The sequence below is a fragment of the Streptomyces sp. NBC_01481 genome (assembly GCF_026339995.1).
Lineage (GTDB): Bacteria > Actinomycetota > Actinomycetes > Streptomycetales > Streptomycetaceae > Streptomyces.
In genome coordinates this window covers 1,968,270-2,024,031 of sequence record NZ_JAPEPT010000001.1, presented here as the reverse complement: position 1 = coordinate 2,024,031, position 55,762 = coordinate 1,968,270, and the positions used below count along the sequence as shown (strand labels likewise).

53 protein-coding genes and 1 tRNA gene (2 of these 54 only partly in view) are annotated in these 55,762 nt (G+C 70.3%); 33 read left to right on the top strand and 21 right to left on the bottom strand.

Annotated features, from left to right (window positions below):
- On the bottom strand, positions 1–1,176 hold the 5' portion of the coding sequence (locus OOK40_RS09355) for a M20/M25/M40 family metallo-hydrolase (protein ID WP_266478200.1). 150 nt of this gene lie to the left of the window's left edge; only the first 1,176 of its 1,326 coding nucleotides appear in the window; the start codon lies at positions 1,174–1,176; the stop codon falls past the left edge of the window.
- A gap of 184 nt (positions 1,177–1,360) precedes the next feature.
- Here OOK40_RS09355 and OOK40_RS09350 point away from each other — a divergent pair.
- Both OOK40_RS09350 and OOK40_RS09345 read left to right on the top strand, forming a co-directional pair.
- Positions 1,361–1,448 (top strand) — tRNA-Leu (locus tag OOK40_RS09350).
- Between the two features lie 89 nt (positions 1,449–1,537).
- Complete coding sequence (locus OOK40_RS09345; protein ID WP_266478198.1) at positions 1,538–2,497, top strand: RluA family pseudouridine synthase; 960 nt, start codon at positions 1,538–1,540, stop codon at positions 2,495–2,497.
- Here OOK40_RS09345 and OOK40_RS09340 read toward each other — a convergent pair.
- From OOK40_RS09340 to OOK40_RS09325, 4 genes are all read right to left on the bottom strand, one after another.
- A complete protein-coding gene (locus tag OOK40_RS09340) occupies positions 2,494–3,954 on the bottom strand; it encodes an amino acid permease (RefSeq protein ID WP_266478196.1) in 1,461 nt (486 codons plus the stop codon). The genes OOK40_RS09345 and OOK40_RS09340 overlap by 4 nt on opposite strands.
- A 282-nt stretch (positions 3,955–4,236) precedes the next feature.
- Entirely contained in the window at positions 4,237–4,869 is a 633-nt protein-coding gene (locus OOK40_RS09335; protein WP_266478193.1) for a cytochrome b/b6 domain-containing protein, read from the bottom strand.
- Positions 4,841–5,506 (bottom strand): molybdopterin-dependent oxidoreductase, encoded by a 666-nt coding sequence (locus tag OOK40_RS09330; protein ID WP_266479064.1) that lies wholly within the window; start codon positions 5,504–5,506, stop codon positions 4,841–4,843. The genes OOK40_RS09335 and OOK40_RS09330 overlap by 29 nt, the downstream gene beginning before the upstream one ends.
- A gap of 271 nt (positions 5,507–5,777) precedes the next feature.
- Positions 5,778–7,433 carry an FAD-binding dehydrogenase gene (locus tag OOK40_RS09325; protein ID WP_266478191.1) on the bottom strand — a complete coding sequence of 552 codons (1,656 nt, stop codon included), beginning with the start codon at positions 7,431–7,433 and terminating at the stop codon, positions 5,778–5,780.
- Between the two features lie 96 nt (positions 7,434–7,529).
- Here OOK40_RS09325 and OOK40_RS09320 point away from each other — a divergent pair, with 96 nt between their 5' ends.
- From OOK40_RS09320 to OOK40_RS09305, 4 genes are all read left to right on the top strand, one after another.
- The gene (locus tag OOK40_RS09320) at positions 7,530–8,036 is read left to right on the top strand and encodes an NUDIX hydrolase (protein WP_266478190.1); all 507 of its coding nucleotides are present in this window, start codon (positions 7,530–7,532) and stop codon (positions 8,034–8,036) included.
- A gap of 10 nt (positions 8,037–8,046) precedes the next feature.
- Positions 8,047–8,445 (top strand): YidH family protein, encoded by a 399-nt coding sequence (locus OOK40_RS09315; RefSeq protein ID WP_266478189.1) that lies wholly within the window; start codon positions 8,047–8,049, stop codon positions 8,443–8,445.
- A complete protein-coding gene (locus OOK40_RS09310) occupies positions 8,442–8,759 on the top strand; it encodes a DUF202 domain-containing protein (protein ID WP_266478188.1) in 318 nt (105 codons plus the stop codon). The genes OOK40_RS09315 and OOK40_RS09310 overlap by 4 nt, the downstream gene beginning before the upstream one ends.
- A gap of 288 nt (positions 8,760–9,047) precedes the next feature.
- Entirely contained in the window at positions 9,048–10,139 is a 1,092-nt protein-coding gene (locus OOK40_RS09305; protein WP_266478186.1) for an IS630 family transposase, read from the top strand.
- Between the two features lie 11 nt (positions 10,140–10,150).
- Here OOK40_RS09305 and OOK40_RS09300 read toward each other — a convergent pair whose 3' ends face one another.
- Entirely contained in the window at positions 10,151–10,705 is a 555-nt protein-coding gene (locus OOK40_RS09300; RefSeq protein ID WP_266478175.1) for a transposase, read from the bottom strand.
- Complete coding sequence (locus OOK40_RS09295; protein WP_266478181.1) at positions 10,675–11,277, bottom strand: helix-turn-helix domain-containing protein; 603 nt, start codon at positions 11,275–11,277, stop codon at positions 10,675–10,677. Before OOK40_RS09295 ends, OOK40_RS09300 begins: the two co-directional genes overlap by 31 nt.
- Positions 11,278–11,411: 134 nt before the next feature.
- On the opposite strand from OOK40_RS09295, the gene OOK40_RS09290 reads away from it, so the two are divergent.
- The 3 genes from OOK40_RS09290 to OOK40_RS09280 all read left to right on the top strand — a co-directional run bounded on the left by OOK40_RS09290 (position 11,412) and on the right by OOK40_RS09280 (position 13,944).
- Positions 11,412–12,620 carry an IS701 family transposase gene (locus OOK40_RS09290; RefSeq protein ID WP_266478183.1) on the top strand — a complete coding sequence of 403 codons (1,209 nt, stop codon included), beginning with the start codon at positions 11,412–11,414 and terminating at the stop codon, positions 12,618–12,620.
- A 197-nt stretch (positions 12,621–12,817) separates the two neighbouring features.
- The gene (locus OOK40_RS09285) at positions 12,818–13,420 is read left to right on the top strand and encodes a helix-turn-helix domain-containing protein (RefSeq protein WP_266478181.1); all 603 of its coding nucleotides are present in this window, start codon (positions 12,818–12,820) and stop codon (positions 13,418–13,420) included.
- A complete protein-coding gene (locus OOK40_RS09280) occupies positions 13,390–13,944 on the top strand; it encodes a transposase (protein WP_266478175.1) in 555 nt (184 codons plus the stop codon). Before OOK40_RS09285 ends, OOK40_RS09280 begins: the two co-directional genes overlap by 31 nt.
- Positions 13,945–13,955: 11 nt before the next feature.
- On the opposite strand, the gene OOK40_RS09275 is transcribed toward OOK40_RS09280, so the two are convergent.
- The gene (locus OOK40_RS09275; protein WP_266478172.1) at positions 13,956–14,891 is read right to left on the bottom strand and encodes an NADP-dependent oxidoreductase; all 936 of its coding nucleotides are present in this window, start codon (positions 14,889–14,891) and stop codon (positions 13,956–13,958) included.
- A 169-nt stretch (positions 14,892–15,060) separates the two neighbouring features.
- Here OOK40_RS09275 and OOK40_RS09270 point away from each other — a divergent pair, with 169 nt between their 5' ends.
- From OOK40_RS09270 to OOK40_RS09255, 4 genes are all read left to right on the top strand, one after another.
- On the top strand, positions 15,061–15,357 hold the full coding sequence (locus OOK40_RS09270; RefSeq protein WP_266478170.1) for a hypothetical protein: 297 nt from the start codon (positions 15,061–15,063) through the stop codon (positions 15,355–15,357).
- 82 nt (positions 15,358–15,439) lie between these two features.
- Positions 15,440–16,354 carry an MBL fold metallo-hydrolase gene (locus tag OOK40_RS09265; protein ID WP_266478168.1) on the top strand — a complete coding sequence of 305 codons (915 nt, stop codon included), beginning with the start codon at positions 15,440–15,442 and terminating at the stop codon, positions 16,352–16,354.
- Positions 16,355–16,519: 165 nt separating this feature from the next.
- On the top strand, positions 16,520–17,542 hold the full coding sequence (locus OOK40_RS09260) for a phosphotransferase family protein (RefSeq protein ID WP_266478166.1): 1,023 nt from the start codon (positions 16,520–16,522) through the stop codon (positions 17,540–17,542).
- Positions 17,543–17,548: 6 nt separating this feature from the next.
- Entirely contained in the window at positions 17,549–18,763 is a 1,215-nt protein-coding gene (locus tag OOK40_RS09255) for an acyl-CoA dehydrogenase family protein (protein ID WP_266478163.1), read from the top strand.
- A 140-nt stretch (positions 18,764–18,903) separates the two neighbouring features.
- Here OOK40_RS09255 and OOK40_RS09250 read toward each other — a convergent pair whose 3' ends face one another.
- From OOK40_RS09250 to OOK40_RS09240, 3 genes are read right to left on the bottom strand one after another with little or no spacing between them, the layout of a single operon-like run.
- Positions 18,904–19,497, bottom strand: a complete 594-nt coding sequence (locus OOK40_RS09250) for a TetR/AcrR family transcriptional regulator (RefSeq protein ID WP_266478161.1) — start codon at positions 19,495–19,497, stop codon at positions 18,904–18,906.
- 50 nt (positions 19,498–19,547) lie between these two features.
- Positions 19,548–21,200, bottom strand: a complete 1,653-nt coding sequence (locus tag OOK40_RS09245) for an AMP-binding protein (protein WP_266478159.1) — start codon at positions 21,198–21,200, stop codon at positions 19,548–19,550.
- The gene (locus tag OOK40_RS09240; RefSeq protein WP_266478157.1) at positions 21,197–21,961 is read right to left on the bottom strand and encodes an SDR family oxidoreductase; all 765 of its coding nucleotides are present in this window, start codon (positions 21,959–21,961) and stop codon (positions 21,197–21,199) included. The genes OOK40_RS09245 and OOK40_RS09240 overlap by 4 nt, the downstream gene beginning before the upstream one ends.
- A gap of 184 nt (positions 21,962–22,145) precedes the next feature.
- On the opposite strand from OOK40_RS09240, the gene OOK40_RS09235 reads away from it, so the two are divergent.
- The 5 genes from OOK40_RS09235 to OOK40_RS09215 all read left to right on the top strand — a co-directional run bounded on the left by OOK40_RS09235 (position 22,146) and on the right by OOK40_RS09215 (position 27,290).
- Positions 22,146–23,399: a DUF1343 domain-containing protein gene (locus OOK40_RS09235; protein ID WP_266478155.1), complete on the top strand. Its 1,254-nt coding sequence runs from the start codon at positions 22,146–22,148 to the stop codon at positions 23,397–23,399.
- Positions 23,400–23,426: 27 nt separating this feature from the next.
- Positions 23,427–23,633 carry a hypothetical protein gene (locus tag OOK40_RS09230; protein WP_266478153.1) on the top strand — a complete coding sequence of 69 codons (207 nt, stop codon included), beginning with the start codon at positions 23,427–23,429 and terminating at the stop codon, positions 23,631–23,633.
- A gap of 126 nt (positions 23,634–23,759) precedes the next feature.
- Positions 23,760–25,067, top strand: a complete 1,308-nt coding sequence (locus OOK40_RS09225; protein WP_266479060.1) for a serine-threonine protein kinase — start codon at positions 23,760–23,762, stop codon at positions 25,065–25,067.
- Positions 25,068–25,283: 216 nt separating this feature from the next.
- The gene (locus OOK40_RS09220; protein WP_266478151.1) at positions 25,284–25,895 is read left to right on the top strand and encodes a hypothetical protein; all 612 of its coding nucleotides are present in this window, start codon (positions 25,284–25,286) and stop codon (positions 25,893–25,895) included.
- Positions 25,896–26,213: 318 nt separating this feature from the next.
- On the top strand, positions 26,214–27,290 hold the full coding sequence (locus OOK40_RS09215; protein ID WP_266478149.1) for an RNA ligase (ATP): 1,077 nt from the start codon (positions 26,214–26,216) through the stop codon (positions 27,288–27,290).
- Between the two features lie 142 nt (positions 27,291–27,432).
- Here the strand turns inward: OOK40_RS09215 and soxR are convergent, their stop codons facing one another.
- Complete coding sequence (gene soxR, locus OOK40_RS09210) at positions 27,433–27,912, bottom strand: redox-sensitive transcriptional activator SoxR (RefSeq protein WP_266478147.1); 480 nt, start codon at positions 27,910–27,912, stop codon at positions 27,433–27,435.
- A gap of 109 nt (positions 27,913–28,021) precedes the next feature.
- Here soxR and OOK40_RS09205 point away from each other — a divergent pair, with 109 nt between their 5' ends.
- Entirely contained in the window at positions 28,022–28,483 is a 462-nt protein-coding gene (locus OOK40_RS09205; protein WP_266478145.1) for a MaoC family dehydratase, read from the top strand.
- Positions 28,484–28,496: 13 nt separating this feature from the next.
- On the opposite strand, the gene OOK40_RS09200 is transcribed toward OOK40_RS09205, so the two are convergent.
- Positions 28,497–29,132: a TetR/AcrR family transcriptional regulator gene (locus OOK40_RS09200; protein ID WP_266478143.1), complete on the bottom strand. Its 636-nt coding sequence runs from the start codon at positions 29,130–29,132 to the stop codon at positions 28,497–28,499.
- 56 nt (positions 29,133–29,188) lie between these two features.
- Positions 29,189–29,482 (bottom strand): YiaA/YiaB family inner membrane protein, encoded by a 294-nt coding sequence (locus OOK40_RS09195; protein ID WP_266478141.1) that lies wholly within the window; start codon positions 29,480–29,482, stop codon positions 29,189–29,191.
- Between the two features lie 163 nt (positions 29,483–29,645).
- On the opposite strand from OOK40_RS09195, the gene OOK40_RS09190 reads away from it, so the two are divergent.
- The 3 genes from OOK40_RS09190 to OOK40_RS09180 are packed head-to-tail and all read left to right on the top strand — an operon-like array spanning position 29,646 to position 32,045.
- On the top strand, positions 29,646–30,290 hold the full coding sequence (locus tag OOK40_RS09190; RefSeq protein ID WP_266478138.1) for a TetR/AcrR family transcriptional regulator: 645 nt from the start codon (positions 29,646–29,648) through the stop codon (positions 30,288–30,290).
- A gap of 49 nt (positions 30,291–30,339) precedes the next feature.
- Positions 30,340–31,035 carry a helix-turn-helix transcriptional regulator gene (locus tag OOK40_RS09185; protein WP_266478136.1) on the top strand — a complete coding sequence of 232 codons (696 nt, stop codon included), beginning with the start codon at positions 30,340–30,342 and terminating at the stop codon, positions 31,033–31,035.
- 32 nt (positions 31,036–31,067) lie between these two features.
- Positions 31,068–32,045, top strand: coding sequence for a DMT family transporter (locus OOK40_RS09180; RefSeq protein ID WP_266478135.1), 978 nt, complete (start codon positions 31,068–31,070; stop codon positions 32,043–32,045).
- A 373-nt stretch (positions 32,046–32,418) separates the two neighbouring features.
- On the opposite strand, the gene OOK40_RS09175 is transcribed toward OOK40_RS09180, so the two are convergent.
- From OOK40_RS09175 to OOK40_RS09155, 5 genes are all read right to left on the bottom strand, one after another.
- Positions 32,419–33,498 carry a Zn-dependent alcohol dehydrogenase gene (locus OOK40_RS09175; RefSeq protein ID WP_266478133.1) on the bottom strand — a complete coding sequence of 360 codons (1,080 nt, stop codon included), beginning with the start codon at positions 33,496–33,498 and terminating at the stop codon, positions 32,419–32,421.
- Between the two features lie 19 nt (positions 33,499–33,517).
- Positions 33,518–34,912 carry an aldehyde dehydrogenase family protein gene (locus OOK40_RS09170; protein ID WP_266478131.1) on the bottom strand — a complete coding sequence of 465 codons (1,395 nt, stop codon included), beginning with the start codon at positions 34,910–34,912 and terminating at the stop codon, positions 33,518–33,520.
- Positions 34,913–35,009: 97 nt separating this feature from the next.
- Entirely contained in the window at positions 35,010–36,353 is a 1,344-nt protein-coding gene (locus OOK40_RS09165; RefSeq protein ID WP_266478129.1) for an ABC transporter ATP-binding protein, read from the bottom strand.
- A gap of 166 nt (positions 36,354–36,519) precedes the next feature.
- Positions 36,520–37,908 (bottom strand): CitMHS family transporter, encoded by a 1,389-nt coding sequence (locus OOK40_RS09160; RefSeq protein ID WP_266478127.1) that lies wholly within the window; start codon positions 37,906–37,908, stop codon positions 36,520–36,522.
- A gap of 119 nt (positions 37,909–38,027) precedes the next feature.
- Complete coding sequence (locus OOK40_RS09155) at positions 38,028–40,211, bottom strand: molybdopterin oxidoreductase family protein (RefSeq protein ID WP_266478125.1); 2,184 nt, start codon at positions 40,209–40,211, stop codon at positions 38,028–38,030.
- Positions 40,212–40,692: 481 nt separating this feature from the next.
- Between OOK40_RS09155 and hmgA the strand changes: the two genes are divergently transcribed.
- Genes hmgA through OOK40_RS09135 form a run of 4 tightly spaced genes read left to right on the top strand, consistent with a single transcriptional unit; the run spans position 40,693 to position 45,228 of the window.
- Positions 40,693–42,012 (top strand): homogentisate 1,2-dioxygenase, encoded by a 1,320-nt coding sequence (gene hmgA, locus OOK40_RS09150; protein WP_266478123.1) that lies wholly within the window; start codon positions 40,693–40,695, stop codon positions 42,010–42,012.
- A gap of 13 nt (positions 42,013–42,025) precedes the next feature.
- Entirely contained in the window at positions 42,026–42,775 is a 750-nt protein-coding gene (locus tag OOK40_RS09145; protein ID WP_266478121.1) for a GntR family transcriptional regulator, read from the top strand.
- Positions 42,776–42,807: 32 nt separating this feature from the next.
- Positions 42,808–43,971, top strand: coding sequence for a type ISP restriction/modification enzyme (locus tag OOK40_RS09140; protein WP_266478119.1), 1,164 nt, complete (start codon positions 42,808–42,810; stop codon positions 43,969–43,971).
- A gap of 60 nt (positions 43,972–44,031) precedes the next feature.
- Positions 44,032–45,228, top strand: coding sequence for a CaiB/BaiF CoA-transferase family protein (locus tag OOK40_RS09135; protein ID WP_266478117.1), 1,197 nt, complete (start codon positions 44,032–44,034; stop codon positions 45,226–45,228).
- A 74-nt stretch (positions 45,229–45,302) separates the two neighbouring features.
- Here the strand turns inward: OOK40_RS09135 and OOK40_RS09130 are convergent, their stop codons facing one another.
- Positions 45,303–45,566: a hypothetical protein gene (locus OOK40_RS09130; protein WP_266478115.1), complete on the bottom strand. Its 264-nt coding sequence runs from the start codon at positions 45,564–45,566 to the stop codon at positions 45,303–45,305.
- A gap of 258 nt (positions 45,567–45,824) precedes the next feature.
- On the opposite strand from OOK40_RS09130, the gene OOK40_RS09125 reads away from it, so the two are divergent.
- The 4 genes from OOK40_RS09125 (at position 45,825) to OOK40_RS09110 (ending at position 52,030) form a co-directional block, all read left to right on the top strand.
- Complete coding sequence (locus tag OOK40_RS09125) at positions 45,825–47,357, top strand: DUF4331 domain-containing protein (RefSeq protein WP_266478113.1); 1,533 nt, start codon at positions 45,825–45,827, stop codon at positions 47,355–47,357.
- Positions 47,358–47,492: 135 nt separating this feature from the next.
- Positions 47,493–48,800, top strand: a complete 1,308-nt coding sequence (locus OOK40_RS09120; RefSeq protein WP_266479057.1) for a tetratricopeptide repeat protein — start codon at positions 47,493–47,495, stop codon at positions 48,798–48,800.
- A complete protein-coding gene (locus OOK40_RS09115; protein WP_266478112.1) occupies positions 48,797–50,332 on the top strand; it encodes a nickel transporter in 1,536 nt (511 codons plus the stop codon). Before OOK40_RS09120 ends, OOK40_RS09115 begins: the two co-directional genes overlap by 4 nt.
- A 42-nt stretch (positions 50,333–50,374) precedes the next feature.
- Positions 50,375–52,030, top strand: coding sequence for a serine/threonine-protein kinase (locus tag OOK40_RS09110; RefSeq protein ID WP_266478110.1), 1,656 nt, complete (start codon positions 50,375–50,377; stop codon positions 52,028–52,030).
- Here the strand turns inward: OOK40_RS09110 and OOK40_RS09105 are convergent.
- Positions 52,014–52,823 carry an SGNH/GDSL hydrolase family protein gene (locus tag OOK40_RS09105; RefSeq protein WP_266478108.1) on the bottom strand — a complete coding sequence of 270 codons (810 nt, stop codon included), beginning with the start codon at positions 52,821–52,823 and terminating at the stop codon, positions 52,014–52,016. The genes OOK40_RS09110 and OOK40_RS09105 overlap by 17 nt on opposite strands.
- A gap of 769 nt (positions 52,824–53,592) precedes the next feature.
- On the opposite strand from OOK40_RS09105, the gene OOK40_RS09100 reads away from it, so the two are divergent.
- The 3 genes in view from OOK40_RS09100 to OOK40_RS09090 are tightly spaced (at most 20 nt apart) and all read left to right on the top strand, a layout consistent with a single transcriptional unit that may run on beyond the window.
- The gene (locus OOK40_RS09100) at positions 53,593–54,522 is read left to right on the top strand and encodes a glycosyltransferase family 2 protein (RefSeq protein ID WP_266478107.1); all 930 of its coding nucleotides are present in this window, start codon (positions 53,593–53,595) and stop codon (positions 54,520–54,522) included.
- A complete protein-coding gene (locus OOK40_RS09095; RefSeq protein ID WP_266478106.1) occupies positions 54,519–55,622 on the top strand; it encodes a glycosyltransferase family 2 protein in 1,104 nt (367 codons plus the stop codon). The genes OOK40_RS09100 and OOK40_RS09095 overlap by 4 nt, the downstream gene beginning before the upstream one ends.
- A 20-nt stretch (positions 55,623–55,642) precedes the next feature.
- On the top strand, positions 55,643–55,762 hold the 5' portion of the coding sequence (locus tag OOK40_RS09090) for a polysaccharide deacetylase family protein (protein WP_266479054.1). The gene runs 660 nt beyond the window's last position; only the first 120 of its 780 coding nucleotides appear in the window; the start codon lies at positions 55,643–55,645; its stop codon lies off the right edge, out of view.

Sequence of the window (55,762 nt, the reverse complement as noted above, 5' to 3'; positions counted from 1 at the left end):
ATCGTCGAAGGACTTGGCGTCGGTGCCGCCGGAGAGCATGTACGGGACGGCACGGGCGATGGGGTCCTCGGCCTTGAGCGCGATCTGCATCGCGTCCACGAGGTCCCCGTCGAAGCTGGTCTCCAGCGCCTTGTCGCCGTGCACGTCCTCCCGCTTGACGCGCGGGCCGAGCAGCCGGTCGAGGTCGGCCAGGAACTCCTCCTCGTATCCCGGCAGGAAGCGCCCGTCGACATGTGCGGTCGCCTGCCCGGGGATGACGTTCACCTTGTAGCCCGCGCCCAGCATGGTGGGGGCGGCGGAGTTGCGCAGCGTCGCGCCGATCATCTTCGCGATGCCGCCGAGCTTGGCGAGCGTCGCGTCCATGTCCTCCGGGTCGAGCGGCGTGCCGAGCGCGTCGGAGAGCTCGTCCAGGAAGGACCGTACGGTCTTGGTCATCCTGACCGGCCACTTGTGCCGCCCGAGCCGGCCGACGGCCTCGCAGAGCTCGGTGATGGCGTTGTCGTTGTTGGTCATCGAGCCGTGCCCCGCGGTGCCCTCGACGGTGAGGCGCATCCAGTGCATGCCCTTCTGTGCCGTCTCGACGAGATAGAGCCGCAGATTCTCGTTCACGGTGAAGGAGAAGCCACCCACCTCGCCGACGGCCTCAGTGACTCCCTCGAAGAGGTCCGGGTGCTTGTCGACGAGATACCGCGCGCCGTACGTGCCGCCCGCCTCCTCGTCCGCGAGGAAGGCCAGCACCACGTCGCGCGGGGGCTTGCGGCCGCTGCGCAGCCTGTCCCGTACGACCGCGAGGGTCATCGCGTCCATGTCCTTCATGTCGACCGCGCCGCGGCCCCAGACGCAGTCGTCGGCGATCTCGCCGGAGAAGGGGTCGTGGGTCCAGTCGTGGGCGTTCGCCGGTACGACGTCGAGGTGACCGTGGATGAGCAGCGCGGGCCGCGACGGGTCTTCGCCCTCGATCCGGGCGACCGTGGAGGCGCGCCCCTTGTGTGACTCGATGATCCTGGGTTCGAGTCCGACCTCGGCGAGCTTCTCCGCGACGTACTCGGCCGCGCCACGCTCCCCCGGCCCCGAATGGTCGCCGTAGTTGCTGGTGTCGATGCGGATCAGCTCACGACAGAGGTCCACGACCTCGTCCTCGCCCGAGACGGTACGGGCCGTGTTCGACTCGCTCACGCTGATTCCTCCCACTGTCGCTGCTGGTGGTTCCTCCTCATCCTCCCGCGCGCGGGCCCGGACCCCAAGGCGGCAGTCCGCCGTCATGCGCCCTTCACAAGGACCGGCGCGTGATCGGGCACGTCCGAATGTTTGCTATGGTTTTCCACGTCGGAACGGCCCAGGGCCGCGAGACAGACACCTTGTCCGGGTGGCGGAATGGCAGACGCGCTAGCTTGAGGTGCTAGTGCCCTTTATCGGGCGTGGGGGTTCAAGTCCCCCCTCGGACACCACCAAGATCCCCACGGAATCCCGTGGGGATCTTCGCGTTCTGCCTGTTCGCGAGCCGGTGTGCCTACAGGGTGCGCATACAGTCATCTCGGTGAGACGCAGACACAAGGCCCCGCCCGCGCCGCTCCCCCAGCGCGACGGCATCGATCCGGTACGGCTGCGGCTGCCCGCCGATCCCGACGGCGCGTGGAAGACGGTGTACGGCCATCTCCTCGCCCGGTACGCCGATGCCATCGGGGCCGACAGGGTCGAGGCCCTCTTCCGGGAGGGACGCATCGTCTCCACGGACGGTCCGGTCGCCGCCGACGAGCCGTACACCGCCGGGCGCTATCTCTGGTTCCACCGCGAGTTCGCCCCCGAGGAGCGTGTGCCCTTCGAGGTCGGGATCGTCCACCGCGACGAGCGTCTGGTGATCGCCGACAAGCCGCACTTCCTGGCCACCACCCCGCGCGGCCGGCACATCACCGAGACGGCGCTCGCGCGGCTGCGGCGCGATCTCGGTCTGCCCGAGCTGCAGCCCGCGCACCGGCTCGACCGGCTGACCGCGGGGCTCGCGCTCTTCGTCGTACGGCCCGGGGACCGCGGCGCGTACCAGACGCTGTTCCGCGACCGGCGGGTGCGCAAGGAGTACGAGGCGATCGCGCCGTACGACCCGGCTGTCACCCTGCCCGTGACCGTACGCAGCAGGATCGTGAAGGAGCGCGGGGTGATGGCGGCGCGCGAGGAGCCCGGCGAGCCGAACAGCGAGAGCCGGGTCGAGCTGCTCGATCACCGGGGCGGGCTCGGCCGGTACCGGCTGCTGCCGGCCACCGGCCGCACCCATCAGCTGCGGGTCCATATGAACAGCCTCGGGCTGCCGCTCCTGAACGACCCGGTCTATCCGGTCGTCCAGGAGCCGGGGCCCGACGACTACTCCCGGCCGCTGCAACTCCTCGCGAAGGTGCTGGAGTTCACCGATCCGGTGACGGGAGAGCCGTACCGCTTCGAGAGCCGTCTGCGGCTGATGCAGTGGCCCGACCCCGCAGCAGAGCCGCCACGAGCCGGGCTTTAGGCGTCCTGGCGCTCCGCCGCGATGGCGCGCACCCGGCCGCGGACGACGAACCAGCCGCCGACCAGCGCCGCCGCGATCAGCGGCAGCAGCATCACGGTCGTACGGCCGACGCCGCCGCCCCACCACATCAGGAAGGCCACGCCCGCCAGGAAGAACAGCGTGACGATCTGGGTGTACGGGGCCCAGGGCAGCCGGTAGGACGGGCGGGTGACCCGGCCGTCCTGGGCGCGGTGCCAGAACAGCAGCGAGCAGAGCATGATCATGCCCCAGGTGCCGAGGATGCCGATCGAGGCCAGGTTCAGAACGATCTCGAAGGCCTCGTCGGGCACCTTGTAGTTGAGCGCGACGCCCAGCACACCGAAGCCCGCGGTCAGCAGGATGCCGCCATAGGGCACCTGCCCCTTGTTCATCCGGCCGGTGAACTTGGGCGCGGAGCCCGACAGCGCCATGGAGCGCAGGATGCGGCCCGTGGAGTACAGCCCGGAGTTCAGGCTGGACAGGGCGGCGGTCAGCACCACGAGGTTCATCACGTGGGCCGTGCCGGGGACACCGAGCTTTTCCGTGACGGTGACGAACGGGCTCTGGTCACCGGAGTACGCCGTGTACGGGAGCAGCAGCGCGAGCAGCACCACCGAGCCGACGTAGAAGAGGCCCACGCGCCACATGATCGAGTTGATCGCCTTGGGCATGATCTTCTCGGGGCTCTCGGTCTCCCCGGCCGCGACGCCGCACAGCTCGACGGAGGCGTACGCGAAGACGACGCCCTGGATGACCAGCAGCATCGGCAGCATGCCCGTGGGGAAGATGCCGCCGTTGTCGGTGACGGTGGAGAAGCCGGGGGTGTGGCCGTCGACCGGGTGCTGGGTGACCACCAGGAAGACGCCGACCAGCATGAAGGCGACGAGCGCGGCGACCTTGATGATCGCGAACCAGAACTCCATCTCGCCGAAGTACTTCACCGAGATGAGGTTGGCGGCGAGGACGACGGCGAGCGCGATCAGCGCGAGGACCCACTGCGGGACGCTGCTGAACATGGCCCAGAAGTGGGCGTAGGTGGCGGCCGCGGTGATGTCGGCGACCGCGGTGGTCGACCAGTTGAGGAAGTAGAGCCAGCCGGCCGCGAAGGCGCCCTTCTCGCCCATGAACTCACGGGCGTACGAGACGAAGGCACCGGAGGACGGGCGGTAGAGGACCAGCTCGCCGAGCGCGCGGACGACGAAGAAGGCGAAGACGCCGCAGACCGCGTAGGCGATGGCGAGGGAGGGGCCCGCACTCGCCATCCGGCCGCCCGCTCCGAGGAACAGGCCGGTGCCTATCGCTCCGCCGATCGCGATCATGTTGATGTGGCGGGACTTGAGGTCCTTGCTGTAGCCGGCGTCTCCTGCGTCGACGTGGGGGGTGCTCTTCGCCGGTGCCCCGGCGGCGAGCGTTTCGGCCGCAGTGGTGCGGTCACTCATGGAGGGGTTCGCCTTCGTGAGGGGATGTGGGCGGTCCCGGCCGTGGCCGGTGGGGGGCGTCACCGTGCCATGGCCCGACGGCACATATTCAGGGCAACCCTGGGATTTTGGCAGTGGCCAAGGTCACGCAGATATAGATCTGAGGTGTTTCAGAGGTTACGGCGCAGTAAAGCAAGGTCATCGAGAGACGCACCAGTCGGGCGTGACACCCCCGCCCAGGCCTTCAGGGCGCCAGTACGTCCAGCTCCGCGAGCGTCCCGACGGCGAACTGGCGGGTGATTTCTACTCGTCCCCGCGCCACAGCGGGTGCTCCCGCTTCGCCCAAGGGCGCTCGACCGACCCCGTACGCATGCCCCTGCGTGCCTCCGGGTCGGCGAGCGCCATGCCGATGTGTCCGGCCAGGACGATGCCGACGGCCAGCGACAGCCAGTCGTGCACGAACGTCGCGCTCGTACGCCACACCAGCGGCGTCAGATGCGTGAACCACATCAGCAGTCCGGTCGCCAGCATCACGAGCACCGCGCCCGCGATCCACGCCGCGTACACCTTCTGTCCGGCGTTGAACTTGCCCGCCGGACGCGACGAGGACCTGCGATCACGCCTCCGGGCAGCGCGCAGCCAGGTCCGATCGTGCGGCCCGAAACGGTTCAGCCTGCGCAGATCGGCCCTGAAGGCGGGCGAGGCGAGACCCAGCAGGAAGGGCACGGGCAGCAGGATCCCGGACCACTCGTGAACGGTGACCACCAGATAGCGGCGCCCCACGAGCTCGGCGATCTGCGGTACGTACAGGGCCGCGGCGGTCGCCACGCACAGCAGCATCAGCCCGGCGGTCGTACGGTGCACCCAGCGCTCGGCCCGGCTGAACCGCTTGACGCGGGCGGGCCGTTCAGACGGTGGGGGTGTCACTGCGGCCATTGGACCGGCCGACCCAGGCGTCGACGTCATAACCCCGCTCCTCCCAGTAGCCGGGCCGGACGCGGGAGGTGACGGTGATGCCGGAGAGCCATTTCGCGGACTTGTAGAAGTACATCGGCGCCACATACAGCCGGACCGGGCCGCCGTGCGAGTGGCTGACCGGCTTGTCCTGCATCTTCAGGCAGACCAGCACATCGTCCCGGCGGGCCTGAGGAAGGGTGAGGCTCTCGCTGTACGTGCCGTCGAAGCAGGTGAAACGGATGGCCCTTGCCTCGGGGCGTACACCCGCGGCGTCGAGCAGGAGGGACAGCTTCACTCCCTCGAAGGGGGTGTCGGGGACCCGCCAGCCGGTGACGCACTGGACGTCGCGCACGACCCGGGTCTGCGGCAGCTTGCGCAGCTCGTCGAGCGTGTACGTCGCGGGGCTGTCGACGAGGCCGTCGACCGTGAGGCGGTAGTTCTGCTCGCTCTTGTGCGGCACGGAGGAGGCGACCGAGTAGTAGCGGAAGCCGCCGCCGTTGGGCAGCAGTCCGGTCAGGCCCGTCGGGTCCTTGTCCGAGGCCGCGCCCAGAAAGGACTCGAGCCCTCGCTGGAGATACGGCGCGGCCACGATTCCGGCCCCGCCGAGCCCGATCATGCCGAGCACCAGGCGGCGGCCGACGGGGGCGCCCTCGGCGTCGGGGTGGTGTGTGGTCACGGTTCGATTCGAACACTCGGGGACGCGAGATGCCAGGGGATCCGGCCGCACGTCAGACTTCCGTCACACTCGGCGTGCCCGGCGCGACCGGCTGGTGCCCTGCGGGGCTTGTTCCCCACCCCGCCCTCCCCCAGACTCCGTCCGGGGGGACCCCCACCTCCCCGTATGCGACCTTCGGCCGCATGTCCTCAAACGCCGGACGGGCTGGAATTCACCCCACCGCCCGCGCCGCCGCCCGGCCCGCCGCGCGGCCCGAGAAGATGCAGCCGCCCAGGAACGTGCCCTCCAGCGAGCGGTAGCCGTGCACCCCGCCCCCGCCGAATCCCGCCGCCTCCCCCGCCGCGTACAGACCCGCCAGCGGCTCGCCGTCATCGTCGAGCACCCGCGAGGACAGGTCCGTCTCCAGGCCGCCGAGCGACTTGCGGGTGAGGATGTTCAGCCGGACGGCGATCAGCGGACCGGCCTTCGGGTCGAGGATGCGGTGCGGCGCCGCCGTGCGGATGAGCTTGTCGCCCAGGTACTTGCGGGCTCCGCGGATCGCAGTGACCTGGAGGTCCTTGGTGAACGGGTTCGTGATCTCCCGGTCCCGCGCGGTGATCTCGCGCCGCAGCTGCGCCTCGTCGATCAGCGGCTCCTTGGTGAGCGCGTTCATGCCGCGTACGAGCGCGGAGAGGTCCTTCTCGACGACGAAGTCGACGCCGTTGTCCATGAACGCCTTCACCGGCCCCGGCACATCCGCCGTCGCGCGCCGGATCACGTCGCGGATCGACTTCCCGGTCAGATCCGGGTTCTGCTCGGAGCCCGAGAGCGCGAACTCCTTGCCGATGATCTTCTGGTCGAGCACGAACCAGGTGTGGTCGTAGCCGGACTTCATGATGTGTTCGAGCGTGCCGAGCGTGTCGAAGCCGGGGAAGAGCGGGACGGGCAGCCGCTTGCCGCGCGCGTCGAGCCAGAGAGAGGAGGGTCCGGGCAGGATGCGGATTCCGTGCTTGGCCCAGATCGGGTTCCAGTTCTCGATGCCCTCGGTGTAGTGCCACATCCGGTCGCTGTTGATGTGGCTCGCGCCCGCGCGTTCCGCGATGCCGATCATCAGCCCGTCGACATGGGCGGGGACGCCGGAGAGCATCTTCTCGGGCGGGGTACCGAGCCGCTCGGGCCACTGTGCGCGAACGAGGTCGTGGTTGCCGCCGATGCCGCCGGAGGTGACGATCACCGCCTGCGCGCGGAACTCGAATGCCCCGGCGACCTCGCGGCTGCTCGCGGTGCCGCGCTCGGCGCCGGAGGGCTCGAGGACTTCGCCGCCGACCGTGTCGAGCGTGCCGCCGCTGCTGCTCAGCCCGGTGACCCGGTGACGGAACTTCAGCTGGACGAGTCCGCGGGCGACGCCTGCTCTGACCCGCCGCTCGAAGGGGGCGACGACTCCGGGGCCCGTGCCCCAGGTGATGTGGAAGCGGGGTACGGAGTTGCCGTGCCCGGTGGCGTCGTAGCCGCCGCGTTCGGCCCAGCCCACGACCGGGAAGAACCGCATCCCCTGGGCGTGCAGCCAGGCCCGCTTCTCACCGGACGCGAAGTCGACGTACGCCTCCGCCCATTGGCGCGGCCAGCGGTCCTCCTCGCGGTCGAAGCCCGCCGTGCCGAGCCAGTCCTGGAGCGCAAGCTCCCGGCTGTCCCTGATCCTCATCCGGCGCTGTTCGGGCGAGTCGACGAAGAAGAGTCCGCCGAAGGACCAGTGTGCCTGTCCGCCGATCGACTGTTCCGGCTCCTGGTCGAGCAGGATGACCTTTCGTCCGGCGTCGACGAGCTCCGCGGTGGCCACCAGGCCCGCCAGCCCTGCCCCGATCACGATCACATCAGCGTCGTACGCCATGGGTTCCATCCTTGTCGGGGGCCGGAGTGCGATGGCTCCGATCTTCGGTACGCGGCAGTAACTCGTCAACAGTTCGGCCGGTGCTTGGATGGGAACATGAATCCCGCTGACGAAATCCTGGACATCGTCGACGAGAACGACGAGGTCATCGGCCAGGCCCCGCGCGGCGAGGCGTACGCGCGCGGCATGCGCCACCGCGCGGTCTTCGTTCTGGCGAGGGACGCACAGGACCGGATCTTCGTTCACCGCCGGACGGCGACCAAGCTGGTCTTCCCGTCCCTCTACGACATGTTCGTGGGCGGTGTCGTCGGCGCGGGTGAGAGCTATGACGCGGCGGCGCTGCGCGAGGCCGAGGAGGAGCTGGGGGTCTCCGGACTCCCCGCGCCCGTGCCGCTGTTCAAGTTCCTCTACGAGCGCGGCGATCAGACCTGGTGGTCGGCCGTGTACGAGGTCCGCTGCGAGCTGCCGGTGAACCCGCAGCCCGAGGAGGTCGCCTGGCACGACTTCCTGCCCGAGCGGGAGTTGGAGGAACGGCTCGGGGAGTGGGAGTGGGTGCCGGACGGTCTCGCGGCGTACGAACGGCTGCGGGAGTCGGGCACGTAGGGTGCGACGCGTGAGCGATTTCGGACGGAGTCTGCGGCTGTGGTTCGCGCCCCAGCGGGTGAGCGAGGAGGGCGAGACTCCCGACTACCGGTTCTCGCTCGCCAATGAGCGGACCTTTCTCGCCTGGCTGCGGACGGCGCTGGCCCTGATCGGCGGCGGGTTCGCGGTCGATCAGTTTCTGCCGGACCTGACGCGGTGGCTGCGGACCGGGATGGCGCTCGGGCTGCTGGGCGCCGGGGTCTTGTGTGCGCTGCGGGCCGTGAATCACTGGGTGCGCTGCGAGCGGGCGATGCGGCGGGGCGAGGATCTGCCGGTCTCGCGTTTCCCGACGGTGCTGAGCCTGGTGGTCGCCGCTGTCGCGGTGGCGATGGTGGTGGTCGTGCTCTTCGGCTGGGAGGGCTGGCGTTGACGGCCGCGCCGGAGCGGGATCCGGGGCTGCAGCCGGAGCGGACGAGGCTGGCGTGGCGCAGGACCACGCTGGCGTTCACCGTGGCGGCCGTGCTCGCGGCCCGGCAGGTGGGGGGCGGCGATCTGAGCACGGCCGGGCTGGTGGCGGTGGCGTTCAGTGCGCTGGTGTGGCTGGCTTTCCTGCGGGTGGCTCACTGGCGGGTGCGTGCGCTGGGCGCAGGTCCGAGGCCGCAGGTGATGTCGGACCGGGCGGCGCTGGCCGCGGTGGCGTGCACCATCGCTCTGGCCGGGTTCGCGGTGGCGATGGTGGTCTGAGGTCAGGATTGCCAGGGCCTGTCGTTTCAGGCCGGATCAGTGAGCGGCCCGCCGAGGAGCGGCTGATGTCACTGTGGTGGGTGCGATCGCAGGCCGGAGGATGGGGGTCCCCCCGCCGAAGGCAGGGGGAGAGCCGACGCGGAGCGTCGGCGACTGACGCAACGCAGCGTGGGGGCACCTCCCGTGCCCGAAGGGCTACGGGGGAGTGCGTGCCAGGGCACGCGAACCCGGCAAGATCCGAACGACAGGCCCTAGTGACCTGAGTCGGAGATTTGCCGTTAGTCCGGCATGAGTCGCCCGGGTCCGAAGATCCCACCGTTGTCGGTAACTGATGCTCAGCGAGAGGTGCTTGAGGGGTGGGTGCGTCGTCGATCGACTGCGCAGGCGTTGGCCCAGCGGTCGCGGATCGTGCTGGAGTGCGCGGAGGGGCACTCGATTATGGAGGTGTCGCGCCGTCTGCGGATCGCTCCAGACACGGTCCGCACCTGGCGGCGGCGTTTTCTCGAGCGGGGCTTGGACGGCCTGTGTGACGAGCCGAGGCCGGGTGTCCCACGGACGATCACGGATGCCGACGTGGAACGGGTGATCGTCAAGACACTGGAGGAGAAGCCGGCCAACGCCACCCACTGGTCGACGCGGTCGATGGCTGCGGCGACCGGGATGTCGCAGTCGGCGATCTCGCGGATCTGGCGGGCGTTCGCGCTGGCCCCGCACCGCTCGCAGACCTTCAAGCTGTCCACCGACCCCCTGTTCATCGACAAGGTCCGCGATGTTGTCGGCCTCTACCTCGACCCGCCGGAGAAGGCCCTGGTCCTGTGTGTCGACGAGAAGTCGCAGATCCAGGCCCTGGACCGCTCGCAGCCGGTTCTGCCGATGATGCCGGGAGTGCCCGAGCGCCGCAGTCATGACTACATCCGGGCCGGTACCACCACCCTGTTCGCGGCCCTGGACACCGCAACCGGCAAGGTGATCGGCTCGCTCCACCGACGTCACCGGGCCGCCGAGTTCAAGAGGTTCCTGGTCAAGGTCGACAAGGAAGTCCCGGCGGACCTGGATGTGCATCTGATCCTGGACAACTACGCCACCCACAAAACTCCCGCGATCAAACAGTGGCTGGTGGCCCATCCCCGCTTCCACTTGCACTTCACACCCACCGGTTCGTCCTGGCTGAACCTGGTGGAACGGTGGTTCGCCGAGCTGACCGCCAAGAAACTCCGACGCGGCGTCCACCGCTCCGTCCAGGCCCTCGATCGCGACATCCGAGCCTGGCTCGCCGACTGGAACGACCACCCCCGACCGTTCGTCTGGACAAAAACCGCCGACGAGATCCTCGACAAAGTCGCCGCCTACTGCCAGAGAATCTCCGACTCAGGTCACTAGTGCTGGATTCCTCAAAGGAAGTACACATAGCGGCGGCGTAAACGCCTGGTGGGCGGTGCGGGTCTGCCCCAGATCCAGGGTCGGGCGCGGGCGTTGAGCTGGGCCGTGGCCACTTCGGTGGCGTGGGTGATGTGGTCGCGGTCGCCGAAGGAGCGTCCGGCCAGGGCGGTCTTGCGGAAGATGCGCCACCAGCCCTCTTGAAGGTTGAGCCAGCAGGCGCCGACTGGGATGAACACATGCCTGATGCGGGGATGTTCCTCGAGCCAGGTTCGGGTGGACACGCTGTTGTGGGAGGACAGATTGTCGGTGATCACGTAGATGTCCCCGACGGGGTTGGCGTCCTCGACCAACTGAAGGAACTGCTGGTAGAAGGCACTGTTACGGGAGGTGGCCGTCATCGTGACCTCGTGGCCGTCCCGGACGCGTAAGGCGCCGTAGACCCAGGTTTTCTCCGGTCCGCGGGAGTAGTCGAGCTCGTTTTTGATGCGGTGTCCGTCCGGCGACCAGCCCGGTGCCGGCGGGAAGGTGCGTGGGATCACCGGGCCGAGTTCGTCGGCGCAGACCACCGTCGCGCCGTCGGGAGGGCTGGTGTAGAGCTCGACGATCCGCGTCCTTTTCCCTCGAAGTCCACATCTCTCGAGCGGGTCCACGAGCGCGTGCGCCGCCAGCGCACCCCCTCGGCCAGCAGGATCCGACGTACCTGGGAGCGGCTGACCTCGATGCCCAGGTCCCGGGCCGTGGCGGCCAGCGCGTCCAAAGTCCACTCCGAGGGCCCCAACTCGTCCGCGGCCCACATCTCGTTCGACGGCTGCACCTCCAGCCGACCCGGCGGCGTCAGCCTGACCAGGCCGATGATCCTCGAGCGCTCGGCCTCGGTGATCCTTCGCTTGCGTCCCTGCCCGCCCAGATCCTCCAGTCCCTCCAGCCCGCAGCGGTTGAAGCGGTGCAGCCAGCGGCGCACCGTCTTCTGACCGCACCGCAGCTCGTCGGCTATCTGCGGGACCAGCCAGCCGCCCCAGCTCAGCTCCACCATCCGGCAGCGCTCCACCACAACCTTCGGCGCCTTTCTGGCCGACGCCAGGCGGTGGACCACCGCTTTCTCACCCTCGTCACGGCCCGGCCGTGCCCTCAGCACCACTACCCAGCACCCGCCCCCGAGCACCTGCAACTGCCCCGCTACCAGCAGCTATACCCACCGAAAGAGGAATCCAGCACTAGTAGGGCTTTGTTAGGTGTCTGGGCAGGTTGCGGATGCGGTGGTTCGCTGTGTGTATGAGGGCGGATGAACTCGCGTCGTGTCGTGATCGGTTGGAGGAGTTCGCCGGGGAGGTGTTCGCGCCGCTGGCGAGGGTGGACCAGCGGGTGAAGGGCGGGCTGTATTTGCGGGGTCTGCTGCTGGACGGGCGGCGGAAGTCGATGCAGCCGATGGCCGGGCGTCTGGGTGTTGATCACCAGCAGCTGCAGCAGTTCATGACGTCCTCGACCTGGCCGGTGGATACCGTCCGCGCGTGCCTGGCCCGGCGGGCGGTTGGGATGGTGCGTCCGCAGGTGTGGGTGGTGGACGACACCGGCTTTCCCAAGGACGGTGTGTCCTCGCCCGGTGTGGCCCGGCAGTACTCCGGCACCCTGGGCAAGGTCGGCAACTGCCAGATCGGCGTCAGCGTCCATGCCGCCTCCGACACCGCGTCGTGCCCCCTGTCCTGGCGGTTGTTCCTGCCCCGCAGCTGGGAGGGGCCCGAGGCGGCGGGACTGCGGGCGCGCTGCCGGATCCCCGAGGAGGAACATCACCGGCCGAAGTGGCAGCTCGCGCTGGAGATGCTCGACGAGCTCGCCGCCATCGGCTTACGTCCCGCGGTGCTGGTCGCGGACGCCGGCTACGGAGCGAACGCCGGCTTCCGCACCGCGCTGGAAGACCGGGGGCTGGCCTATGCACTGCAGGTCAAGGGCGAGCTGACCGCACACCCCGAGACGGCCGAACCCCATCAGCCGCCCTACAGCGGGCTCGGCCCCAGACCCCTGCCCCGCTACCGCACCCGGCCCCTCAGCTTGCGTGAACACGTCCTGACCGCAGGGCCCGACCGGGCCATGACCGTGATCTGGCGCAAAGGCTCGAAGGCAGCAATGGCCTCCCGTTTCGTGTTCCTCAGGGTCCGGCTCGCCGGGCGCCGCCCGAAACCAGCCCCCGACGGCGTCATCGGCCTCACCTGGCTGATCGCCCAATGGCCCGAAGGCGAGGACCAGCCGGTCAAGTACTGGATCTCCAACCTGCCCGCCGACATCCCCGCCCGTGATCTGGTCCGGCTCGCGAAGCTGCGGTGGCGCATCGAGCACGACTACCGGGAGCTGAAGACCACCCTTGGACTCGACCACTTCGAGGCCCGCTCGTTCACCGGCTGGCACCGGCACGTCACTCTCGTCACCGCTGCCCACCTGTTCCTGACCGAACAGCGGACCTGCCCAAAAGCCCTTGCCAGGGCCTGACCATCTACCAGGCCCTGAACCTGCTCCAACACCTCCTCGCCACCTGGACCGGCATCTGCCCCACCTGCCGACAACCCAGCCCATGGCAGCCCTACGACACCACCTAACAAAGCCCTACTAGTGCTGGATTCCTCTTTCGGTGGGTATAGCTGCTGGTAGCGGGGCAGTTGCAGGTGCTCGGGGGCGGGTGCTGGGTAGTGGTGCTGAGGGCACGGCCGGGCCGTGACGAGGGTGAGAAAGCGGTGGTCCACCGCCTGGCGTCGGCCAGAAAGGCGCCGAAGGTTGTGGTGGAGCGCTGCCGGATGGTGGAGCTGAGCTGGGGCGGCTGGCTGGTCCCGCAGATAGCCGACGAGCTGCGGTGCGGTCAGAAGACGGTGCGCCGCTGGCTGCACCGCTTCAACCGCTGCGGGCTGGAGGGACTGGAGGATCTGGGCGGGCAGGGACGCAAGCGAAGGATCACCGAGGCCGAGCGCTCGAGGATCATCGGCCTGGTCAGGCTGACGCCGCCGGGTCGGCTGGAGGTGCAGCCGTCGAACGAGATGTGGGCCGCGGACGAGTTGGGGCCCTCGGAGTGGACTTTGGACGCGCTGGCCGCCACGGCCCGGGACCTGGGCATCGAGGTCAGCCGCTCCCAGGTACGTCGGATCCTGCTGGCCGAGGGGGTGCGCTGGCGGCGCACGCGCTCGTGGACCCGCTCGAGAGATGTGGACTTCGAGGGAAAAGGACGCGGATCGTCGAGCTCTACACCAGCCCTCCCGACGGCGCGACGGTGGTCTGCGCCGACGAACTCGGCCCGGTGATCCCACGCACCTTCCCGCCGGCACCGGGCTGGTCGCCGGACGGACACCGCATCAAAAACGAGCTCGACTACTCCCGCGGACCGGAGAAAACCTGGGTCTACGGCGCCTTACGCGTCCGGGACGGCCACGAGGTCACGATGACGGCCACCTCCCGTAACAGTGCCTTCTACCAGCAGTTCCTTCAGTTGGTCGAGGACGCCAACCCCGTCGGGGACATCTACGTGATCACCGACAATCTGTCCTCCCACAACAGCGTGTCCACCCGAACCTGGCTCGAGGAACATCCCCGCATCAGGCATGTGTTCATCCCAGTCGGCGCCTGCTGGCTCAACCTTCAAGAGGGCTGGTGGCGCATCTTCCGCAAGACCGCCCTGGCCGGACGCTCCTTCGGCGACCGCGACCACATCACCCACGCCACCGAAGTGGCCACGGCCCAGCTCAACGCCCGCGCCCGACCCTGGATCTGGGGCAGACCCGCACCGCCCACCAGGCGTTTACGCCGCCGCTATGTGTACTTCCTTTGAGGAATCCAGCACTAGGTCTCCCAGTCGACGGTGACGACGATCTTTCCGCGGGTGCGGCCCTCGGCGTTCACGGCCTGCGCCTCGGCCGTCTGTTCCAGGGGGAAGGTCTGGTCCACATGGACGGAGATCACGCCCTGTTCGGCGAGTTCGCCGAGCGCCGCCAGCTCCGCAGCGTCGGGCCGCACCCAGCAGTAGCTGCCGCCTAGGCTCAGGACTTCGCGGTCCGCGATCGAGGCGAGCCGGCCCTCGGGCGCGAGTACCTCGGCGGCGGACTTGAGCGCGTCCCCGCCGATCGTGTCGAAGGCCGCGTCGACACCGTCGGGAGCCAGCGCGCGGACCCGGTCGGCGAGCCCGTCCCCGTACGTCACCGCCTCCGCGCCGAGCTCGCGCACATGGTCGTGGTTGCGTTCGCTGGCCGTGCCGATCACGCGTGCCCCCGCGTGCTTGGCGAGCTGCACGGCGAGTGACCCGACGCCGCCCGCGGCGGCGTGCACCAGGACCGTGTCCCCGCTGTTCACCTTGAGAGCACCGCGCAGCACCTGGTAGGCGGTGAGGCCGGCCAGCGGCAGGCCCGCGGCCTGCTCGAAGCTCAGGTTCAGGGGTTTGCGGGCGAGCGTGCGGACGGGGGCCGCAACGTATTCGGCGAAGGTGCCGCGGCTGACGAAGTCCTCGCGTACGTATCCCATCACCTCGTCGCCGACCGCGAACTCCGTGACGGCGATGCCCGGTTGGACCACCACGCCCGAGACGTCCCAGCCGGGGATCACCGGGAACACCGGTTCGAAGAGGGCGTCGATGTAGCCCTCGCGAGCCTTCCAGTCGACCGGGTTGACGGCCGCCGCACGCACCTTGACCAGGACGGAGTCCGGTCCGACCTTGGGCTCGGGAAGCTCCCCGTACTCAAGGACCTCGGGCCCGCCGTACCGGCTGTAGCTGATCGCCTTCATGATCCGACCCTCGGCCGGGGGCGGCACCCGCGCAAGCCGGGCTGGGGCACAGGGGTGCCGGCCCCGGTCTTCCCGGGTGCGGCACGTCGCCGGGACCCGGCCGAGCCGGGTCTTGAGGGCTAGCCTGAATCATGACAGAACGCCGCATATGAGATCAAAGGTGAGCTCTATGACCGTCCTCCACCATGAGCACCCCGCGCACGAGCACGTCCACGGTCCGGCCTGCGGACACGCCGAGGTCCTGCACGGCGACCATGTCGACTACGCCCACGACGGCCACCTCCACCGCTCCCACTCCGGCCACTGGGACGAGTGCGAGCCCGGCGAGCATGTCTCGCACAGCGGCCACGCGCACGAGCACGGCCCCGGCTGCGGACACCCGGCCGTGGAGCACGGTGACCATGTCGATTACGTCCACGACGGCCACCGGCACGCCGAGCACGAAGGGCACTGGGACGACCACTGAACGCACCCCCCGGCTTCCCCCGCGCCGGGGCCGGCTGGCAGGCTCCTGCTGACCGGTCCGGCCTCGACTCGGGGGAGTTCAGTTGTCCGTCAGCGATCCGTACACCGTCCAGCTCGCACCAGAGGTGCACGCCTACGTCCAGCCGGACGGCGGCTGGTGCCTGAACAACGCGGGGTTCATCAGCGACGGGGAGTCAACTCTCCTCATCGACACCGCCGCCACCGAGCGGCGCGCACGGGCGCTGCGTGAGGCGCTCGTCGCGACCGGGGTCCCGCTTCCGCGGACCCTCGTCAACACGCACCACCACGGCGACCACACCTACGGCAACGGGGTCTTCCTGCCCGAGGCCGTGGTGATCGGCCACGACTCCTGCCGCAGCGAGCAGCTGGCGGCCGGGCATCAGCTCCATCTCCTGTGGCCGGGCACCGACTTCGGCGACATCTCGATCATCGCCCCGACCGTGACGTACAACGACCGGCTCACGGTCCATGTCGGGGACATCGAGGTTCGGCTCATCCACCCCGGCGGCGTCGCGCACACCCCCGGGGACACGATCGTGCATCTGCCGCGGCAGCGGGTGGTCTTCACCGGGGACCTGATCTTCGAGGGCGGCACACCCTTCATCCCGATGGGCTCGCTGAGCGGGTCACTGCGGGCGCTGGACGTGCTGCGATCGCTGGACGCGACGACCGTGGTGCCGGGTCACGGCCCGATCACCGACCCGTCGGCGTACGAAGCGACAGAGCGCTATCTGCGCTACGTCTCCGAGCTGGCCGAGCAGGGGCGCGCCAAGGGGCTCACTCCGCTGGAGACCGCTCGCCAGGCCGATCTCGGGGTCTTCGCCGAGCTGAGGGAAGCCGAACGGCTGGTGGCAAATGTGCACCGGGCGTACGCGGAGCTGGACGGCCTGCCGGAGGACTCCCCGCTGGATCCGGTCGCCGTCTTCGGTGACATGGCGGCGATGAACGGCGGCGTTCCGGTGGCCTGCCACGCCTGACCCGGCGAAGGCTCTACCGCCGTTCTCCTCTATGACCACCCTGCAGGGATGTGGGTCTGGAGCCTGTGATCCAGACCCCGGTTCAGCGCGCGCACTGGACGACATACCGACTGGTCGGTCATCATGAGCGGGACCTGCCCTACCGCCCCCTCGGAGGTGCCACCGATGAGCTCAGTCCCCCCGCCAGGCCTCGATCCCGAGCAGTTGCGCGGCTATCTCGACCGCGAGCGTCCGGGTCTGGTGAGCGGACCGCTCGGTGTCCGGCTGATCCAGGGCGGCCGCTCCAACCTCACGTACTCCGTCACCGACGGCACCGGCCGCTGGGTCGTGCGGCGGCCCCCGCTCGGGCACGTACTGGCCACCGCGCACGACATGAAGCGCGAACACCGGGTGATCAGCGCGCTCCACCGGACCGCGGTACCGGTGCCCGAACCTGTGCTGCTGTGCGAGGACGAGTCGGTGATCGGATCGCCGTTCTACGTCATGGAGTTCGTGGACGGCACTCCGTACCGCACGGCCGAGGAACTGGCCCCGCTCGGGCCCGAGCGCACCAGGAACGCCGTCCTCGGCCTGGTCGACACGCTCGTCGAACTGCACGCCGTGGACCCCGAGTCGGTGGGTCTGTCGGACTTCGGCCGGCCCGAGGGCTTCCTCGACCGGCAGCTGCGCCGTTGGGGCAAGCAGCTCGACGCCTCTCGCAACCGCGAACTGGCCGGCATCGACGAGCTGCACGCCGCCCTCGGCCGCGCGCTGCCCGACTCCCCCGCGCCCGCCGTCATCCACGGCGACTACCGGCTGGACAACGTCCTGGTCGGCCCGGACGACCGGATCAAGGCGATCCTCGACTGGGAGATGTCGACGCTGGGCGATCCGCTGACCGACCTCGGGCTGCTGGTGATGTACAGCGTCAAGCTGGAGCTGCCCGAATCCCCCGTCAGCACCACCGCGGGCGCGGCGGGCCATCCGGAGGCGGCCGAGCTGATCGAGCGGTACGCCGCCCGCTCCGGGCGCGACACCTCCGCCATCTCCTGGTACACGGCCTTCGCCTGGTTCAAGCTCGCCGTGATCCTCGATGGCATCCACTACCGCTACACCCTCGGCCAGACCGTCGGCCCGGGCTTCGACCGGATCGGCGAGCTGGTGCCCCTCTTCATCGAGCACGGCCTCACCACCCTCCAGGAAGGCTGAGTACACATGGACTTCGCATTCGACGCGCGAACCGAGGAGCTGCGGGCCAAGCTGCTCGCCTTCATGGACGAGCACGTCTACCCGGCAGAGGCCATCGAGCACGAGCAGCGCGCCCAGCTGGCTTCGCCGTGGGACACCCCGGCGATCGTGGAGGAGCTCAAGGCCGAGGCACGCAAGCAGGGCCTGTGGAATCTCTTCCTCCCCGACGCGGAGCACGGGGCGGGCCTGACCAATCTGCAGTACGCGCCGCTCGCCGAGATCACCGGCCGCAGCCCGCACCTGGCGCCGACGGCGCTGAACTGCGCCGCTCCCGACACCGGGAACATGGAGGTGCTCGCGCAGTTCGCCACCGACGAGCAGAAGAAGCAGTGGCTGGAGCCGCTGCTCGCCGGGGAGATCCGGTCCGCCTTCGCTATGACCGAGCCCGAGGTCGCCTCCTCGGACGCGACGAACATCCAGACGCGGATCGACCGCGACGGCGACGACTACGTCATCAACGGCCGTAAGTGGTACATCTCCGGCGCGATGAACCCCGACTGCAAGATCTTCATCGTGATGGGCAAGACCGACCCGGACGGCGAGGACATCCGCCGCCAGCAGTCGATGATCCTGGTGCCGCGCGACGCCCCGGGCCTGGAGGTCCGGCGCGCCATGCAGGTGTACGGCTACGAGGACCACTCCCACGGCGGTCACGCCGAGGTGGTCTTCACCGATGTACGGGTACCCGCGTCGAACCTGATCGGCGAGGAGGGCGGTGGCTTCGCCATCGCCCAGGCACGGCTCGGCCCGGGCCGTATCCACCACTGCATGCGGCTGATCGGCATGGCCGAGCGGGCGATCGAGCTCATGTGCAGGCGGGCCGTGTCCCGTCAGGCCTTCGGCAAGGCGATCGCCCAGCAGGGCGTCGTGCAGAACTGGATCGCCGACGCCAGGGTCTCGGTCGAGCAGCTGCGGCTGCTCGTGCTGAAGACGGCCTGGCTGATGGACACGGTGGGCAACCGGGGGGCGCACACCGAGATCCAGGCGATCAAGATCGCGACGCCGCGGGCGGTCGTGGACATCCTCGACAAGGCGGTTCAGGTGCACGGCGCGGGCGGGGTGAGCCAGGACTTCCCACTGGCGGAGCTGTGGGCGGCGGCAAGGACGCTGAAGCTGGCGGACGGGCCGGACGAGGTGCACCAGCGGTCGCTGGCGCGGCGGGAGTTGAAGCGGTACGTGTAGGTGGGCGGGGGGGCGCCTGCGGCGGGCTGCTCCCCGACCCGCCCCTTCCCTCAACCGGGGCTCCGCCCCGGACCCCGCGCCTCAAACGCCGGCGGGGCTGAATTCTTCAGCCCCGCCGGCGTTTGAGGACAAGACGGCAACTACGGGCGCAGCGCGCGCAGCAGGAGGTCTGCCAGGTGGTCCGCCACCTGCTGGGGGGTCAGGGGGCCGTCGGGGCGGTACCACGTCGACAGGTGGTGGACCGAGCCGAAGTGGTAGTCCACCACCAGGTCCGCGGGCGTGGCCGAGGAGAAGACCCCGCTCTGCTGGCCCTCTTCGACCAACGCCCGGAACCGCTCGTGGTAGCGGCGGCGCTCGGCCCGCACCTGCTTGTGCTTCTCCGGGCTCAGATGGTGCATGGAGCGGAAGAAGATCGCCGCGTCGTCAAGATTGTCGATGGTCGTCACCACGACGTCCGCCGCCGCGCCGCGCAGCCGCGTCTCCACCGGCTCGTCCGCGCCTGCGAAGGCGTCGAGGCGTTCCTGCTGGAGCCGCAGCACCCGGGCGTAGACCTCCTGGAGCAGGTCTTCCTTGGAGCCGAAGTAGTGGTAGAGCGCTCCCTTGGTGACGCCGGCCGCCTCGACGATCTCCTGGACGGATGTGCGGTCGTAGCCGCGTTCGGCGAAGAGCCGGGTGGCGGCGGCCAGCAGCCTCTGCGGGACGGGGGTGCCGTCCCCGTCCGTCGTCCTGGCCATTGCCGCCACCCGCCTTTCACTCAGTTCACTCGGTTCACTCGCGTCTTGACTTACCCGGGGAAACGCAGTTCCCGCCTGAGGATCTTCCCACTTGTCGTCTTCGGGAGCTCCGGCAGGATCTCCACCTCGCGCGGGTACTTGTACGCGGCCAGGCGCTCCGCACAGTACGCGGAGATTTCGGCCGGTTCCACGCTCGCCCCGGGGCGCAGGCTGATGTATGCCTTGACGGTCTCTCCGCGGTAGTCGTGGGGTACGCCGACGACGGCCGCCTCCCGAACCGCCGGGTGCGTGTAGAGGACGTCCTCGACCTCGCGCGGCCAGACCTTGAAGCCCGAGACGTTGATCATGTCCTTCTTGCGGTCGACGACATAGAGCCAGCCGTCGGTGTCCATGAAGCCGATGTCGCCGGTGCGCAGTTCACCGTCCGGGAACGCCTCGGCCGTGGCCTCGGGCAGCCGCCAGTATCCGGGCACCACCTGGGGGCCGCTCACCGCGATCTCGCCCTGCTCGCCGAGCGGGACGTCCTGGCCCTTCTCGTCGACGATCCGCACGATCGTGTCGGGTCCGGGCACGCCGACGGAGAGGGTGCCGGATGCCGGGTCGACCGGGGCCAGTTTCTCGGGCGGTACTGAGGCGCAGGGGGCGGTGCACTCGGTGAGGCCGTAGCCGTTGTACAGGTAGGGGCCGAAGCCCGTACGGAACTTCTCGACCAGCGCGGGAGGCACCGGGGCGCCGCCGGAGGAGATCATCCGGAAGGATGCGAAGTGCTCGCGGGTGGCGGCGGGATGCGCGGCCAGCGCCATGAAGGCGGTGGAGGGGCCGACGGTGTACGCGGGCCGGTGCTCGGCGAAGGCGTCGAGCACGACGCCCGCCTCGAAGCGGTAGGAGAGGGCGAGCGTGCCCGCGTTGGCGATACAGGCGGCGAGCTCGCAGACCATGCCGGTGATGTGGAACAGCGGCGCGAGCGCGAAGTAGCAGGAGCCCTCGGGCACGGGGTGGCCGGTGCGCTGCCGTTCGGCGTTGTGGACGATGCCGCCGTGGAGGTTCATGGCGCCCTTGGGGGTGCCGCTGGTGCCGGAGGTGTAGCTGATCAACGCCACGTCGGCGGAGGTGAGTTCGCGGCCTTCCGGCGCGTTCAGTCCCTGCCGGGCCACGGCCAGCAGGTCGTGGGTGTCCAGCGGGGCCGGCTGCCGCTCGAAGCCCAGGACGCGTTCGTCGTCGCGGCTCTGCAGGTCCAGTTCGCAGGCGGTGAGGGCGAGGCGTACGGGCGAGCGGGCGGCGCTGTCGCGCAGGTACGACTCCCAGGCGCGGTCCGAGCAGATCAGCACGGTGACGTCGGCGTCGCTCAGGACATGCGCGACCTCGGCCGACTTGTACATCGGGTTGAGCGGGACGACAGCCGCCCCGGCCTTCCAGGCGCCGAGCAGCGCGATCACGAAGTGCGGGGTGTTCTGCAGCATGATCGCCACGCGGTCGCCGCGGCCGACTCCGCGGGAGCCGAGATGGCCCGCGACGGAGTCGGAGAGCTCGTCGGTCTCGCGGTAGCTCAGGCGCCCGTCGAAGTAGGCGAGTGCGGTGTGCTCGGGGGCGCGGGCCACGGCGGCGCGGAAGGAGTGCACGACGCTCGCGGGCGGGGTGATCGGGGCCCGCTGGGCCTCGGTGAGCTGGGCCAGCCAGGGCCGCGCCGCGTAGACGGATGTCACCTCTGCGCTCCTTCCCACTTCTGCTGGATGTGGTTCATGCCGCCCAGCCATCGCTCGGGCGTCGCGGCGCGTGCCTGGTAGAACTCGGCGACCTCGGGGTGCGGCAGGATCAGGAAGCGGTCGGCCTCGATGCCCTCGAACAGCGCGTCGGCGACGTCCTCGGGCTCGATCGCGGTGGGGGCGAGGACGAGTTCGCCCGCCGATCCGGCCGCGGTGAGCATGTCCGTACGCACTCCCTGCGGGCAGATGGCGTGCACCTTCAGGCCCCGGTGGGCGTAGGTGAGCTGGAGCCACTCGGCGAAGGCGTACGCGCCGTGCTTGGAGACGCTGTACGGGGCCGCGCCCACCATGGTGAGCAGGCCGGCGGCGGAGACGGTGGAGACGAAGCGGCCGCTGCCGCGCTCCAGCCAGTCGGGCAGCAGGGTGCGGGCCGCGCGGACGTGCGCCATCACATTGACGTCCCAGGCGGCGGCCCACACCTGCTCGTCGGCGAAGACGTCGCCGGGCGAGGCGAGTCCGGCGTTGGCGCAGTAGACGTCGACGGTGCCGTCCAGTGCGTCGCGGGCCTCTTCCACGATCTCGGAGGCGTCGCCCGGTACCGCGGTCGCGCCGATCTCGTCGGCCACGGCCTTGGTCCTGGCCGGGTCGATGTCGTTGACGACGACACGGGCGCCCTCCGCCGCGAACCGGCAGGCCAGGGCGGCTCCGATGCCGCCGCCCGCGCCCGTAACCACAACTCCAGCGCCCTGCACCGCACTCATCAAGCTCCGCCTCTCTGCGTACCATCCCGTTTGAGCAGACTAACCAGTCGGTATGTCGCGTGGGAAGGGGGCGTGCGGCCACGGGCACACGGGGGCCGAACCGCGCTGTCGCAATCGTTCCGCACGCCGGCCGTGCACGCTAGCGTGCGTGGCCATGACAGACAGCGACCACGGAGGTAACCCGATGAGCCTGTCCAGACGGGGTCTGCTGGCCGCCGGTGGCGCGGTGGGCGCGCTGGCCGCGGCCTCTTCGCCCGCCGCCGCCCACGCGGGCCACCACCGGGTTCGCACCGGCTTCGAGCGGCTGGCCGCCGACGGCTACGCGCCCCTGGCCGGACAGCGGGTCGGTGTGGTCACCAACCCGACCGGGATCACCCGGGACGTACAGCACATCGTGGATGTGATGCACGCCGACGACCGGGTGAACCTTCTCGCCGTCTTCGGCCCCGAGCACGGCTTCCGCGGCACCGCCCAGGCCGGTGGCTCCGAGGGCCGCTACGACGATCCGGCGACCGGGCTACCCGTCTACGACACGTACACCAAGAGCGGGCAGGCCCTCGCCGACATTTTCACCGCGTCCGGCGTGGAAACGATCGTCTTCGACATCCAGGACGTCGGCGCACGCTTCTACACCTACATCTGGACCCTCTACGACTGCATGGAGGCGGCCGCGCTCGCGGGCAAGCGCTTCGTGGTCCTGGACCGGCCCAATCCGGTGACGGGCCGGGCCGCGCTGGGGCCCGTGCTGGACAAGGCCTTCGCGACCTTCGTGGGCCGCGAGCCCATCACGCAGGCGCACGGGATGACGGTCACCGAGCTGGCGCTGCTGTTCAACGGCGAGTTCCTGACTCGTCCGGTGGAGCTGGAGACGGTGCGGATGACGGGCTGGCGGCGCTCGGACTTCTTCGACGAGACGGGTCTTCCCTGGGTCCCGCCGAGCCCGAACATGCCGACGCCGGACACCGCGCTGGTCTACTCGGGCACCTGCCTGTTCGAGGGCACCAATCTGTCGGAGGGCCGCGGCACGACACGTCCTTTCGAGCTCCTGGGCGCCGAAGGCATCAACCACGCCTGGGCGGCGGCCGCGAATGGGCTCGCGCTGCCCGGTGTCCGCTTCCGCGAGGCGTACTTCACGCCGACGTTCTCCAAGTTCCAGGGCAAGACGGTCGGCGGGGTCCAGTTGCATGTCCACGACCGCACGTCGTACGACCCCGTGCGGACCGGGATCGGCCTGCTGGTGACGGCGAAGCGGGTGTGGAGCGGCTTCGCCTGGCGGCCCGACAACTGGATCGACAAGCTGACGGGGTCGGCGAGGGTGCGGACGATGATCGACGCGGGGGCGGGGGCGGACGAGGTGGTGGCGGCGTGGCAGGGCGAGCTGGCCGCGTTCAGGGCCGTACGGAGGACGTACCTGCGGTACGGAGGCAAGCACTACTGAGGGTCGGACCGCCGGAGCCCGGCGGCAATGAGGCGACCCTGGAGGGTGTCGCGCGGCGACTACTGCCTCGACATGCGCAACGCACCACCCGTCGCGCGGGATTGGCTGAATGTGGTACGCCAGACCCGGACCATCGGGAACGCCTGGCCGGTCGATACCGAGCCGGTACGGCCGGCCGCGACGCACGACGTACTGATCCATCTCCACCGGGTACGCGCAGCCGACCGCCTCTGACCGACCGCCTGTGACCGACGGGGACCAGGCGCGATCGAGCACGGTCGTAGGTATGGCCGTTCCTCCCTTCGCGCAGGATGCTGGGGCATCGGCGGACAAAGACGGGGAGGGCCGGTCATGCCGGAAATGAGTGTGAAGCCGTACCGCGAAGTCACCTTCGACAAGGACGGCGACGTGGACGCCGCGCAGCGCGACAGTCTGGCTGAAATGGACGTCACCGATCTGGTGATGTTCGCGCACGGGTGGAACAACTCACCCTCGGTCGCCAACCGGTTGTACTCGGCCTTCTTCGCGCCCTTCCCGGGGCTGACGGGCGAAGGGGTGAGGCTCGGATACGTCGGTGTGGTGTGGCCGTCCATGAAGTTCACGGACGAGCCGATTCCGGACTTCCGGCCGTCCGCCACGGCTCCCCCACTGGACTCCGCACTGGAATCCGCACTGGACGAGGCGACGCAGGACGCCCTGGTCGAGCTGTTTCCCGGGCACGACGGGACGGTGCGACGGCTCGCTCAACTGCTCCACGCGCAGCCCGAGTCGGAAGCCGCCTTCGCGGAGTTCGGCTCCCTGGCACGACAGTTGGCCGAGGCGCCGGTCGGCGGAGTCGGAGGGACCTGTTTCACGGACGATCTGCCCCACGACGAACAGGGCCCGCCCGCCGTCCTGTTCGAGGATTCTCTGACAATGTGCCGGAGGTTCGCGCTCGCGCTGGAGGAGAGCGTGGAGGTGACGGAGAAGGAGCCCGCCGTCGAGTCCTTCGCCGTCGGAGGCGGGCTCAAGAAGGTGTGGAAGGGCGCGAAGGAACTGCTGCGGCAGACGACGTACTACGCGATGAAGCGGCGCGCCGGGAGGGTCGGCGAGCTGGGTCTCGGCCCGCTGCTGGGCCAGCTCGCCCGCTCGTCCCCCGCGGTGCGGGTGCATCTGGTGGGGCACAGCCAGGGGGCACGGCTGGTCTCCTTCGCGCTGCGCGGGCTGCCGCACGGCGCGAACAACGTGAAGTCGCTGACGCTCCTCCAGGGATCCTTCTCACACTATGCGTTCGCGCAGAGCCTGCCGCACGCGGCACACAGCGGCGGCGCCCTGCGCAGCATGGAGCACCGGGTCGACGGGCCGGTGGTGGCCTGCTACTCGCGACACGACAGCGCGCTCGGAGTGATCTATCCGCTCGCTTCCAGCCTGGCCGGGGACGACGCGAACGTGGTCGGGCTCGACAAGCGGTGGTGGGCGATGGGACACGACGGCATCCAGGCCGTGCAGCCGCTGGTCAGGCTGACGCTGGAGGAGGCGCTGCGGCAGGGGATCCCCGGCTCGGGCTGCGTCAGCGTGGACACGGCCTCGGTGGTGCGGCGCGGCGGGCCTCCGGCCGGCGCGCACAGCGACATCTGCCACGAGGAGCTGGCGCGGGTGGTACTGGCCGCGGGCCGCATCGGGCGCTGAGCATGCCGCCCAGCGCGCCCGGTGGATGATCGTGCCGCGCGGAGTGGGGCGGTTGACCAACGGCATCACGGCTGCCCCCGGGGCGATCCGGACGAACCGGCATGATCACCACCACTGGCCAGTAATGACACCCATCGAATTTTCGATGGAGCCGGATCGGGTACTCGTACGTCCATTCCTCAACGCCGAAGTACCAGCGACGGAGGTGGCAGTGCGATGGCCGGTTTCCGCAGTCTTGCGAGACAGGTGCGCGACGCGCGGTGTGATCTGGCGCTACGACGCTATTCGCTGCGCAAGTGCCTGGAACGATTTGCCCCTTATGGGCACCGGGCAACCTGGGCTCATCTGTGCGCCAGGCACAGCATCGAGCCCGAGGACCGGGCCCCCGATCCGGCGCGGCTGGTGGCCGCGCTCGACGAGTTGGAACAGGCGCGGGCCGTCTGGCTCGCGTACGAGGAGAGTTTCGCGGACCGCCGCAAGCGCGAGAAGCACGGTGGACTGCGACGGCCGGCGTCGATCGACGACTGGCATCGGCGGACCTGGGGCGGGAACGGGGTCGCCCGCTGCGACAGCCCGGGCGCCCATCCGTCGGCACCGCTCGCCGAGGTCCTGCGGCGGCTGATATCCGCGCTGGAGACCGAACCCGGAAACGGCTGCCCGGTGTGCGGGGGTACGCACATCGTGTGGCGGCAGGATCTGGCGAACGAGCCCTGGTTCGGGCCGGTTTGCACGGGCTGCGGGATAGTCGTGCCGCAGCCTGTACTGACGTCCGAGGCGGTGGCGGCGGCGAAGCGGGCGGGGCGCAGGGAGCTGGCGTCGGTGGCCTGAACGGTTGGGCCGGGCCCTGCGGGGCTTGTTCCCCACCCCGCCCTCCCCCTACGGCCTGGCGGCCGTGGGAGGTACCCCCATCCCGAACTGGGGGCAAGCCCCCAGACCCCCGACGGGGCTTCGCCCCGGACCCGTATGCGACCTTCGGCCGCATGTCCTCAAACGCCGGACGGGCTGAATAGTTCAGCCCCGCCGGCGATTGAGGCGCGGGGTCCGGGGCGGAGCCCCGGTTATGGAGAGGGCGGTCGATATTCAGTGGCCCTCCGCCGGTCACCGCCCGCACAGTGGACGCGGAAATCCGTAATCGAGGAGACGCCGATGTCCACGCTGCGTGTCACCGCAGAGCTGCTGACCGTCCACGAGCACCCGAACGCCGACGCGCTCGAACTGGCTCAGGTGGGCCTCTACCGCGCCGTCGTCGCCAAGGGCGCGTACCGCAGTGGTGACGCCGCCGTCTACATCCCGGAACAGTCCGTGCTCCCGGCCGGGTTGATCGAGGAGCTGGGGCTGACCGGACGGCTGGCCGGCGGAGAGGCCAACCGGGTCAAGGCGGTGCGGCTGCGCGGGGAACTGTCGCAGGGCATCGTGTGCCGGCCGCAGGCCCTCGCGGACATCGATCTGGCGCAGGCGGCCGCCGACGGCACGGACTTCGCGGAGCTGCTCTCGATCACCAAGTGGTCGCCGCCCATCCCGCCCACGATGAGCGGCGATGTGGAACGGGCTCCCGATCTGCTGCCCTGGGTCGACATCGAGAACATCCAGCGCTATCCGGAGATCTTCGAGCCGGGCGAGCCCGTGGTGATCACCGAGAAGCTGCACGGCTCGGCCTGCCTGCTGACGTACACCGTGACGGACGACGGGCAGGGTCGCGTCCAGGTCTCGTCGAAGGGCTTCGGTGCCAAGGGCCTTGCCCTCACGGAGGATCCGCGCAATCTGTATTGGCGCGCGGTGCTCGGCCATGACGTCCCGGCGGTCGCGGCGCGCCTCGCCGAGAAGCTGGGGGCGAGCCGGGTCGGGATCTTCGGCGAGGTGTACGGCGCCGGGGTGCAGGACCTCGTCTACGGGGCCAACGCCCGCTCCGAGGCGCTCGGTTACGCCGTGTTCGACGTGTCGGCCGAGATCGACGGCCAGGTCCGCTGGCTGGAGACGACCGGGCTGCTGGAGGGTGAACTTCCGCTGGTGCCACGGCTGTTCGAGGGTCTGTACGACATCGACACAGTGCTGGAACTGGCGAGCGGCCGGGAGACCGTGTCCGGGCGCGAGCTGCATCTGCGCGAAGGCGTCGTGATCCGTTCCGCTGCCGAGCGCTACAGCCCGGTGGTGGGCGGCCGGGCGATCGCCAAGGCGGTCAGCCCGGCGTATCTGACGCGCAAGGGCGGCACGGAGTACGAGTAGTCCCGCGCGGCAAGGGGGTGTCCGGTGGATCACGCTGGATCAGGGAGCCGCAGGGCGTCGCGAGCCCAGCCAGATCCGCCGGACACCCCCTGGGGAAGAGGCGGGCCCGTCACGGGGGTGCGGGCCCGCCTGTACGTCATGCTCAGGCACGGTCCTTCGCGGGCCGTCCGCGCTCGGGCAGCAGCCGGGAGCCCGTCAGCCGCTCGCCGAAGATGTCGTCCGGGTTGGACAGGACGCAGGTCTGCAGGGAGAGGCAGCCGCAGCCGATGCAGTCGGTGAGATGGTCGCGGAGCCGGCCGAGCTGTCTGATGCGCTCGTCGAGCTCCGCGCGCCACGCCTCGGACAGCCGCGCCCAGTCCTCGCGGTCGGGTGTGCGCTCCTCGGGCAGTTCGGCCAGTGCGTCCCTGATCGTGGCGAGCGGAATGCCCACCCGTTGCGCGGCGCGTACGAAGGCGACGCGGCGCAGTGCGTCCCTGCTGTACCGGCGCTGGTTTCCGCTGGTCCGGCGGCTGCTGATCAGCCCTTTGGACTCGTAGAAGTGCAGGGCGGACACGGCGGCGCCGCTGCGCGCGGAGAGCTGGCCGACCGTGAGCTCGTGAATCTTCTCGGGAATCTGTGGCACTCCTCGAAGCCTACTGGGCCCGTCGTTGACAGGAGCTGTCCGCCCAACCATGCTGAGCAAGCGCTTAGACATTGGCGTTCCGCAGAGACGAGACGCAGGGAGCAGGGACATGGCCGAGCCGAGGATCTTCACGTCCGCCGAGGAGCTGCGCGCCGGGGTCGGCGAGCAGCTGGGGCACAGCGACTGGCTGGAGATCGAGCAGAAGCGGATCGATCTCTTCGCCGAGGCGACCGGTGACCACCAGTGGATCCACGTGGACCCGGAGCGGGCGGCGACCGGCCCCTTCGGTACGACGATCGCGCACGGCTATCTCACGCTGTCGCTGCTCCCCGTCTTCGTCCCGCAGGTCCTGCGCGTCGAGGGCATGAAGATGGGCATCAACTACGGCGCGAACAAGGTCCGTTTCCCCTCGCCCGTACCGGTGGGCTCGCGACTGCGCGCGTCGGCGGTGCTGCAGAACGTGGAGGAGGCGGGCGGCGGCGTGCAGGTGACCGCCCTCGTCACGGTGGAGCGCGAGGGCGGCGACAAGCCGGTGTGCGTGGCCGAGTCGGTGTCCCGCTACTTCTTCTGAGACCCGCCGACTCCTACGAGTCCTGGCTCTTCCGGGCGGAGACCATGCGCAGGACGAGGTCGGCGTACAGCGCGCCGACCTCGTCGGGCGTCCTGCGGCCCCGCGTGTTGAACCAGCGCGCCACGTCGATGCAGAGCGACAGCACGGCGACCGTGGTGCCGGGGACGTCCGGGACGTCGAACTCCCCCGACTCGACGCCCTCGTGGAGAATTCCGCGTACGACGGCGTCGCTGCGGCGGCGCAGCTCGACGATCTCTTCGCGGTGTTCGCCGGAGAGCGCGTCGAGCTCGTACTGCACCACGCGTGCGGTGTCGTGCCGCCCTGCGTGCCAGCGGACGAAGGAACTCACGGCCGCGGCGAGCCGCTCGGAGGGCGTGCTGCCGGTGTCGGCCGCCGTCGACAGGACCTCCAGGGCCTTGTCGTGCCCGATCCGGCTGATCCGGTGGAGCAGCTCTTCCTTGGTCTTGTAGTGGATGTAGAGCGCGGCGGGGCTCATTCCGGCGCGGCCCGCGATGTCCCGGGTCGTCGTCGCGTGATAGCCCCGCTCGGCGAAGGCCTCGACGGCGGCCACGAGCAGCTTCCTCGCCGCCTCGGGCGTGACCTCGCCCCACGGCATGTCCTCGCCGGCCGTGTCCTCCGCCGTACTCATCGCTCGCCCCTTCCATTCATCAGAAGGCACACCATACCCCGAGGGTGAGCAAGCGCTTAGATCTTGGGCTTCTGGAAGGGGTCGTGCTCGGCGAGCAGCTTCTCCAGCCTGGCCTGGTCGACCCGGCTGACGATCTGCCCGGCTTCCTGGCGGTCCCGGATCACCTTGGCCAGGGTGAACGCCGAGGTCGTGAGGTAGAGGACGGCGATGGCGAGGAAGCCGCGCACCCAGGCGTCGGCGTCGAGATAGAGGATGCCGAGGCCGACAGCGCCGAGCGCGACGGCGAAGGAGGCGACGGACTGTCCGTAGAAGGCCGCGGTGTTCTGCTGCTTGACCTGTGTCTCACTCATAGGCGTCAGCATCGGTCGGCGTAGCCCGCGCCACATCCGCTCCCGTACTTACACGCGTACTCAGCGGAGGGCTGTCCGCTCCTCACTGAGCTCGATGTTCACACGCCCCCTCGCTTTAACTATCACTGCTAGTTTCCCGTCGGCAGGCCCTACTATGTGCCGCATGGCCCGCCCTCGCAAGCCCCTGCTCAGCCGAGAACGCATCGTCGAGACGGCGAGCGCGCTCGTGGACACCGAGGGCCTCGACGCCGTCTCCACCCGCAGGCTCGCCGCCGAACTCGGGGTCAGCGGCCCCTCCCTCTACAACCACTTCCGCAACAAGGACGAGATCCTCGACGCCGTCGCCGACGCGGTCAGCGCCCAGGTCGATCTGTCGATGTTCGACGAGGGCGACCGGCGCGACTGGCGCACCGCGCTGCACGACTGGGCCGTCTCCTACCGCGCGGCCCTGACCGACCACCCCAACACCGTGCCGGTACTCGCCCGCGGCCCGGGCCGCCGCCCGGCGGGGCTCAAGGTGGCCGACGCCGTCTTCGGCGCGATGGTCCGCGCGGGCTGGCCACCGGCCCAGGCGACCCATATCGGCGCCCTGATGCGGTACTTCATCACCGGCTCGGCGCTCGGTTCGTTCGCCCGCGGCTTCGTCGACGACGAGTCCGCGTACGACCCGGCCGACTATCCGCATCTCGGGCAGGCGCATCTCCTCGCCGAGCGGCAGCAGAAGGTGGACGAGGGCGCGTTCGAGACGGGCCTGCGGGCACTCATCGACGGTCTGTCCGTGCAGTACGAGGCCCTGGTGCGCGCCTGACGGAGACAGTTCGGCGGCCGCCGAACTGTGATGGGGCCATCCTGGACACATGCAGTCCAGAGACCTTGCCGCGCTGGCCGCGCTCCTCGCCGACGAGACCCGGGCCTCCTTCTGTCTCGCGCTGCTGGACGGCCGTGCCTGGACCTCGGGTGAACTCGCCCGGCACGCGCACGTGGCGCCGTCGACCGCCAGTGAGCATCTGGGCAAGCTCGTCGCGGGCGGACTGCTCGCCGAGGAGCGCCAGGGGCGCCACCGGTATGTGCGGCTCGCGGGCGAGAGCGTCGCCCGTCTCGTCGAGGAGCTGGCCGCGCACACCGCACCCGCCCCGGACGCGTCGCCCGCCTCGCTGCGGGCGGCGACTACCCGCAGCGCCATGGCACGCGGACGCACCTGTTACGACCATCTCGCCGGGCGGCTCGGCATCGCGATCACCCAGGCCTTGACGGCACGCGGGCTGCTGCACCAGGACAACGGCTTCGCGCTGACCGCCCAAGGCATCGCCTGGTTCGGCGAGTTGGGGCTCACGCTGGAGCGGAAGGGGCGACGTCCGCTCGTACGGTCGTGCCTGGACTGGACCGAGCGCAAACCGCATCTCGCGGGGCTCGCGGGAGCCGAGCTGTGCCGCCACGCCCTGGATGCGGGCTGGTGCGTACGGATCGGGTCCGAGCGCGCGGTGAAGGTGACCGCGGACGGCGAGCGGGCGCTGGCCGAGCTGCTCGGCATCGAGCCAGGGACATTGCGGTGAACGCCGAACAGTCGCCGCCGTACGGTCGGTCCATGACACGCTCCCCGCGCCCCGCCCGTGCGCAGTGGCCCGCTCTCGCCGCCGCGGGCGTCACCGTCGTCCTGTGGGCCTCCGCCTTTGTGTCGATCCGCAGCGCCGGTGAGGTGTACTCCCCCGGCGCGCTCGCTCTCGGGCGGCTCCTCGCCGGGTCTCTCGCCCTCGGCTGCGTCCTGCTGGTCCGGCGCGAGGGGCTGCCGCCGCGGGCAGCCTGGCCGGGGATCGCCATATCCGGGCTGCTGTGGTTCGGCGTCTACATGGTGGTGCTCAACTGGGGTGAGCAGGAAGTCGACGCGGGCACGGCCGCGATGGTCGTGAACATCGGCCCGATTCTCATCGCGCTGCTCGGCGCCCGGCTGCTCGGCGAGGCGCTGCCGCCGCGGCTGCTGGCCGGGATGGCGGTGTCGTTCGCCGGGGCGGTGACCGTCGGCCTCTCGATGTCGGGCGAGGGCAGCGCCTCCACGCTGGGCGTACTGCTGTGCCTGCTGGCGGCGGTGGGGTACGCGGGCGGGGTGGTGGCCCAGAAGCCCGCGCTGGCGCACGCGAGCGCACTGCAGGTGACGACGTTCGGCTGCCTGGTCGGGGCGGTGGCCTGTCTGCCGTTCCTCGGGCAGCTGGTCTCCCAGGCGGAACGGGCTCCCCTGTCGGCCACCCTCAACATGGTCTACCTGGGCGTCTTCCCGACCGCGCTGGCGTTCACGACCTGGGCCTACGCGCTGGCTCGTACGACCGCGGGGCGGATGGGCGCGACGACTTATGCCGTGCCCGCGCTGGTCGTGCTGATGTCATGGCTGGCGCTGGACGAGGTACCGGCCGGACTCACTCTGGCGGGCGGGACGCTGTGCCTGGCGGGGGTGGCCGTCTCGCGCTCCCGGTCCCGGAGGTCGGCCTCACCGGACGCCCCGGATGCGGCGGATACCGCGACGTGCGCGCCGGATGCCGGGGCGTCCGAGGCCGACGGCCGTCGGGACTGATCCGCCCCTCCCCCAATTGGGCCGGCCTGACAGGCGGTGGGTTTTCCCCACCCCGCCCCTTCCCGAACTGGGGGCAAGCCCCCAGACCCCCACGGGGCTTCGCCCCCGACCCTTTGCGGGGGCGCTGCCCCCGGACCCCCGCGCCTCAAACTCCCCCAGACTTCGTCCGGGGGGACCCCCACGGGGCTGAATTTCGTGTCCGGGACCACGCCTCAAACGCCGACGGGGCTGGAATGTGCGGCTCGGCCGCACATCCAGCCCGTCCGGCGATTGAGGACATGCGGCCGAAGGTCGCATACGGGGTCCGGGGCGAAGCACCGGTGGGCGTCTGGGCGCTTGCCCCCCAGTTACGGGAAGGGGCGGGGCTGGGGACCTAAAAGACCACCAGCGCGCGCCCGCCCCGGCCCGCCAGCATGTTGGCGAACGCCCCCGCGATCCCGTCCAGGCCGATCCGGTCCGTCACCAGGGCCGCCAGGTCCAGCCGCCCCGCGCGCACATGCTCCGCCAGGACTGGCAGGTCGACCGCCGGGTTGCTGTTGCCGTAGACGCAGCCCGAGAGCGTGCGGCCCCAGTGGAAGAGTTCCAGCGCGTTGAACGTGACCTGCTGGTCCTTGCCGCCGATGCCGACGACCGTCGTGCGGCCGCCCCGGCGGGTGGACTCCCAGGCGGTGCGGATCGTCGCGGCCCGCCCGACGCACTCGATCGCCACGTCCGCGCCCTGGCCGCCCGTGAGTGTGCGGATCTCCTTCGCGGTGGTGTCGGAGGCGAGGACGTACTCGGTCGCACCCGCCCCCCGCGCCAGGGACTCCTTCTCCTCGGACACGTCGACCGCGATGATCGTCGACGCGCCCGCGATCCGGGCGGACTGGAGCGTGGCGAGGCCGACCCCGCCGACGCCGTAGACGACGACCGTCTCGCCCTCGCGGACGCGTGCGGAGTGGTGGACCGCGCCGTACCCGGTGAGGACCGCGCAGCCGAGCAGGGCGGCGTCGGTCAGCGGGACGCCGTCCGGGACGGGCAGGACGCAGTTCGCGGCGACGACGGTTTCTTCGGCGAAGGCCGCGACGTTCAGGCCGGGGTACAGCTCCGCGCCGTCGGCGGTACGGGCGTAGACGTTCGCCGCGCCCGCGAGGGCATTGGCGCAGAGCCACACCTCGCCGATCGAGCAGTGGTGGCAACTGCCGCAGGACGGCGCCCAGTTGAGGACGACGCCGTCGCCGGGGCCGATATGCGTGACCTCCTCGCCGACGGAGACGACGGTGCCCGCGCCCTCATGACCGAGGACGCACGGCGTCGGCACCCGCATGGTGCCGTTGGACAGGGACAGGTCGGAGTGGCAGACCCCGGCCGCGGCGAGGCGGACCCGCACCTGACCCGGGCCGGGTTCGGGCAGGTGGATGTCGGTGATCTCCAGCGGAGAGCCGACGGCGGGCAGTACGGCGGCGCGGACCATGATGCGTAGGACTCCCGGCTCAGAACTGGAGGGACTTGGTCTGGAGGTACTCGGACAGACCGTGCGGGCCGAGCTCCCGGCCGACGCCCGACTGCTTGTAACCGCCGAAGGGCGCGAGGGGGTTGAAGCGGCCGCCGTTGATGTCGACCTGCCCGGTGTCCATCCGGCGGGCGAAGGCGACGGCTTCGGCCGCGTCGGCGGCCCAGACCGCGCCCGCGAGCCCGTACACGGTGCCGTTGGCGATACGCAGGGCGTCGTCCTCGTCCTCGTACTTGATCAGCGACACGACCGGGCCGAAGATCTCCTCCTGCGCGATGGTCATCTCGGGGGTGACATCGGCGAAGACGGTGGGGCTGACGTAGTAGCCCGTCTCGCGCGGGGCTTCGGGGCCGCCGGCGACCAGGCGGGCGCCCTCGGCGACGCCCTTCTCGATATAGCCGCGTACGCGCTGCTGCTGCTTGGCGCTGACCAGCGGGCCGATCCGCTCGCCCGGTACGTACTTGGCGACCGCGGCCCTCGCGAGCGCCACCGCCTCGTCGTACTGGTCCTTGTGGACCAGCATCCGGGTCCATGCGCTGCACGTCTGGCCTGAGTTGGACATGACGTTGGCGATGCCGACGCCCACGGCCTTGGCCAGGTCGGCGCTCGGCAGGATGACATTGGCGGACTTGCCGCCGAGCTCCAGGGCGACCCGCTTGACCGCGCCGCCCGCGGTCGCGCCGATCTGCCTGCCGACCGCGGTCGAGCCGGTGAAGGAGACCAGGTCGACGTCCTCGTGGGCGGCGAGTGCCTGCCCGGCGACCGGGCCGAGACCCGTCACCAGGTTGAACACGCCTGCGGGCAGCCCGGCCTCGTCCACGGCCTCGGCGAACAGCTGCGCGGTCAGCGGGGTGTCCTCGGCGGGCTTGAGTACGACGGTGCAGCCCGCCGCGAGTGCCGGGGCGACCTTGGCGACGACCTGGTGCAGCGGGTAGTTCCAGGGCGTGATCGCACCGACCACGCCGACGGGCTCCAGCAGCACGGTGGAGTTCCCGGTCTTCTCCTCGAAGGAGTACGAGGCCGCCAGCTCCGCGTACGAACCGGCGACCATGATCGGCACGCCCGCGTGGACCGTCTGCGAGAGCTGGAGCGGCGCGCCGAGCTCGGCGGTGACGGTCTCGGCGATCTCGTCCGCCCGGACCACGAGCACATCGCGCAGGGCCGCGATCCTGGCGGCGCGTTCGGCGGGCGGGGTGGCGGCCCAGCCGGGGAGCGCCTCGCGGGCCGCGCGCACGGCGTCGTCGACGTCGTCCGCCGTACCGGCCGGGACATGGGCGATGACCTGCTCGTCGGCCGGGTTCACCACCGCGATCGTGTCCGGACCCCGGGCGGGCCGCCACTGGCCGCCGATGTACATCCCGTCGTGAGCCTTCATCGCACTCCTCCAGAAGCTGCCGTCAGTCGTCCGCACCCACAAACTAGCGGTGTTAGTTTTTGGACGCCAGGGCACCCTGGAGCGTAGCGGGGACCTCTCAGGCGTCCAGGCCCGGGAGGTCCGTCGGAGCAGGGCAGATCCTGCGGCCGTGGTGGTCGAAGACATAGAGATGCGCGAGATCGACGAGCAGCGGCACCTGCGCGCCAGTGCGCAGCCGCACATCGGGCCCGGTCCGCACCACCAAATCGCTCGCTGCCACGGACGGACGCTCGGCGGTCATGGTCCCCGGCCGCGGCTCCGGGTCGTCCAGAGCCACCACGGGCCCCGAGACATGGGCGACCGCGCGCTTCTTGAGGCGGGTCAGCACGCTCGGGCCGCTGCGGGTCCGGCGTCTGCGGACGGGGCCCTGCGGCCTGGGCGACTCGAGGTCGGCGACCACGGCGGGCTGTGAGCCGGTGTTGAAGTGCACGAGCGCCTCATGGCCCTGGTACTCCATGTGCTCGACGATCCCGGTCAGCGCGACCTCGCCGGGTCGGGCCTGGCTCGGCGGGGCTATCCGCGTGGCCTCCGAGCGCAGGCCGACGATGATCTGCCGGCCCTGCTGGATGCGGAGCAACTGGTGGTCGGTGCTGAGAGGTTCGGGCAGCGGAAGCCGCTGTTTGCCGAGATCGATGGACATCCGGCCGTCGAGCGGCGCGTAGACGACCGCCTGCAGCAGATTGATCCGCGGCGTGCCGATGAACGCGGCGACGAAGACGTTCGCGGGCAGGGCATAGGTTGCGCGCGGGGTGCTCACCTGCTGGAGTATGCCGCCGCGCATCACCGCGACCCGGTCGCCGAGGGACATCGCCTCGGCCTGGTCGTGCGTGACGTACACGGTCGTCACCCCCAACTCGGCAGTGAGCTGGGCTATCTCGGCCCGCAGATGGTTGCGCAGCTTCGCGTCGAGGTTGGACAGCGGCTCGTCCATCAGAAAGACGGAGGGCCGTCGGGAGATGGCCCGGCCCATCGCGACCCGCTGGCGTTCGCCGCCGGAGAGCTGGCTGGGGTAGCGGTCCAGGACGTCCTCGATGCCGAGCATGCGGGCGGTGGCCTCGATCTGCGGCCCGCTGTCCGCACGCGGGTTCTCCAGCCGCAGCGGGAAGCCGATGTTCTCGCGGTTCGTCATGGTCGGGTAGAGCGCGAAGTTCTGGAAGACCATCGCCATGGCGCGCTCGCGGGGCGGGATGTGGTTGGCGTACTCACCGTCCAGCAGCAACTCCCCCTCGGTGATGTCCTCGAGGCCCGCGATCATGCGCAGCACGGTCGACTTTCCGCAGCCCGACGGGCCGAGCAGCACCACGAACTCTCCCGGCTCGATGTCGAGGGAGAAACGGTCGACGGCGCGATTGGCGCGTTCGTACCTCTTGCTGACACTGCGCAGGGAGATGGCGCGACTCATAAGTTCCGCCGGAGGAAGAGGGGAGCGACTGAGACGCCTGAAACTAGCCGACTACTCCCGGTCAGGGAATGAGTCGCGCGAAGGTTGGGGCTCCATGCCACCGGCACCGCCGCCCGCGCGAAGGCGAAGGCGGCGGTGTCGAGGCGCGGTCAGCCGCTGGGAGGCATCAGACGATGCCGAAGAGAATTCCCGCGCCGAGCACGATCAGCGATGTCAGGGCGGCCCACTTGACGACGAACCGCGTGTGGTCGCCGAATTCGACCTTGGCCATGCCGACGAGGACATACACGGCGGGGACGAGCGGGCTCGACATGTGCAGGACCTGGCCGGTGAGCGAGGCTCGGGCGATCTCCAGGGAGGAGACGCCGTGTGCGGCGCCGGCCTCGGCGAGGACGGGCAGGACACCGAAGTAGAAACCGTCGTTCGACATGAAGTAGGTGAGCGGGATGCTCAGGACGCCGGTGACGAGCGCCATGTGCGGGCCCATCCCCTCGGGGATGGCGCCGACGAGCCAGTCGGCCATGTGCTTGACCATCCCGGTGCCGGTGAGGACTCCGGTGAAGACGGCGGCGGCGAAGACCATGCCTGCGACGTTCAGGACATTCTCGGCATGGGCGGCGATGCGCGCCCTCTGGTCCGCCATCTTGGGGTAGTTGACCGTCAGGGCGAGCGCGGCGCCGAGCAGGAACAGCACCGGGATCGGCAGATATTCCATGATCATTGCAGTGAGGAGGCCGACGGTGAGCGCCGCGTTGAACCAGTACAGCTTGGGCCGCAGGGTCGCGCGGTTCGGGTCGAGGCCCTTGAAGCCCTCGTCGCCGTCGTCCTGCTGGGGAACTTCCGCACCGGTACCAGCACTTGTGGAGGCCGCTTGCCCGCCGCCGCCCGCCTTGACCAGGACCGTCTCGGTCTCCGGCTCCAGCACCTCGTCCAGGGTGAGGACACCCAGGCGCTTGCGCTCACGCCGGCCCAGCACATAGGAGAGGGCGAACACGAAGAGGAGTCCGACGCCGAGCGCCGGGATCATCGGGACGAAGATGTCGCCCGCATCCACCTTCAGCGCGGTCGCCGCACGGGCGGTGGGGCCGCCCCAGGGCAGGGTGTTCATCACGCCGTTGGCCATGGCGGCGACGCCGGTCATCACGACCAGGCTCATCTTGAGGCGCTTGTAGAGCGGATACATCGCCGATACGGTGATCATGAAGGTGGTGGAGCCGTCGCCGTCGAGCGAGACGATCGCGGCGAGCACCGCCGTACCGACCACGACGCGCAGCGGATCCGCCTTGCAGAAGCGCAGAATGCCGCGCACGATCGGGTCGAAGAGACCGACGTCGATCATCACGCCGAAGTAGACGATCGCGAACATCAGCATCGCCGCGGTGGGGGCGAGGTTCCCGACGCCTTCGATGACGTAGTCACCGAGGTGCGCGCCCTTCCCGACGACTACGCAGAAGAGTGCGGGGATGAGGACCAGCGCCGCGATGGGCGACATCTTCTTCATCATGATCAGGACCAGGAAGGTCGCAATCATGGCGAAGCCGAGGATTGTCAGCATGGGGACACCTAACGTTCATCCTTGAACTCCCACCGGAGCGGCGGTTCGGATGACGTTAGGTGCGGCCAAGAGCCGTTAACAAGATGTTGACGCGTGAGCAATACGAGCAAAACCCCAGGTCATCGCACCGGTGATAGCTCGACGGGGAATCCGTTGAGCACAGCGGTGCCGGACAGCGGGTCGAGCCGTGAGCCGTCGAGCAGCTGATTGACATTGACTCCGGGGCGCGCCGCCGCCACCGACATCCGGGTGCCGGGCCGGTCGTGTCCCCAGCCGTGCGGCAGGCTCACCACTCCGGTCCGTACCGCGTCCGTGATCTCCACCGGCGCTTCGACCTGGCCGCCCTCGGCGGTGATACGGGCGGGGGCGCCGTCCTCGAGTCCCAGCCGGGCCGCGTCGGCGGGGTGGATCTGCAGGGTGCAGCGGTTGGAGCCGCCGTTGAGCGTGGCGACGTTGTGCATCCAGCTGTTGTTGGAGCGCAGATGGCGTCGGCCGACGAGCACGAGGGCGGTGGGCCGCTCGGCCAGCGCGCGCCGCAGCCGGGGCAGATCGGCGGCGATCGGGTCGGGCAGCAGCTCGATGCGTCCGCTGCGGGTCCTGAGGATCTGCGGAATGCGCGGCTGGAGCGGGCCGAGGTCGACGCCGTGCGGGTTCTCCAGGAGCTTGTCGAGGGTGAGGTCGTACGGGCCGAGGCGCAGCATCATGTCGAGGCGCCGTTCCGGTCCGGTGCGGCCGGTGAGCTGCTCGGCCAGCTCCTTCGGAGCTCCCTCCTTGGTGAGGGTGTTCTCGATGACCATGTCGTCGACGGCGCTCGGCTCCGCGCCGTGCATCCCGCCCACGGCGAGCACCAGCCGGGCCTGGATCTCGCACTCGCCCATCCGCCCCTCCTCCAGGGGGACGACCGCCGGGGTGTAGCGGGCCTGGTTGCGGACGGCGAAGGCGTTGAACGCGAAGTCGAAGTGGGAGCTCTGCGACGGCGGCGGCGGAGGCAGGACCACATCCGCGTGCCGGGACGTCTCGTTGAGATACGGATCGACGCTGACCATGAAGTCGAGCCCGGCCAGCGCGCGGTCGAGGCGGTCGCCGTCGGGGGCGGAGAGCACCGGGTTGGCGGCGATGGAGATGACCGCGCGGATGCGGCCGTCGCCCGGGGTGTCGATCTCCTCGGCCAGCGCGGCCATGGGCAATTCGCCCTTGGCCTCGGGGTGTCCGCTGACCCTGCTCGCCCAGCGGCCGAGCGCGAAGCCCTTGCCCGGGGCGGCGGGGCGGGGAGCGCGATCGGTGGCGGACAGCGGGAAGAGCGCGCCGCCGGGGCGGTCGAGATTGCCGGTGATCACATTGAGCACGTCCACCAGCCAGTTGGTGAGGGTGCCGTATTCGACGGTGGAGCTGCCGACCCGGCCGTAGACGGCGGCGGTGGGCGCGGCGGCGAGCTCGCGGGCGATCGTACGGATCTCCTCGGCGTCCATGTCACAGGCGGCGGCGACCGCCTCGGGCGTGAACTCCCGTACCGCTTCCTGGACTTCGGCCACCTGCTCGACATGCGCTTCGAGCGCGCCGAGGTCGGTGAGCTTCTCCTCGAAGAGGACGGCGGCGATGGCGGCGAGCAGCAGCGCGTCGGTCCCGGGCCGGATGGCGACATGCCGGTCGGCCAGCTGCGCGGTGCGCGTGCGGCGCGGGTCGACGACGGTCAGCGTGCCGCCGCGCTTGCGCAGCGCCTTGAGCTTGCTGGGGAAGTCGGCGGCGGTGCACAGACTGCCGTTGGAGTCCAGGGGGTTGGCGCCGAGCAGCAGCAGATGGTCCGTGCGGTCCAGGTCGGGGACCGGGATGGCGACGGCGCTGCCGAAGAGGAGCCCGCTGGAGACGTGCTTGGGCATCTGGTCCAGGGTGCTGGCGGTGAAGAGATTACGGGTCCGCAGCAGGGTGAGCAGGACGGGCGGGTAGAGGGCGCCGGCCATGGTGTGGACGTTCGGATTGCCGAGGATCACGCCGACGGCATTGGGCCCGTGCTCCTCGATCAGCGGCCGGATCCGGGCCGCGACCAGGTCGAAGGCCTCGTCCCACGTGGCCTCCCGCAGTTCCCCGTTCTCGCGCACGAGGGGGGCGCGCAGCCGGTCGGGATCGGCGTCGAGCTCACCGAAGGAGGCGCCCTTGGGACAGATGAAGCCCTTGCTGAACACATCCTCACGATCGCCTCGGGCGCCGGTGACGCGGGTGCCCTCGATGGTGAGGGTCAGCCCGCAGGTGGCCTCGCAGAGGGGACAGATCCGGAGGGCGGTGCGGGTGGGGGCTGTGCGGGGCATGGGCCCTCCCTGGGGCGACGGCGATGCCCGCCAGCATACCGACCGGTATGGAGGGTGGGGAGGGGTCGGTGCGGGTCCGTGCGGGACGGGTGGCGCCTGCGGCGGGCTTGTCCCCCACCCCGCCCCTTCCCGTAACCGGGGGCTCCGCCCCCGGACCCCCGCGCCTCAAACGCCGGCGGGGCTGAAATGTGCGGCCGAGCCGCACATCCAGCCCGTCCGGCGATTGAGGACACGCGCGAAGCGCGTACGGGTTGGGGTCCCCCCGGACGGAGTCTGGGGGAGGGCGGGTAGGGGAACAGCGCCGCAGGCAACCCGAACCGCACCGCCTCGGGCGAGCCGCTCGGTGCTGCGCTGTTGCACGGGCGTGCGTCGGAGGTGGGCGTGGGACACGCGGTCCATCGTGCAGTCCTGTTCCCGTTGACGGGGCGGTCCCGCAATCCTACGGTTGTCCATAGGATTCCTTGAGCACCGGGAGCGGACGATGAGCGGCATCGAGCAGGCGCGGAAGACGGCCGAGGGCCTTGGGCAGCTGGCCGGCTTCGGCAATGAACACAGCTCGGAGGCCGTGCCTGGCGCGCTTCCGCACGGGCGCAACTCACCCCAGCGCGCCCCGCTGGGGCTGTATGCCGAGCAGCTGAGCGGCAGTGCGTTCACCGAGCCGCGGGTCCACAACCACCGCTCGTGGCTGTACCGGATCCGCCCGTCGGCCGCGCATCCTCCGTTCGTCCGCATCGACAACGGCGGCGTACGCAGCGCGCCCTTCACCGAGACCGTCCCCGACCCCAACCGGCTGCGCTGGAACCCGCTGCCCGATCCCGCCCCCGGGACGGACTGGCTGGCCGGTCTGTGGACGCTCGGCGGAAACGGTGACGCGACCCAGCGCACGGGCATGGCCGTGCACCTGTACCACGCCAACTCCTCCATGACGGACCGGGTGTTCAGCGACGCGGACGGCGAGCTGCTGATCGTGCCCGAGCGGGGCGGCCTGCTGCTGCGCACGGAGCTCGGTCTGCTCGCGGCCCGCCCCGGCGATGTCGCGCTGATCCCCCGTGGCGTCCGTTTCCGCGTCGAGCTGCTCGACGAGAGCGCCCGCGGCTATGTCTGCGAGAACTACGGCCAGCCGTTCCAGCTGCCCGACCTCGGCCCGATCGGCGCGAACGGCCTGGCCAACGCCCGCGACTTCCTCGCGCCGGTGGCGGCGTACGAGGACGTGGAGGGCCCGGTCGAGGTCGTCAACAAGTTCTGCGGGAACCTCTGGGCCGCGACCTACGACCACTCGCCGCTGGATGTCGTCGCCTGGCACGGCAACCATGTCCCGTACGTCTACGACCTGCACCGCTTCAATGTGATCGGGACGATCTCCTACGACCACCCGGACCCGTCGATCTTCACCGTGCTGACCTCGCCGAGCGACACCCCGGGCCTGGCGGGCGTCGACTTCGTCGTGTTCGCGCCGCGCTGGCTGGTCGGTGAGAACACCTTCCGGCCGCCGTACTTCCACCGGAATGTGATGAGCGAGTACATGGGCCTGATCGAGGGCGCGTACGACGCCAAGGCGGAGGGCTTTGTCCCGGGCGGCGGCTCGCTGCACAACATGATGTCCGCGCACGGGCCCGACCGGGAGACCTTCGACCGCGCCAGCGCCGCCGAGCTGAAGCCGCAGAAGATCGACGACGGGCTTGCCTTCATGTTCGAGACGCGCTGGCCGGTGACATCGACCGGGCAGGCGGCGAACGCCGGCCATCTGCAGAAGGGGTACGACGACGTGTGGCAGGGTCTTGAGCGCCACTTCCGGTCGTAGTACGGAGTACGCCGTGACCGCCTTCGCCCCCGATTCGCTGGTCCTGAACCGCAAGCTGCCGCTGTGGTACCAGGTCTCGCAGTCGCTGCGTGCCTCGATACTGGGCCGAACGCCCGAGGCGTCGCTGCGGCTGCCCACCGAGGAGCAGCTCGCCGCCCACTACGGCGTCAGCGTGCTCACGATGCGCCAGGCCCTCAAGGAGCTCGAGGAGGAGGGCCTGATCAGCAGGCACCGGCGGCGCGGCACGTTCATCGAACCGGGGGCGCGGCGGGGAGCGCCGAGGCGGCTGCTGGGCTCGATCGACGCGATCGTGGCCCAGCAGTCGGGCGAGCGCACGACGATCCTGGGGCACGGCCCCGAGCCGGTGCCCGGCGAACTCGCGGAACACTTCCCCGACGACGCCGAGGTGGTGACGTACCGGCGGCTGCGCTGCGACGGCGAGAGCGGTGAGCCGACAAACTGGGCGGAGAACGCGGTCCGTCCGGACATCGCGGCACGGCTGGACCTCGCGGACCTGGAGCGCTGGCCGATGACGAAGGTGCTGCGCGACGGGGTGGGCGTGCGGATCAGCCGCATCACGGACACCGTGGAGGCGCGCCTCGCGGACCCGCGGACGGCAGAGCTGCTGAAGGTGCCGCTGCTGAGCCCGATCCTGCACTACACAGGCGTGACGTACGACGAGAACGGCCGTGTGGTGGACGTGGCCCGGATCCGGTACCGGGGGGACCGCTTTTCCTTCTCGGTCACCGTCGACGCGGAGTGAGCGCTGTCAGGGCCCGCGGTTAGCATTTCCGCATGCCGATGCTGGACGAGCTCATGCCGTGGGGCACAGCACCCCTGCGGCTGGGGCGGCCCTGGGTGATGGCTCCGGATACCGCCTCCCTGAAGGCGCGCTGGGATGCCGTCGTACGGGCGGAGGGCGTCGAGCAGGACGCGCTGTTCGGATGCACCCGGGCGCGTACGCCGCGCAGTGCCGTCAGTCAGCTGCCCGGGCAGAGCAGCGGGACAGCCAGGTTCGTGCGGGAGCACGGGCCCTGCCCGGCGCCGGTGCGGGTCTGCCACGGGGCCTTCGACGAGCAGTGGCTGATCCCCGACCACCGGCTCATCGATGTCGCCAGGCCCGAGCTGTGGCGGGTGGCCGACGAGCGGCAGCTGTTCGTCGTGGAGCAGGGCTGGGTGGCTCAGTCCGCGGGCCCCGCCGTCAGCGTCTGCGCGCTGCTGCCCGACGGGCGCTCCCCCGCCGGACGGCCCGGCCGGATCCGGCCGCTCTACCGGCGGCCCGGGGGCATGGAGCCGAATCTCGCGCCGGGTCTGCTGTCCGCCCTCGGCAGCCGTTACGGACACGAGGTCGACGTGGACGAGATGGTGGCCTGGATCGTCGCGGCCGCCGGGCCGTCGGCCGCCGGTTGTGTGGTGCCGCTGCCCGCCGACCCCGATGTGTGGCGGTCCGGCGTGGAGTTGGGGCGAGAGCTGACGCGGATCCAGCTGCGCGGGGCCCGGGGCGGCGAGCGGCCCCGGCTGCCCGGCGGACGGCGGCCGTATGTGCGGGCCGCCGTGCCCGCGCGGCCCGATGCCATCGCGTACGACGCCGAGGAGGAGGTGCTCAGCCTGGGCGACGGCCGCATCTCCCCCGTGCCCGCCGAGGCCTGGGACTTCCATGTCGCCGGCGTTCGCGTGCTGGAGCTCTGGTTCGAGGGCCGTACCACCGCGGCCGAACCCGGGACGCTGGAGGCGATACGGCCCGCCGTCTGGCCGCAGGAGTGGACCTCCGACCTCCTGGAGCTGATCACCGTACTTTCCCTGCTGGGCAAACTCCGCAGCAGGCAGGACGAGTTGAAGGTGGAGGAGGAGATCCCCGAGCTGCCGGGCGTGCTTCCGCCGCCCGCCGCGGCCCGGCGGCCCGCCTCCGTACTCGACCACCACGAAGAGGGCCCGGAGGGTCAGTTCGCCCTGGTATGAGGGGGGGTGACGCGCGCCCGGGGTGACAAAGGTGGCACGTACACGGTAGGCACGGCTGTTATGAACCATCAGCCCCTCCCCCTCGACGGGATCACGGTCGTCGCCGTCGAACAGGCCGTCTCGGCGCCGTTCGCCACGCGTCAGCTCGCCGATCTGGGTGCCCGCGTCATCAAGATCGAGCGCCCCGACGGCGGCGACTTCGCCCGCGGCTACGACACCGCGGCTCACGGGCTAGCCTCGCATTTCGTCTGGTGCAACCGCGGCAAGGAGTCCATCGCCGTCGACCTCAAGGACCCCCGCGGTCTGGACATCGTGCGCCAACTTCTCGCGGATGCCGATGTGTTCGTACAGAACCTCGCCCAGGGAGCGGCGGCCCGGCTCGGTCTGGACGCGGCCACCCTGTGCGCCGCGCACCCGCGGCTCGTCGCCGTGGACATCTCCGGATACGGCGCGGAGGGGCCGTACGCGCACAAGCGCGCGTACGACATGCTCGTGCAGTGCGAGGCGGGCCTGGTCTCGGTGACCGGGACCGCCGACCAGCCCGTCAAGGCGGGCATTCCGGCGGCCGACATCGCCGCCGCGATGTACGCCTTCTCGGGGGTGCTGGCGGCCCTGCTGCGGCGGGGGATCACGGGGCTCGGCGGGCCGGTGGAGATCTCGATGCTGGACTCGCTGGCCGAGTGGATGGGGCATCCGCTGCACCACGGGATGCATGGGGGTGAGGCCCCGGCGCGCACCGGGGTCGCACACGCCGTCATTTCTCCGTACGACGCCTATGCGACGGCGGACGGCGGCCAGGTTCTGCTGTCCGTACAGAACGACCGGGAGTGGCGACGGCTGGCCGAGCAGGTACTCGGCCGGCCCGAGCTGGCGGACGATCCGGTCTTCGCGACCAACAGGGCCCGCACGACGAACAGGGCGGAGACCGATGCGGCGGTGGCCGATGGCCTGTCGTCGCTGAGCCGCGACGAGGCGATCGACAGGCTGGAGGCGGCGGGCATCGCGTGCGCGCGGCTCAACAGCGTGAGCGACCTGGCCGCGCATCCGCAGCTCGCGGCGCGCGACCGGTGGCGAAACGTGGACTCACCGGCGGGGCCACTGAGGGCACTGCTTCCGCCGATCGTCCTGCCGGGCGGGGACGAGGCCCGGATGGGTGCGGTTCCCGCGCTCGGCGAGCACACCGACGCGCTGCTGAGGGCCCTGGGGATGACTGATGCCGGGACAGCGGCGCTGCGCCGGGACGGTGTGATCGCCTGAGCGCGTTCGCGTACAACGGGTGAAGCGAAGGGAGGAGGCGCCGACGCGCCCGGTCTGATCCGAAAGACGCCCCCCTAGCGGCGGCTGCCGAAGAGTGAGCGACGCAGCCGCTTGAGCGGCGCGAAGAGGGAGACCCGCTCACTCTTGCTCTTGCGGGTGTGCGCGACATCACGCGAGGTGAGCTCGAGCATCAGCGATGTCGCCTCGGCCGCCTCGCCCTGCGGGACGGCGGGACCGCCCAGCACCGAGAGATGTCGGTCGAGACGGGTGCTGGTCGCACCGCTCCCACACGTGATCGCAGGGACACGCGCCCTGCTGCGCATTGCTATCTGTTCCATGTCACTCCCCACCCGTACGAGGGCACCCGGCCCGGGCAGGTTAACCCTATCGCCCCGCCGGCACACTCGTGTATCCCGCCCGCAGGATTCACCACACCCGTACGTGAGTTGACGACTACTCACCGAATCCATGTGATTCCAGGGCGACTTGGGACAGCACCTCGACAAAACTTCTCGGACTGGCGACCAATCCGTTCCGGCCTCCGCACCGAATGGCTGACATCGGAGCAGAACCAGCACTCGCGAAGGACGGATTCGATGACCGCAATGAGCAGCAGCGGGCGGGGGCCCAGGAGGCTCGCCGCTCTTACCTGCGTGGCGCTGGGCGCCGGGGCGCTCGTGGCCTCCGGCGTGACCGGGGTCGAGCCGGGCACGGCCAAGGCTTCCAGCCACCGGGAGGCACCGCTGATCTCCGGGCAGCCGCAGTACGACAACACGGACCTGTACGCGTTCGTCAGCCCCGACAAGCCCGACACCACCACGATCGTCGCCAACGTGCTGCCGTTCGAGGAACCGGGCGGCGGGCCGAACTTCTACAAGTTCGCCGACGACGCCCAGTACGACATCCACATCGACAGCGACGGTGACGCCCAGGGCGACCTGATCTACCGGTGGACCTTCAAGAACCACGTCAAGAACGGCAACACCTTCCTGTACAACACCGGTCCCGTCACCACCATCGACGACCCGGACCTCAACATCACGCAGACGTACGACATCGAGCTGCTGAGGCTGAAGAACCAGCATGTGATGCACTCCACGAAGATCGCCGACGATCTGCCGGTGGCACCGTCGAACGTGGGCAAGGCGTCCATGCCCGACTACCAGGCCCTGCGCGACCAGGCCGTGCAGAAACTCGCGGGCGGATCAACGGCGTTCGCCGGTCAGGCGGACGACCCCTTCTTCGCCGACCTGCGCGTCTTCGACCTGCTCTACGGCGGGAACCTCTCCGAGGTCGGCAACGACACGCTCAAGGGCTACAGCGTCAACTCCGTCGCCCTGCAGGTGCCGACCGCGTACATCCGGCAGTCGGAGAAGCAGCCGATCGTCGGCATCTGGTCCACCACCCAGCGCAAGAGCGCGAACGGTCACTGGGCGCAGGTGTCCCGGCTCGGTATGCCGCTGGTCAACGAGGTCGTCATACCCGTGAAGGACAAGGACAAGTTCAACGCGTCCCACCCGTGGAACGACGGTGACTTCCTCCAGTTCGTCACCCAGCCCGAGCTGCCGAAGCTGATCGAGGGCATCTACAAGATCAAGGCTCCGGCGGAACCGCGCAACGACCTGGTCTCGGTGTTTCTGACGGGCGTCGACAAGCTCAACAAGCCGCCGCAGGTGAAGCCCGCGGAGGCTCTGCGGCTCAACACCTCCATCGCGCCGACCGCCGAGCCCAAGAGGCTGGGTGTGCTGGACGGCGACAACGCCGGATTCCCCAACGGCCGGCGTCTGAGCGACGACGTCCTGGACATCGCGCTGCAGGTCGTCGAGGGCGAACTGGTCGGCTCGAAGAACGACTTGGGTGACGCGGTCAACGAGAACGACCAGAAGTTCGGCGGCACCTTCCCGTATCTGGCGCTGCCGACGGAGGGCTCGCGCGGCCCGCTCGCCAAGGAGGGCGATGCCAAGGACGCCCAGGGCAATCTGCTCAGCGGGGGCGCGTCGTCCGCCTCCTCCAGCAATGCATTCACCGACAACACGCTGATCGCCTCCGCTGTCGCCGCGGGTGTGGGCGTGCTGCTGGTCGCGCTGGGTCTGAGCTGGTGGCGGATGCGGCGCCGCAACAGCTACTGACGGCCCGACGCGAAAACGAGAGGAAAGGGCAGACAGATGTCCCTGCGAAGGGCGCCAGGAACGACAGCGGCCGACGGCCGCGACCCGGGGGGCCGGGAAACCGGCCACCGGTTCGGGGCGGGACGTGTGGCCGGGATGCTCCTGCCGGCCGGGATGCTGGCCGTCGCCCTGACCGTGGGCTTCGTCGTGTCCGGCGGCGCGGGCGACGAGCCCCCGGCGGCCCGGACCGCCGCGCCTGTGGCGGACGCGCCGTTCGAGCGGATCGGCACCGGTGACCTCGCCCGCGGGGTCACCGGCCTCCAGGCGCATCTGCGGGCGCAGCCCAAGGACGCGCGGGGGTGGGCGGCTCTGGGTGCCGCCTATGTCGAGCAGGCCAGGACCAGCGGTGATCCGACCCGGTATCCGCAGGCCGACAAGGCGCTTGCCCGTTCCCTGGCGCTCCAGCCGCAGGACAACGACACGGCACTCGCGGGTCGTGCCGCGCTCGCGGCGGCGCGGCACGACTTCCGCGGGGCGCTGCGCGCTTCGGAGGCGGCGCTGAAGGTCAACCCGTTCAGCGAGCGCGCACTCGCGTCCCGGATCGACGCCCTCGTCGAACTGGGCAGCTACGCCAAGGCGCTGGCGGCGGCCGAGCAGGCCGACGGCCGCCGCCCCGGCATCCCCGTCTTCACGCGCTACGCGTACGTCCTGGAGCTGCGCGGCGACATCGCGGGCGCCCGGCGGGTGCTCGGCGGCGCGCTGAAATCAGCCTCGTCCCCCGGCGACACTGCCTATGTCGCCACCGCCCTCGGCCAGTTGGAGTGGAGCCAGGGGGCGTACGCCCCGGCGCAGCGGTACTTCACTACGGCGCTCGACGCGGACCCGGGGTATCTTCCCGCCCTTGAGGGCCAGGCCCGCACCCAGGCCGCGCGCGGCGACTCCAAGGGCGCGGTGCCGGGGCTCGAAGCGGTGGTGGACCGGCTGCCGCTGCCGGGGCAGCTCGTGGCGCTGGGTGAGCTGTACGAAGCGGGAGGCCGGGCGGCCGATGCCCGGGCCCAGTACGAACTCATCGGCACCTGGACCGAGCTGGCCCGCGCCAACGGCGTCGACACCGATCTGGACACCGCTCTGGCGCTGGCCGACCACGGCGACAGGGCCGAGGCGCTCAAGGCCGCGCGTGCCGAGTGGGGCAAGCGCCGGACCGTGCACACGGCGGACGCGCTGGCCTGGGCGCTGCACGTCAACGGCCGTTCCGCCGAAGCCCTCCCGTATCTCGCCACATCGGCGCCGGCCGGCTGCCGCAACGCTTTGTTCCTGTACCACCGCGGCATGATCGAACGCGCCGCCGGCAGGACGGACGCCGCCCGTGCGCCGCTCGCCGCCGCGCTGAAGATCAACCCCGGCTTCTCCCCCACCGGTTCACGTGCGGCCAGGGCCGCGCTGAAGGCTCTGGAGGCGTCATGAAGAGGCGTACGACCGCTGTCGGCGCGGCGGTCCTCGTCGCCGGTGCCGCGCTCGCCGTACTGCCCGCCGGGACGGCCGCGGCGCATCCCCTGGGAAACTTCACAGTCAATCGCTACGACGGCCTCCTCGTCGCGCCCGGGCGGCTCGGCGTCGACCACGTCGAGGACCTGGCGGAGATCCCCGCGGCCCAGGCCCGTACGAAGATCGACCGCGACGGCAACCGGGAGATGTCCCCCGCGGAGCTGTCCTCGTGGGCGGGGACGCGCTGCCGGGACGCGGCGCGGGACAGCCGCGTCACGGTCGAACAGCGCACGGTCGCCCTCACGCCCGGCGCGAGCCGCGCCGAGGTGCGCCCCGGGCAGGCCGGACTGCCGACGCTGCGCGTCGAGTGCAGGCTCACGGCCGAACTGCCCGGCGGGCGGCAGACGATCGGCTTCCGGGCGGCGGGCGGCGCCGATGGGCCGGGCTGGCGGGAGGTCACCGCCCGCGGCGACCGGATGACGCTCACTTCCTCCGACGTACCGCAGACGTCGGAGTCGGGGCGGCTGACGAAGTACCCCGAGGGGGAGCTGTCCTCTGCACCTGACCGCAAGGCCGCGTCGCTCTCGGTCACGCCGGGCGGCGCGCCCGCGGCGGCGGACCGCCAGGAGGCGGCGGCCCCCACGTCCGTACTCCCGCGCGGCGCCGACCGCTGGACGCAGGCGCTGACCGGCCTGGTCTCCCACCGCGACCTGACCGCGGGATTCGCCGCGCTGGCTCTGGCGACCGCGCTGCTGCTCGGCGCGATGCACGCGCTCGCGCCGGGCCACGGCAAGACGGTCATGGCGGCCGCGGCGGCGGCGGGCGGGCGCAACTCCCTACGCGACGTGCTGTCTCTGGGCGCATCGGTGACGATCACGCACACGCTCGGGGTGTTCGCGCTGGGCGGTCTGATCGCGGTGGGCTCGGCGGCAGCGCCGTCGGTGGTCGCCTGGCTGGGCGTCACGAGCGGGGCACTGGTGGCGGTGGCGGGTGTGGTGCTCGTACGCAGGGCGTGGAGGACGCGGGGAGCCGCGCACGCGCACGGCCACTCGCACGGGCACGGTCATGACCACGGGCACGGGCACAGCCATGCCAGCGGCCACGCGCATGACCACGACGACAGCCACGGGCACAGCCACTCCCACACCCACACCCATGAACACCGCTCCCTCGGTCTCCGTTCCACCATCCTGCTCGGCTTCGCCGGCGGGCTCGTCCCCAGTCCCTCCGCCGTCGTCGTCCTCGTGGGCGCCGCGGCCCTCGGGCGGGCCTGGTTCGGGCTGCTGCTCGTCCTCGCGTACGGCGCCGGGCTCGCCCTCACCCTCGCCGCCGCGGGCTTCGCGGCGGTGCGGCTCGGCGAACGCGCCACCCGCCTGCTCGCCGATCGCAGCCGCCGCAAGGGGCGGCTGCTGACCACCGCCCAGCGCGCGCTCCCCCTCGGCACGGCCTGCATCGTGCTCGCCATCGGATGCGGATTGGCTCTCAGGGGGGCGGCAACAGCCCTTGCGTGAGGTAATTTGGGGTAGTTCCTCTGCTACCGATGGGGGCTCGCTGTGAGCGAAGTGCCGGGCGATTCGCGGCTGGTGGCAGGGCGCTACCGCCTGCTGAGCCCCCTGGGCGAGGGCGGGATGGGCGTGGTGTGGCGCGCCCGCGACGAGGTGCTGAACCGCGAGGTGGCCGTCAAGGAGGTCCGCGCCCCGGCGGGGCTCGGCACCGCGGACGAGCAGCGGCTGTACGCGCGTCTCGAGCGGGAGGCCTGGGCCGCGGGCCGTATCTCGCACCGCAATGTGGTGACCGTCTACGACGTGGCGACCGAGGACGGCCGTCCCTGGATCGTGATGGAACTCGTGCGCGGGCTCGCCCTGTCCGACGTGCTGGACGCGGAGGGCCCTCTCGCCCCGCAGCGCGCCGCGCACATCGGCGCGGAGATCCTCGCCGCCCTGCGCGCCGCCCACGAGGCGGGTGTACTGCACCGGGACGTGAAGCCCGGGAACGTGCTGATCGGCAACGACGGCCGTGTGGTGCTCTCCGACTTCGGTATCGCGATGGTGGAGGGGACCTCCAACCTGACGATGACGGGCGAGCTGATCGGCTCCCCCGAGTTCCTCGCGCCCGAGCGGGCGCTGGGGCGTACGCCTGGGCCCGAGTCGGACCTCTGGTCGCTCGGCGTGCTGCTGTACGCGGCGGTCGAGGGCAACTCCCCATTCCGCCAGAACACCCCGCTGAGCACCCTGCGTGCCGTCGTCGACGAGGAACTGCCCCCGCCGCGCAGGGCCGGGGCCCTCGCGCCGGTGATCGCGGGGCTGCTGCGCAAGGATCCGGCGCAGCGCCTTTCGGCCGGGGAGGCCGAGCGTCTGCTGCGGGTGGTGGGCGCGGGCGGCACGGCGCCCACGACTCCGGTGCCGCCGGGGCCGTACAGCCCCACCGTCTCGTCGACGTCCCCGACACCTGTCGCGCATGCACTCCCCCAGCAGCCCACGCCCGTGCCCGGTCCTGCCACCACGGCCACGACCGGTGTGCCGCCCGATCGTGCGCGGCGTGCGACGGTGGTGCTGGTCGCCGGGGTGGCGGCGCTGCTCCTGGCCGTCGGCGGTCTCGCCTGGGCGCTGGTCAACAACGGCAAGGGGAACCAGGGCGGCGGTGACAACAACGGCAGCGTGAGTCCCGCGACGGGGAGTTCGAGCGCGAGCCCCGGCAATACGGCCACCGCCCCCGGAGGCGGCGGGACGGACGGCGGCACCACTGACAACAGCGGAAACAATGGCAACAAGGGTGGCGGCAACGGCGGTACGTACACCCCGCCGCAGACCGTCAAGGTCTACGCCGAGACGGTGCACGGCAGTTACTCGGGCACCTGCCCGCCGCCCGAGGCGGAGGCTCCGGCCTTCCGGGCGACGATCACGGTGGGCCGTACCCCCGCCTCTGTCGACTACCGCTGGGCGACGAAGAGCGGCGAGAGCTCCGACCCGGGGTGGAAGACGCTCGACTTCGAGGCCGGAGGCTCGAAGCAGAAGCAGGTCAGCCACATCGAGCTGACGTACAAGCAGGGCGAGACGCACCACGACCGGATCCGGGTGGAAGTCCGGAGTCCGGTCGAGGCACGCTCCAACTGGATCGATTTCTCGGTCACCTGCGAGCAGGAGAGCCCGACGGACGGTAGCTCCTACACCGCGAACGCCACGACCGCCGTTCTCAGGCGCGCGAGCTGAAGACGGGCAGGTAGCCGCCGGACTGTCCGGAGGCGGTGGGGTGGTACGACTCGCCGATGTTGAGCCAGTTCAGGCTGTGCAGCCATGCCGACCCGGAGCAGATCTCGTGTCCGGTGAAGGCGGGGGTGACATCGGCGAAGGAGTAGCCGTGGTCGGCCGCTCGCTTCGCGGTGGCGGCGTTGAGATAGTCCGCGGCGCCGTTGATCGCGGCCCGTTCGTTCTCGCTCAGTCCTGCGATGCAGCTTCCGCCGAGCTTGTAGAAGCGGGGGTAGCCGAGGACGACGACCCGGGCAGCGGGTGCCTTGGAACTGATGGCCGAGTACACGGAGTCGAGCTTGCCGGGCAGGGTGCTGTCGACGTACGCCTTGGCCTGGTTGATGCGGTTGATGCAGCTGGACTCGGACTGCAGGACGCAGGTGGTCATGACGTCGGAGAAGCCCGCGTCATTGCCGCCGATGGTGATCGAGACGAGGTCGGTGGCGGAGTTGAGGGGGCCGAGCTGACCGGCCGTGACATCACCCGTACGAGCGCCCGAGCAAGCGGTGAACGCGAACGACGAGGGTGAATGCGCGGCCGCCCAGAGCTTGGGGTAGGCCTTGGTGCTGCGCTTGCAGGAGCCGCTCGCACTGTCGTAGCTGCCGGCGCCGACGCCTGAGGAGTAGGAGTCGCCCAAGGCCACGTAGTCAAGGGCGAGGGCGCTGTCCGAGGCCTGTGCCTGGCCTGCTCCGGTGAGAGCGAGGACGGCGCCGAGGAGGAGTGAGGATGAGAATGCCGCGATTCGGGACAGTTTCATGGAACCTCCCTTTAGCAGGATCTCTGCCTCAACTTTCGTAGCAGCGGGCATACTTCACCGGAAGTGTCCATGCCAAGAATGTTGCGTGAGCGCTTCTTGACGGTTACGTACGAGCTGCACAGCCCGGACCGGCGGGCGGTCTCGCCGCCGCGCTCCCCCGCCTCGACCCGGCAACCCGTGCCGCCCTGGCAGCGGCCGGTGCGATCGCCATCGACCTGCTGGTCGCCCAATCGCTGAAGTCGCCGCACGTCCTGACGGTGGACGGAGGGATCACGACGATCGCCGTGATCACCGCTCTGCTCTTCCTCTGGAGCCTCGGCCGGCGAATGCGGAACCCGGAACAGATCAATCCGACTGGGCGGTTGATGAAAGGGATCAAGAAATTCCGATCAAGGCGCTCGCATATCTGACCACCGAATGTGTATCAAAAAGAAAAAAGTGCGTCCTTGTCCCAGGTCTTGCCATACAGTCCTAATCATCAATACCGTCGTACATCCACCCGCAACGGTCCATCACGCAAAGCGACTCCAGGGGAGGGCTCAAGCGTCGCGATGGGTTCCTGAGCGGGGCGCGGTAGGGGGGTGCCGTGCTCGGTTTTCGCGCTCTTGCCGAGCCGTTACGCCGCGCGGCCAGTTTTGCCAGCTCACCCACCAAGTACGGAGTCGCTATGTCGTGTTGGCCGGGGTGAGAAGAACCCCCCTTTCGAACCGGAAACTCATCCGGACTGCCCGGGGGTGGGCAGTCCACCGGTGGAGAGGGAACCAGACTCATGAGCTCAGTCCTGCACCCGGCCGCTCCGGGGCAAGATCCGTATCTCGAGCCGTCGCACCATCAGGGCACCACCGAATCAGCCGCCGCATCCGTCACAGAAACCGCCACCGATTCCGCTGCCGCAACGGAAGGTCCGGCGAAGGGAGTCGGCCGGATATCAGCTGCCTACCGGCCGATCTCCTCACATCTCGCGATCACTCCGCCCGTGAGCGTCGTGATCCCTGCCATGAATGAGGCGGAGAATCTTCCGTACGTCTTCAAGACACTCCCCGACTGGATTCATGAAGTAGTCCTGGTCGACGGGAATTCCAGCGACAACACCGTCCAGGTCGCCCGCGAACTGCGGCCGGACATCAAGGTCGTCAAACAGGTCGGCAAGGGCAAAGGGGATGCCCTCATCAGCGGATTCGCCGCCTGCACCGGCGACATCATCGTGATGGTCGACGCGGACGGCTCGGCCGACGGCCAGGAGATCGTTTCCTATGTGTCGGCCCTCGTCTCCGGCGCCGATTTCGCCAAGGGCTCCCGCTTCGCCAATGGCGGCGGCACCGATGACATGACCGCGATCCGCAAGCTCGGCAACTGGGTCCTGTGCTCCGTCGTCAACGCCAAGTTCGGGGCCAGATACACCGACCTCTGCTACGGCTACAACGCCTTCTGGAAGCACTGCCTGGACAAGATCACTCTGGACTGCACCGGCTTCGAGATCGAGACGCTGATGAACATCCGGGTGGTCAAGGCCGGTCTGCGCGTGCAGGAGGTCCCCAGTCACGAGTACCTGCGCATCCACGGCGTCAGCAACCTCAGCGCCGTACGGGACGGACTGCGGGTCCTCAGAGTGATCCTCGAGGAGAAGGGAGTCAGCCGCGCCGAGCGCCGTCGCGAGGCGTCGCTGAGCCTCAGGATGTCGCGGGGAGAGGTGTCTTGAGCGACCGACGCTTCTCAGTGGTGATCTGCGTTTATACGGAGGACCGCTGGGAGGACATCCTCACGGCCGTCGGCTCCGTACGGCGTCAGTCGCTGCCCGCGCTGGAGACGCTGCTGGTGGTCGACCACAATCCGGCGCTGCTGGAGAGGCTGGCCAGGGAGTACAAGGAGTACCGGGAGTTCGGCGGGCAGAGCGAGAACGTCGCGCAGGGTGAGGAGGTGCGGGTGCTCGCCAATGCGGGCCCCCGCGGCCTCTCCGCAGGTCGCAACACCGGAATCGCCGCGGCCCGGGGCGAGTTCGTGGCCTTCCTCGACGACGACGCCGTGGCCGAGCGTGACTGGCTGCGGTACTTCGCCGAGGGATACGACGACGACCGGGTGATGGCCGTCGGCGGCCGGACGATGGCCGCCTGGGCCTCGGGGCGCAGGCCGGTCTGGTTCCCCGAGGAGTTCGACTGGGTCGTCGGCTGTACGTACCGGGGCCTGCCGCGCGGCAAGGTGCGGGTGCGCAATGTGCTGGGCGGCAACGCCTCCTTCCGGCGCACGGCGTTCGACGCGTCGGGCGGCTTCGCCACCGGCATCGGGCGCGACGGCGACAAACGTCCGCTGGGCTGCGAGGAAACCGAGCTGTGCATCCGGCTCGCCAAGGCGCTGCCCGAGGCCGTGCTGCTGATCGACGACCGCGCGGTGATCCACCACAAGGTCCCGGCGGCGCGAGAGCGGTTCGGGTACTTCCGCACCCGTGCCTACGCCGAGGGCCTGTCCAAGGCCCTGGTGGCCCGAAGTGTGGGCGCGGACAAGGGCCTGGAGTCCGAACGCCGCTACACCACGCGGGTCCTCCCGGCGGGGGTCGTACGCGGTCTGCGCGACGCGATGCTGGGCCGCCGCGGCGGAGCGGGCCGGGCCGGCGCGATCGTCACCGGGGTCGCGGTGGCGGCGGGCGGCTATGCGGTGGGGAGCCTGCGGGCGCGCGGGGGCGGGGCGACGTTCTCGTCCGGGCCGATCGCTGCAAGCCCGGCCCCGCCGGCTGCCGATCCTGTGAGACCCGGGCCGATCACGGGAACCCCAGCCTCGTCGGTACCGGGAGGTACATCAGGGTGAACCAGCCCGTCCCCGTCCTGATGTACCACGCCGTCGGACACCGGCCGGCCGAGGCCACGTACGGCCTGTCCGTCTCGCCCGAGGCCTTCGCCGAGCAGCTCGAGCTGCTCGGCGGGGGCGGGTTCACGCCCGTCACCACC

Coding starts and splice junctions, on each gene's coding strand:
- OOK40_RS09190 (WP_266478138.1), top strand. CDS start 29,646: ATGGCCCGCCCTCGCAAGCCCCTGCTCAGCCGAGAACGCATCGTCGAG.
- OOK40_RS09135 (WP_266478117.1), top strand. CDS start 44,032: ATGAACCATCAGCCCCTCCCCCTCGACGGGATCACGGTCGTCGCCGTC.
- OOK40_RS09205 (WP_266478145.1), top strand. CDS start 28,022: ATGGCCGAGCCGAGGATCTTCACGTCCGCCGAGGAGCTGCGCGCCGGG.
- OOK40_RS09290 (WP_266478183.1), top strand. CDS start 11,412: ATGAGGGCGGATGAACTCGCGTCGTGTCGTGATCGGTTGGAGGAGTTC.
- OOK40_RS09305 (WP_266478186.1), top strand. CDS start 9,048: ATGAGTCGCCCGGGTCCGAAGATCCCACCGTTGTCGGTAACTGATGCT.
- OOK40_RS09200 (WP_266478143.1), bottom strand. CDS start 29,132: ATGAGTACGGCGGAGGACACGGCCGGCGAGGACATGCCGTGGGGCGAG.
- OOK40_RS09105 (WP_266478108.1), bottom strand. CDS start 52,823: ATGAAACTGTCCCGAATCGCGGCATTCTCATCCTCACTCCTCCTCGGC.
- OOK40_RS09175 (WP_266478133.1), bottom strand. CDS start 33,498: ATGGTCCGCGCCGCCGTACTGCCCGCCGTCGGCTCTCCGCTGGAGATC.
- OOK40_RS09235 (WP_266478155.1), top strand. CDS start 22,146: ATGAGCCTGTCCAGACGGGGTCTGCTGGCCGCCGGTGGCGCGGTGGGC.
- OOK40_RS09100 (WP_266478107.1), top strand. CDS start 53,593: ATGAGCTCAGTCCTGCACCCGGCCGCTCCGGGGCAAGATCCGTATCTC.
- OOK40_RS09155 (WP_266478125.1), bottom strand. CDS start 40,211: ATGCCCCGCACAGCCCCCACCCGCACCGCCCTCCGGATCTGTCCCCTC.
- OOK40_RS09170 (WP_266478131.1), bottom strand. CDS start 34,912: ATGAAGGCTCACGACGGGATGTACATCGGCGGCCAGTGGCGGCCCGCC.
- OOK40_RS09230 (WP_266478153.1), top strand. CDS start 23,427: ATGAGGCGACCCTGGAGGGTGTCGCGCGGCGACTACTGCCTCGACATG.
- OOK40_RS09130 (WP_266478115.1), bottom strand. CDS start 45,566: ATGGAACAGATAGCAATGCGCAGCAGGGCGCGTGTCCCTGCGATCACG.
- OOK40_RS09320 (WP_266478190.1), top strand. CDS start 7,530: ATGAATCCCGCTGACGAAATCCTGGACATCGTCGACGAGAACGACGAG.
- OOK40_RS09115 (WP_266478112.1), top strand. CDS start 48,797: ATGAAGAGGCGTACGACCGCTGTCGGCGCGGCGGTCCTCGTCGCCGGT.
- OOK40_RS09330 (WP_266479064.1), bottom strand. CDS start 5,506: ATGATCGGGCTCGGCGGGGCCGGAATCGTGGCCGCGCCGTATCTCCAG.
- hmgA (WP_266478123.1), top strand. CDS start 40,693: ATGAGCGGCATCGAGCAGGCGCGGAAGACGGCCGAGGGCCTTGGGCAG.
- OOK40_RS09220 (WP_266478151.1), top strand. CDS start 25,284: ATGGCCGGTTTCCGCAGTCTTGCGAGACAGGTGCGCGACGCGCGGTGT.
- OOK40_RS09140 (WP_266478119.1), top strand. CDS start 42,808: ATGCCGATGCTGGACGAGCTCATGCCGTGGGGCACAGCACCCCTGCGG.
- OOK40_RS09340 (WP_266478196.1), bottom strand. CDS start 3,954: ATGAGTGACCGCACCACTGCGGCCGAAACGCTCGCCGCCGGGGCACCG.
- OOK40_RS09160 (WP_266478127.1), bottom strand. CDS start 37,908: ATGCTGACAATCCTCGGCTTCGCCATGATTGCGACCTTCCTGGTCCTG.
- OOK40_RS09185 (WP_266478136.1), top strand. CDS start 30,340: ATGCAGTCCAGAGACCTTGCCGCGCTGGCCGCGCTCCTCGCCGACGAG.
- OOK40_RS09255 (WP_266478163.1), top strand. CDS start 17,549: ATGGACTTCGCATTCGACGCGCGAACCGAGGAGCTGCGGGCCAAGCTG.
- OOK40_RS09125 (WP_266478113.1), top strand. CDS start 45,825: ATGACCGCAATGAGCAGCAGCGGGCGGGGGCCCAGGAGGCTCGCCGCT.
- OOK40_RS09325 (WP_266478191.1), bottom strand. CDS start 7,433: ATGGCGTACGACGCTGATGTGATCGTGATCGGGGCAGGGCTGGCGGGC.
- OOK40_RS09180 (WP_266478135.1), top strand. CDS start 31,068: ATGACACGCTCCCCGCGCCCCGCCCGTGCGCAGTGGCCCGCTCTCGCC.
- OOK40_RS09165 (WP_266478129.1), bottom strand. CDS start 36,353: ATGAGTCGCGCCATCTCCCTGCGCAGTGTCAGCAAGAGGTACGAACGC.
- OOK40_RS09270 (WP_266478170.1), top strand. CDS start 15,061: ATGACCGTCCTCCACCATGAGCACCCCGCGCACGAGCACGTCCACGGT.
- OOK40_RS09275 (WP_266478172.1), bottom strand. CDS start 14,891: ATGAAGGCGATCAGCTACAGCCGGTACGGCGGGCCCGAGGTCCTTGAG.
- OOK40_RS09225 (WP_266479060.1), top strand. CDS start 23,760: ATGAGTGTGAAGCCGTACCGCGAAGTCACCTTCGACAAGGACGGCGAC.
- OOK40_RS09195 (WP_266478141.1), bottom strand. CDS start 29,482: ATGAGTGAGACACAGGTCAAGCAGCAGAACACCGCGGCCTTCTACGGA.
- OOK40_RS09240 (WP_266478157.1), bottom strand. CDS start 21,961: ATGAGTGCGGTGCAGGGCGCTGGAGTTGTGGTTACGGGCGCGGGCGGC.
- OOK40_RS09215 (WP_266478149.1), top strand. CDS start 26,214: ATGTCCACGCTGCGTGTCACCGCAGAGCTGCTGACCGTCCACGAGCAC.
- OOK40_RS09120 (WP_266479057.1), top strand. CDS start 47,493: ATGCTCCTGCCGGCCGGGATGCTGGCCGTCGCCCTGACCGTGGGCTTC.
- OOK40_RS09335 (WP_266478193.1), bottom strand. CDS start 4,869: ATGGCCGCAGTGACACCCCCACCGTCTGAACGGCCCGCCCGCGTCAAG.
- OOK40_RS09260 (WP_266478166.1), top strand. CDS start 16,520: ATGAGCTCAGTCCCCCCGCCAGGCCTCGATCCCGAGCAGTTGCGCGGC.
- OOK40_RS09250 (WP_266478161.1), bottom strand. CDS start 19,497: ATGGCCAGGACGACGGACGGGGACGGCACCCCCGTCCCGCAGAGGCTG.